Here is a 56779-nt window from a genome sequence, read left to right as displayed (position 1 = left end):
GCTGATGTTCATCGACGAGAGCCACGTCACCATTGGGCAATTGAGCGGCATGTACCGCGGCGACCGGTCGCGCAAGGAAACCCTGGTGCAGTACGGCTTCCGCTTGCCGTCGGCGCTGGACAACCGGCCGCTCAAGCTCGAGGAGTTCGAGACGCGCATGCGCCAGTGCGTATTCGTGTCCGCCACGCCGGCCGCCTACGAGAAAGAACACGCGGACAACGTTGTAGAGCAGGTCGTGCGGCCGACTGGCCTGGTCGACCCGCTGGTCGAGGTGCTGCCTGCCCGCACGCAGGTGGACGACCTGCTTGGCCAGATCAAGGCGCGGGTGACGGTGGGCGAACGCGTGCTGGTCACGACGCTGACCAAGCGCATGGCCGAAGACTTGACCGACTTCCTGAGCGAGCACGGCGTGAAGGTGCGCTATCTGCACTCCGACATCGACACCGTGGAGCGGGTGGAGATCCTGCGCGACTTGCGCCTGGGCACTTTCGACGTGCTGGTGGGGATCAACTTGCTGCGCGAAGGGCTGGATATTCCGGAGGTGTCGCTGGTGGCCATCCTGGATGCCGACAAAGAGGGCTTCCTGCGGTCCGAACGCAGCTTGATCCAGACCATCGGCCGGGCGGCGCGCAACCTGAACGGGCACGCGATCCTGTATGCGGACCGCATTACGGATTCGATGCAGCGCGCGATGGAGGAAACCAGCCGACGCCGCGCCAAGCAGCAGCAATTCAACATCGACAACGGCATCACGGCTCGAGGGGTGCAGAAGGCGGTGCGCGAGCTGATCGACGGCATCGTCGCGCCGGTTCAGCACGATGCGCTTGAGGCTGCGGTGCCGGCGGAGTTCCTGAAGGACGAAAAGGCGCTGGCGCGCGAGCTCAAGCGTCTGGAGAAGTTGATGATGGACCATGCCCGGAACCTGGAATTCGAGCAGGCCGCCGCCGCGCGCGATGCCTTGACGGCATTGAAGCAGCGGGTGCTTTTGGATGGCGCGGTATAGGCATAAAAAGTATCAGAACGTGTCTTTTTGCTGACATCCTCCTGAAAATATGTAAAACCCGCGCTGTTGCAATTACGGCTTAACAATCTTCGCAAATCCTGAGAAATCCAGCTGGATTCATGTGCTTGAATATTTTGTTAACCTATTGATTATTAAGGAATAAGTGTGCGGATTTGGTTGCCTTTGTCCAATGGGGCAATTGCAAAAAAAGCTTGCCTTATCTCGGGTTTTCCCGCACACTTACTTCCATGATGACCAAGGTACTTTTCGTTTGCATGGGCAATATCTGTCGCTCGCCGAGCGCAGAGGGCGTGTTTCGCCATTTGGTGAATGACGCGGGTTTGGGCGACGTTGTTCGCATCGACTCCGCAGGCACGCACGCGTTTCATATCGGCGAGGCGCCTGATGCCCGGGCGCAGGCTGCGGCGCGTAAGCGCGGCTACGAGATCACGCACTGTGAGGCGCGTCAGGTCACCGCGGAAGATTTCCGCGACTTTGATCTTATCCTCGCCATGGATTGGGACAATCTGTCCGCCATGCAGCAGCAGTGCCCCAAAACTTATCAGCACAAATTGATGCTGCTGATGCGCTTCGCCAATGAGTTCGAGGAGGCCACCGTGCCCGATCCGTACTATGGCGGCGCCGACGGTTTCGGCAAGGTGCTCGATTATCTGGAAGACGCCTGTCAGGGTGTTCTTGAACTGGTCCGCAAGCGCGCTACCCAGTACCAGGCGGCTTGACCGTTTTTACCGCAGAGCCGCCCACCGCGCGGTTCTCGGGGTACATGGCAGTGAAAAAACCGCGCAAATGCGCGGTTTTTTCTAGCCGGGAGCCATACCAAATTAGTCGGGAATAGGCTATACTTGACCCAATTACTCGGGTATTGACCGCTGGATTCGCTGGCGGCCATTGCCGATTGACAGGGAACCCACCATGCGGCTAACTACCAAAGGGCGTTTCGCCGTGACTGCCATGATCGATCTGGCTATGCGGCAGCATAGCGGCCCGGTCACTCTTGCGGCCATCAGCCAGCGTCAGAATATTTCGCTTTCCTATCTGGAACAGCTGTTCGGGAAACTGCGTCGCCACGAACTCGTGGACAGCGTGCGCGGCCCGGGTGGCGGTTACTCGCTTGCGCGCCTTGCGCGCAACGTGACCGTTGCCGACATCATCTTCGCGGTCGATGAACCGCTGGACGCCACCAGCTGTGGCGGCAAACGGGACTGTACGAGCGGCAACGACGGCAAGCCGGGCAAGTGCATGACGCACGAGCTCTGGGCCACGTTGAATCGCAAGATGGTCGATTACCTGGATTCGGTGTCGCTGCAAGATCTGGTTGATCAGCAGCGTGTGCGCCAATTGCAGGAAGCCAGCAATCAAGCGCAGGCCTGCGCGGTACGTGTGAATCGGGTAGGGGGCACCAATGCCGCCGCGAATGCCCCGACCGCGACCGTCGCCGCCAATGCCACCGTATAAGCAGTATCAGGAGTTGTAGAAATGACCACCCGCCCGATTTATTTTGACTATTCGGCCACGACGCCCGTCGACCCCCGCGTCGTGGACAAGATGGTGCCCTGGCTGTACGAGAACTTCGGCAACCCGGCATCGCGCAGCCATTCGTTCGGCTGGGATTCGGAAGAGGCCGTCGAACGCGCCCGTGAAGAAGTCGCCAAGCTGATCAACGCCGACCCGCGCGAGATCGTCTGGACCTCCGGCGCCACCGAATCCGACAACCTGGCTATCAAGGGCGCCGCGAACTTCTACGCGGAACGCGGCAAGCACATCATCACCGTCAAGACCGAGCACAAGGCAGTGCTGGATACCTGTCGCGAGCTCGAGCGCCAAGGCTTCGACGTCACGTATCTGAATGTGAAAGATGATGGCCTGATCGATCTGGACACCTTCAAGGCCGCGCTGCGCCCCGATACCGTGCTGGTGTCGGTGATGATGGTGAACAACGAAATCGGCGTGGTCCAGGACATTGAAACGCTGGGCGAGATCTGCCGCGAAAAGGGCATCATCTTCCACGTGGACGCCGCGCAGGCGACCGGCAAGGTCGAAATCGACCTGCAAAAGCTGAAAGTCGACCTGATGTCGTTCTCGGCACACAAGACCTACGGCCCGAAGGGCATCGGCGCGCTGTATGTTCGCCGCAAGCCGCGCATCCGCATCGAAGCGCAAATGCACGGCGGCGGCCACGAGCGCGGTTTCCGCTCGGGCACGCTGGCCACGCACCAGATCGTCGGCATGGGCGAAGCGTTCCGCCTGGCCCGCGAAGAAATGGGCACCGAGAACGAGCGCATCCGCATGTTGCGCGACCGCCTCTGGAACGGACTGTCGCAGATCGAAGAGGTCTACCTCAACGGCGACATGGACCAGCGCGTGCCGCACAACCTGAATGTCAGCTTCAACTATGTCGAAGGCGAGTCCCTGATCATGGCGATCAAGGAACTGGCCGTGTCCAGCGGTTCGGCCTGCACCTCGGCCAGCCTGGAGCCGTCCTACGTGCTGCGCGCGCTGGGCCGCAACGACGAGTTGGCGCACAGTTCCATTCGTTTCACCCTGGGCCGCTTCACGACCGAAAAGGAAGTGGACTTCGCCATTGAATTGCTCAAGAGCCGCGTCGGCAAGCTGCGCGATATGTCGCCGCTTTGGGAAATGGCCAAGGAAGGCATTGACTTGAACACCGTGCAGTGGGCCGCGCACTAAGCGCCTGCGCCAAGATATACGTGGAGAAATAACATGTCTTACAGCACTAAAGTCCTGGATCACTACGAAAACCCGCGTAACGTCGGTTCGTTCGACAAGTCGGACGAGTCGGTCGGTACCGGCATGGTGGGCGCACCCGCCTGTGGCGACGTCATGAAGCTGCAGATCAAGGTGAATGAAGCCGGCGTGATTGAAGATGCGCGCTTCAAGACCTACGGTTGCGGTTCGGCCATCGCTTCCAGCTCGCTCGTGACCGAATGGGTCAAAGGCAAGACGCTGGACCAGGCGATGAACATCCGCAACACGCAGATCGCCGAAGAACTGGCATTGCCGCCGGTGAAGGTCCACTGCTCCATCCTGGCCGAAGACGCGATCAAGGCCGCGGTGCAGAACTACAAAGAAAAGCATTCGGTTCCGGCCGAAGCGGTGGCAGGCTGACCATGTCCGTTACCCTGACCCAACAGGCTGCCACCCATATCGGGCGCTACTTGCAAAAGCGCGGTAAGGGTATTGGCTTGCGGCTCGGCGTTAGGACGACGGGCTGCTCCGGCATGGCCTACAAGTTGGAATACGTGGACGACTCGGCGCCGGAAGACGCCGTGTTCGAGAGCTTTGGCGTCAAGGTCTTCATCGACCCGAAAAGCCTGGCTTACCTGGATGGCACCGAGCTGGATTACGCCCGCGAAGGCCTGAACGAAGGTTTCAAGTTCCGCAACCCCAACGAAAAGGCGACCTGCGGCTGCGGCGAGTCGTTCACGGTGTAAGTCTTGGCTGGAGACGACCACTTCAGCCTGTTCGGCTTGCCGGCACGCTTCGACCTGGACGCGCAAGCGTTGGAAAGCGCGTGGCGCGCAGTCGCCGCGCAAGTGCATCCCGACCGTTACGCAACCGCTAGCCCTGCGGAGCGCCGTGTGGCCATGCAGTGGGCCGCGCGCGCCAACGAAGCGTACCGTGTGCTGCGGGATCCGCTGCTGCGGGCGCGCTACCTGTGCGAACAGGCGGGCATCGACTTGCAGACCGAGAGCAATACGTCCATGGACACGGCTTTCCTGATGCAGCAGATGACCTGGCGCGAGATGCTGGACGACGCGCGCGACGACACCGATGCCCTGGCCGCTTTGCAGACGGAGTTGGAAGCCGCGCGCGTTGAGATGCGCGCCACGCTGACACGTCTGCTGGACAACGAGCGCGACTACGCGACTGCCGGGCTGAAAGTCCGGGAATGGATGTTCGTGGAAAAGCTGGCGGAAGAGCTGGCGCACGCCCAGCCCGCCGGATAGCCCACGCCGCGTTGGGGCGCCCGTTGCGGGTGCCCGGATTTCGCCGCCTACTGAGCAGAAAAACACAATCATGGCCTTATTGCAGATATCCGAGCCCGGCGAGTCGCCCGCGCCGCACCAGCGCAAGCTGGCGGTCGGGATTGATCTGGGCACTACCAATTCTCTGGTCGCGGCGGTGCGCAGCAGCGTCGCGGAAGTACTGCCTGATGCGGAAGGCCATGCCTTGCTGCCGTCGGCAGTGCGATATTTCCCCGGCGGCAAAGTCACCACGGGCCGCGAGCCCCTGGCCCAGCAAGCCGAAGACCCGTTGAACACCGTCGTGTCCGTGAAGCGTTTCATGGGCCGTTCGCTGGAAGAAGCGCGCGCCACGCGTGCGCCGTATGAATTCGTGGATGCGCCCGGCATGGTGCGCATTCGCACGGCGCAGGGCGACTTGAGCCCGGTGGAGGTGTCGGCGCAGATTCTGGCTGTACTGCGCCAGCGCGCTGAAGACGTCCTGGGCGACGATCTGGTGGGCGCGGTCATCACCGTGCCGGCGTACTTCGACGACGCCCAGCGCCAGGCGACGCGCGACGCCGCCCGACTGGCCGGCCTGAATGTGCTGCGCCTCTTGAACGAACCCACGGCCGCGGCGATTGCCTACGGGCTGGATCACGCGTCGGAAGGCGTGTATGCCGTGTACGACCTGGGTGGCGGCACGTTCGATATTTCCATCCTGCGCCTGACCCAAGGCGTGTTCGAAGTGATTTCCACCGGGGGCGATACCGCGCTGGGCGGGGATGACTTCGATGCGCTGATCGCGGACCACGCGGTGGCCAAGCTGGCCGCAGGCGAATTGTCGCCGGCTGACCGCCGCGGGCTGCTGATGGCGGCGCGCGCGGCGCGTGAGGCGCTGACCGATGCCGAATCCGCCAGCTTGAAGCTGGCGTTGTCGGACGGGCGCAAAGTCGATCTGGTCCTGACGCGCGCGGAGTTCGAAACGCTGGCGCAGCCGCTGGTGGAACGCACGCTGGATTGCGCGCGCCGCGCGCTGCGCGATGCGTCGTTGAAGCCGGTCGACGTGCGTGGCGTGGTGATGGTGGGCGGCGCGACGCGCATGCCCGTCGTGCGCGCCGCAGTCGGCCGCGTGTTCGGCACGGAACCGCTGATCGACCTGGATCCGGATCAGGTGGTGGCGCTGGGCGCCGCGTTGCAGGCCAATCTGCTGGCGGGCAATCGTGCGCCGGGCGAAGACTGGCTGCTGCTGGATGTGATTCCCCTTTCGCTGGGGCTGGAAACGATGGGTGGCCTGGTCGAGCGCGTGATTCCGCGCAACAGCACCATCCCCGTGGCCCGCGCCCAGGAGTTCACGACGTTCAAGGATGGCCAGACGGCCATGAGCATCCATGTGGTGCAGGGCGAGCGCGACCTGGTGGCGGATTCGCGTTCGCTGGCCCGGTTCGAGCTGCGCGGCATTCCGCCGATGGTGGCGGGCGCCGCGCGCATCCGCGTGACCTTCCAGGTTGACGCGGACGGCTTGCTGAGCGTCACGGCCCGCGAACAGAGCACGGGCGTCGAGGCCGCCGTATCGGTCAAGCCGTCGTACGGGCTGACCGACGACGAGATTGCGCAGATGCTGGCCGACAGCGTCGCGCAGGCCGACACGGATGCGCGTGCCCGCATGCTGCGCGAGCAGCAAGTGGATGCGCGTCAGCTGGTGGAATCCGTGCAGGCGGCCTTGGCCGTCGACGGCGACCTGCTGGATGCCGAAGAACGCAAGCACGTCGACGAATGCCTGCAAACGGCCATCGCCGCGCAGTCCGCGCAAGACACCGACACCGTGAAAGACGCGGTGCAAGCGCTGTCGGCCGCGACGGACGATTTCGCCGCGCGGCGGATGGACCGCAGCATCCGCGCCGCGCTGGCGGGCCGCAAACTTGATGAGATCGCCTGATTAAGACGTTATGCCGAAACTGACTGTATTGCCTCATCCCGACTACTGCCCCGAAGGCGCCGTGATCGAAGACGCGCCGAAGGGCGTGTCGATCTGCCGTGTCCTGCTGGACAACCACATCGATATCGAACACGCGTGCGAGCTGTCGTGCGCGTGCACGACCTGTCACGTGGTGATCAAGCAGGGCTATTCCGCTCTGGAAGACGCGACGGACGACGAAGAGGACCTGCTGGACAAGGCCTGGGGCCTGACCCCGACGTCGCGCCTGTCGTGCCAGGCGCTGGTGACGGACACCGACCTGACGATCGAGATCCCCAAGTACACCATCAACCACGCGAAAGAGGGCCATTGATGAAGTGGACCGACACCTACGACATTGCGACTGCGCTGGTCGACGCGCATCCGGACGTGGACCCGAAGACGCTGCGCTTCACGCAGCTGCGCGAATGGGTCATGGCCTTGCCTGATTTCAGCGACGATCCCGCCCATTGCGGCGAGAAGATCCTGGAAGCCATCCAGATGGCCTGGATCGACGAAGCGGACTGACAGACGCCACCGAAACGCTCCCCCGGGAGCGTTTTTTACTGCTGTGCCGCGGTCATGCGGCCACGGTATCATCAAGGCTCTGTCCGTTGATCCCTTTAGCCTGAGTCTACCGATGCCCGCTGCCCAATTGCGTTTTGGCCTGGCCGCCAATCGACTGCACCACGAAAGCCCCGATGCCGCCTTGTTCACGTGGCTGCGCGCTTGTTCGTCCACGATACGCGAGCTGGGCGTGCAGTTGCACACCGTCGGCCGCACGCATGACGCGATCGTGCGCGAGGGCATGCTGCAGGGCTATAGCGGCCTGATCCGCTATCCGTATGGCCGCGAGGGCGGCTTGATGAAGCTGGTGGCCCGTGTGACCGAGGGGCGTGACGGGCAGGCGCCGTTCGACGGCGCGATCTATCTGATCGACCCGGTGGACCCGTCTTCGATTTTTCCAGAGGCGCTGGCGTTGAAGCGGCAGTGCATCACCCATGGCCGCCCGTTCATCTCGACTCTGGCCGGGGCGATTGAATGGATGGAAGTCGAACGCGTGCATGCCGGGTTGGCGCCTGACGCGTCCGCGTCGCGCCTGTTCAACTTCACGGGCCAGACCTTGGCGCTGATCGCCCACGATGCGTTGAAAGACGAGATGGTGGCGTTCGCCAGCGAACATTTCGACGTGCTATCGCAGTTTGCACGGCGCGTGGCGACGGGCACGACCGGCAGCCGCTTGAACGAGCTGGCGTGGTCGCGCGGCTGGCCTAAAGACACGCCCTGGGTGCATCGTTATCTGAGCGGGCCGCTGGGCGGCGATGCGCAGATCGCGGAACTGGTGCTGGAGCATCAATGCCAGCGCGTGATCTTTTTCGAAGATCCGCACGTGGCGCGCCAGCACGAGGCCGATATCCAGTTGCTGGAGCGCGCCGTGCGCGTGGTGACGGAATCGGCCACCTGCGCGACGTCGCCGACGGTGGCGCGGCGTTGGGCGCAGGCGGTGGAAAAGCGGGTGATCTGAGGCTTGAGGTCTTCGACAGACCTGCTACACGCCTTTGAACTGCGGCGCCCGTTTTTCGCGGAACGCCGACACGCCTTCCGCGAAATCGGCGCGGGACGCTGAATTCAGGAATCGCGCGGTCTCTTCCGCCAGTTGGGTTTCCAGCGAGGTGTGGGAGGCCGAGCGCAGCAAGTCCTTCGCGCCTGCGATGCCGTGCGGTGCGTGGCGGGCGAGATCTTCGGCATACGCTTGCGCCGCACCGGCGAGTTCGCCAGCGGGCGCGACGCGATTGACGATGCCCCAGGCCAGCGCATCGCTGGCGGTGAAGGCGTCGTGGCGCAGCAGCAGATCGAGTGCGCGCCGGGCGCCCAGGATGCGCGTCAGCCCGTGGGTCATGCCTGCGTCGGGGGTGGCGCCCAGCTTGAGGTAGGCGGTCATGAAGCGCGTGCCGGCATCGGCAATGGCCAGGTCGCAAGCCAGCACCAGCGACAGTCCGGCGCCAGCCGCCACGCCGTGGACTTCTGCCAGCCAGACCTTGTCCATGCGCCCGATGCGGGCGATGAAATCGTTGAGCGGGGTGAAGAGGTCCAGCAGCGTGTTGCGCACCTGAGCGGGCTCGCCCGTGAACATGCTGATGTCGCCACCTGCGCAGAACGCCTTGCCCGCGGCGCGCAGGCGCACCACACGGATTTCCTTGCGCGCTTCCAGCCATTGCGCGGCCCGCTGGAGGTCTTGCGCCATGGCGACATCGATGGCGTTCAGCGTGTCGGCCCGGTTCAGCGTGAGGGTGGCGAGGGCACCTTCGGCTTCGAGCTGCACCGTGGCGAACGTGGGAAGTCCTGAGGTCATGGCGTGTCTCCGATATCGGGTAAATACCAGCTGTCGATCCAAAAACCGCGATGCTATGGTCTGAACCGAGCGCTTGCTTGGTTTTGTTGTAAGCACGCTTAGCGTACTGCATCAAAGCACGGCATCAAAGCACGGCATCACAGTACTGCTTGGAACTACCGCATTGAACGATTTTCCGGCGCTGGTCTGGCGTAGGTAAAGACAGGTTCGTTGCATCTCCTGCCTCGCGGGTCGCCTGATTCATCGCCTTAAAAAATGTCCGCCTCAGGCGGCAGACACTTCGCGATAAAAAAAGCGGGGAGACAAATGGTGGATCAGTCCGAGCAGCCTCCTTTGCTGGAGGTGGATGGGGTGACCTTGGCGTTCGGCGGGGTCAAGGCGTTGACCGGCGTGGGCTTTCGCGTGGCGCCGGGTTCCATCACCACGGTCATCGGCCCGAACGGCGCCGGCAAGACCTCGCTGTTCAATACCATTTCGGGTTTCTACAAACCGGCCGCCGGGCAGATCCGGTTCGAAGGCCGCGACATCACGCGCGTGGCCGCGCCAGAACGCGCCAAGCTGGGGCTGGCGCGCAGTTTCCAGAACATCGCGCTGTTCCGCGGCATGACGGTGCTGGACAACATCAAGCTGGGCCGCCATGCGCACCTGCGCACCAATGTGCTGGACGCCTTGTTCTATCTGGGCCGCGCGCGCCGTGAAGAGATGGCGCTGCGGGCCGACATCGAAGAACGCATCATCGACTTTCTCGAGATCGACCACATCCGCCACGCACCCGTGTCGGCCTTGTCCTATGGCCTGCAAAAACGCGTGGAGCTGGCGCGCGCGCTGGCCATGAACCCGAAGGTGCTGATGCTTGACGAGCCCGTGGCGGGCATGAACCGCGAAGAGACGGACGACATGGCGCGCTTCATCCTGGACGCGCGGTCCGAGTGGGGCGTGACGGTGCTGATGGTGGAGCACGACATGGGCATGGTGATGGATTTGTCGGACCACGTGGTGGTGCTGAATTTCGGGCAGGTGATCGCGGACGGCACGCCGGCCGAGGTGCAGGCGAATCCTGAAGTGATCAAGGCATACCTGGGGGCGGGCGACGTCGGCGACCTGCGCCGCCGCTTGAGGGAGGCGGCCTGATGGACATGCTGTTCTTCCTTGAGGTGACGCTGGCGGGGCTGGGCAGCGGCGGCCTGTATGTGCTGGCTGCGCTGGCCTTCGTGATCGTCTACAAGGCGACGCGCGTGGTGAACATCGCCATCGGCGAATTCCTGATGCTGGGCGCCTATGTGTTCTATGCGTTCGCGACCGGCATGGAATGGCCGATCTGGCTGGCGATCGTGGGCGCCGTGGTGGTGTCGGGCGCCTTGGGCGCGCTGGTCGAGCGGTTGACAATACGGCCCATGCTGGGCGAGGCGCCGATTTCGGTCTTCATGGTGACGGTGGGGCTGGCCTCCATTCTGGTCGGGGCGGTGGAACTGATCTGGACCGCCGACCAGCGGCGCCTGCCTGAGTTCATGCCGCGCGCGCCGGTAATGGTGGGCGAGGCCTTCGTGGCGCCCAAGGTGTTCTACGGATTCTGGGTGGCGGTGGTGCTGGCCTTGCTGGTGCTGGTGGTGTTCCGCTACTGGCGCGGCGGCGTGGCCTTGCGCGCCACGGCGTCGGACCAGGGCGCCGCCTATGCGATGGGCATCAATGTGCCGCGCGTGTTTTCGCTGGCCTGGGTGGCGGCGGGCGCGCTGGCGGCGGTGTCGGGGGTGATCGTGGGCGCCATCGGCGGCATCTCTTCGTCGATGGGCGTCTTCGGCCTGTCGGTGCTGGTGGTGGTGATCGTGGGCGGACTGGACAGCGTGGCGGGCGCCCTCGTCGGGGGCGTGTTCATCGGTCTGCTGGAGGCCTGGGCAGGCGCCTATCTGGGGGGCGAGTACAAGCTGCTGGCCACGTTCATCGTGCTGGTCGTGGTGCTGATGGTCAGGCCTTACGGCCTGTTCGGCACCCGTGAAATCGAGAGGCTCTGACCCATGCGCATCGCGACTGCGAAGCAGACCTATCTGGCCGACGAATCGCTGTTCGACACGCGGACCCAGCATGTGTGGCTGGCGCTGCTGGCGGCCTCGCTGGCGCTGTTCCCGTTCGTGGCCGACGCCTATTGGCTGTACCTGGCGTGCCTGGTCGCCATCAATGTCGCCAGCGCGACGGGGCTGAACATCCTGACGGGCTATACCGGGCTGGTCAGCCTGGGGCAGGCGGCCTTCATGGGGCTGGGCGCCTACACGGTGGCCGTGATGGAGCTGCGGCTGGGCACGCCGGTGCTGGTCAACTTGCTGGGCGGCGGCGTGGTGGCGATGCTGGGCGGCCTGCTGGTGGGCATCCCGTCGCTGCGGGTGAAGGGGCTGTATCTGGCGATCGCGACGATCGCGGCGTCGTTCATCGCCCATTTCATTTTCGCGAACTGGCAGTTCACGGGCGGGACCAGCGGGCTGCAGGTGCCGCCCGCGCGGCTGCTGGGCGTGGACCTGGATACGTCGTTCAAGATCTATTGGCTGATCGTGCCGGTGACGGTGCTGATGGTGCTGGGCGCGGCGAACCTGTTCCGTACGCGAATCGGCCGGGCTTTCATCGCCATCCGCGACCGCGACATCTCGGCGGAAGTGCTGGGCATCCGGCTGCTGCGTTACAAGCTGCTGTCGTTCGGCCTGTCGTCGTTCTACGCGGGGGTGGCGGGCGGCCTGTGGGCGTACTTCTTCCGGGTGGTGACGCCCGAGAGCTTCCCGTTGATCATGTCCATCTTCTTCCTGGCCGCCATCATCGTGGGCGGCATGGGGTCGATCCTGGGTTCCATCCTGGGGGCGGTCTTCATGACGATGGTGCCGGAACTGCTCAAGCTGATCGTGGGCTGGCTGCCCGTGGGCGGCGATGCGCTGCGGCTGGTGTCGCCCGTGCGCACGATCGTTTTCGGCCTGCTGATCGTGGGCTTCCTGATCTTCGAGCCGCATGGGCTCGCGGAAATCTGGCGGCGCGTGCGCCGCTTCTTCCACCTGTGGCCATTTCGGACCTGAGCGCCGGCCGGCCGATCGCAAGACCTATAAGACCCAAGGAGACACACCATGAAGCGCATCCGGATAGGCAGCGGTTTATCGAGGTTGTTGGCCCCGTTGGGCCTGGCGGCGGCATTGGCGGCGCCTGCGGCGCAGGCGGCGGACGATCTGGTGCTGGGCGGGTCGATCCCGCTGAGCGGCGTGTTCGCTTTCGCCGGCCAGGGCATCCACGCCGGCATCACCGATTACGTGAAGATCATCAACGACCAGGGCGGCGTGAAGGGGCGCAAGTTGCGCTACGTGCCCGAGGACACGGCGTACAAGGTGGACGCGTCGGTGGCGGCGTTCAAGAAGATCACCAGCCAGAACAAGGTGAATTTCTACTACGGCGATTCGACGGGCTTCTCCAAGACCATCAACGCGGAGCTGAACCGCACGGGCGACATCCTGATGACGGGAGCGTCGTTCGCGACCGAACTGAACGATCCCGCCAAGTATCCGGCGCAGTTCATGCTGGGGCCCGACTACACCGAGATGTTCGGCATCCTGCTGCGCTACATCGCCAAGGAACAGCCGGGCGCGAAGGTAGCGTTCGTGTATTCCGATACGGAGTTCGGCCGCGACCCGATCGCCAGTTCGCGCGCCGTGGCTGAAAAGCTGGGGCTGAAAGTGGCGACCGAGATCATGACGCCGCCGGGCAGCGTGGACGTGTCCACCGAGGTGATCAAGCTGCGCCGCGCCGACCCCGACTTCACGATCTTCCACGGCTATGTGCTGGCGCCCATTCCGGAGTTTGTGGGGCAGGGCAAGCGAATGGGGCTGAAGACCCGCTACATGGGCACGTTCTGGACCATGGACAACTCCACCGTGATGCAGATGGGCGAGGACGCCGAGGGCTTCATGGGCGTGATGCCGTACCGCTACTACTACGACACGGAGGGCGATGCGCCGATGCTGAAGAAGATCCGCGAAATGCGTCCGCAGTACCAGAGCACCGGCTACATGCAGGGCTTCCTGGCGGCCATGCTGTTCACCGAAGTCGCCAAGCGCACGCTGGACGCGGGCAAGGAACTGACCAGCGCCAACATGAAGGCCGCGCTGGACGGCATCAAGGACTTCGACACGGGCGGCCTGATCGGCGTGCCGATTTCGATCAAGGGCAATTCCATCCCGGTGGGCCGGATCTATCGCGCCGATGTGAAGCAGAAGCAGATGGTGCCGGCCTCCGATTGGATCGTGCTGAAGTGAGGCGCCTGTGAGCCAGGGACATGACGCGCAGGCCATGACGACGGCGCCGCCCGCAGCGGTGCTGAACATCAACAATATCGAAGTCGTCTACAACAAGGCGGTGCAGGTGTTGCGCGGCCTGTCCCTGTCCGTGCCGGCCGGCAGCATCGTGGCGCTGCTGGGCAGCAACGGCGCCGGCAAGTCCACGACGCTGAAGGCGGTGTCCGGGCTGCTGGACCTGGAGGACGGCGCGCTGGTGCGCGGGCACATCCATTTCAACGGCGGCGACACGGCGGGCGCCAAGCCGCAGAACCTGGTGCGTTCGGGGTTGGCGCATGTGATGGAAGGGCGGCGGGTGTTCGAAGACCTGACCGTGGAAGAGAACCTGGTGGCGGCGACCTATGCGTTGACGGGCCGGCCCGGCGCGAAAGTGGATTTCGACCTGGTCTACGGGTATTTCCCGCGCCTGTTCGAACGCCGCCGGGGCCTGGCGGGCTACTTGTCGGGCGGCGAACAGCAGATGCTGGCCATCGGCCGCGCGCTGATCGCGCAGCCGCGGCTGATGCTGCTGGACGAGCCGTCGCTGGGCCTGTCGCCGATGCTGGTGGAGAACATCTTTTCCATCATCGCGCGCATAAATGCCGAGCAGGGGGTGTCGATGCTGCTGGTGGAGCAGAACGCGTCTGTGGCGCTGGCTGTGGCGCATTACGGCTACATCATGGAGACGGGAAAAGTGGTGATCGACGGCACCGCCGACAAGCTGGCGGCGGATCCGGACGTGCGCGAGTTCTATCTTGGCGTGGGCGGCACGGGCGAGGCCCACGGCTTTCGCGACATCAAGCACTACAAGCGGCGCAAGCGCTGGCTGTCATGAAGGACAAGACTGTGATCGCCTCTCCCGGGACGGCCGCCTGGCCCGAACTGACTTTGCCCCAGATGCTGCGCGAGCAGGCGCGGCACCAGCCGTCGGCCATCGCGATCCGGCAAAAGGATTTCGGCATCTGGAAGCCGTTGACGTGGGCGGACTACTGGCAGCGCGCCTGCAGGGTGGGGCTGGGCTTGCGGGCCTTGGGCTTGAGCCAGGGCGGGCGGGTCGCCATCGTGTCCGAGAACCGCGTGGAATGGTTGTTGACGCAGCTGGGCGCGGGTGCCGTTGGCGGCGTGGCGGTGGGCGTGTATTCGACCAGCCCCGCCGAAGAAATGGGCTACGTGCTGGAACATGCGGATGTGGAGCTGGTGGTGTGCGAGGACCAGGAGCAGACCGACAAGGTGCTGCAAGTGGCCAGCCGCCTGCCGCTGCTGCTGCGCATCGTGATCATGGAGACCAAGGGCCTGCGTTCGTATGCGCCGGCCGACCGCGCGCGCATCGTGACGTTTGCCGAGACCGAGGCCGACGGCGCTGGCCGGGAAGCGGCGGAGCAGGCCGCGTTGAACACGGCGCTGGACGCGCAGGGGCTGGAGGACACCGGCCTGATGATCTACACGTCGGGCTCCACCGGCAAGCCGAAGGGAGCGATGCTGAGCTACCGCAACATGCGCGGCGTGGCGCCGGGCATTGCCGACCGGCTGTCGATGGATGCGCACAGCGTGCACCTGTCGTACCTGCCGCTGTGCCACGTGGCCGAACAGATGCTGTCGACCTTCGTGCCGCTATATCTGGGTTCGCAAGTGAACTTCGGTGAATCCATCCGTACCGTGCAGGAAGACCTGCGCGAAGTGGCGCCCACCATTTTCCTGGGCGTGCCACGCATCTGGGAAAAGCTGCACGCGTCGATATCGATCAAGATGCAGGAAGCCGGCGCCTTGCAGCGGTGGCTGTACCGGCGCGCGCTGACGGCGCGCGCGCCATTCCTTGAAAAGTCCCCCGCGCAGTACACCGCAGGCGAGCGCCTGACGCATGCGTTGTGGTACTGGCTGGTGCTGCGCGCCTTGCAGAACTTCATCGGCCTGCGCCGGGCGCGCGTGGCGATGACGGGGGCGGCGCCGATTCCGCCTGACGTGGTGCGCTACTTCCGTAATCTGGGTGTGCCGCTGCTGGAAGTCTACGGGCTGACGGAATCGGCGGGAATGATCTTCGGCCAGCATCCTGACCGGGTGAAGGTCGGCACCGTGGGCGAGCCCATCCTGGGCGTGGAATGGAAGACGGGCGACGCCGGCGAACTGCTGGTGCGCGGCGACATGGTGTTCCAGGGTTATTACAAGCAGCCGGAGGCGACGGCCGACACGGTGCGCGACGGCTGGCTGCACACGGGCGACGTGGTGGCGGAACAGGACGGCCTCGTCCGTATCGTCGATCGCTTGAAGGACATCATGATCACGGCAGGGGGCAAGAATCTGACCCCGTCCGAGATCGAGAATGCCGTGAAGGGCAGCCCGTACGTGAAGGAGTGCATCGTCATCGCCGACGGCCGCAAGTACGTGTCGGCGCTGATTCAGCTGGAGTTCGAGACGGTGGGCAAGTGGGCGGAGTCGCGCCGCATCGCGTTTACGCATTTCCGGTCGCTGGCCGAATGCGCGCAGGTGCGCGAGCTGGTCCAGCAGGAGGTGTCGCGCGCCAACGCCGGCCTGGCACCCGTGTCGCAGATCAAGCGTTTCCATCTGCTGACCAAGGAGCTGGACCACGACGACGGCGAGGTGACGGCGACGATGAAAGTCAGGCGCGCCAGCATCTATCGCACCTACGCGAACGAAATCGAAACGCTGTACGTTGAGGAGACGCTGGCATGAACGAAGCCGTGATCGTGGAAGCGGTGCGCACGCCTTTCGGCCGCCGCGGCGGATGGTGGGCGGACACCCGGCCGGATGCGTTGCTGGCCCAGACGGTGCAGGGGCTGCTTGCGCGCGCCGGACTGCCGGGCGACAAGGTCGAGGATCTGATCGCCGGGTGCGTCAGCCAGGCGGGCGAGCAGGGCGCCAACATCGGGCGCCTGGCCGCAATGTTGGCGGGCCTGCCTGAAAGCGTGCCGGGCGTGGCCCTGAACCGCATGTGCGGATCCAGCCAGCAGGCGGTGCACTTCGGCGCGCAGGCGATCGCCGCGGGTGACATGCGGTATGTGGTGGCGGGCGGCGTCGAAAGCATGAGCCGCGTGCCGATGTTCCTGGACGTGACGTTGGGGCAAAGCGAGTTCCGCGGTTTCGAATCGCTGAACCCCGCGTTGCTGGAACGTTATCCGCTGATCCACCAGATCGAAAGCGCGGAGCGCATTGCCGACCACTGGCAACTGTCGCAGGCGGCGATGGACGAGTGGGCGCGCGAAAGCCATGCGCGCGCCTGGGCCGCGGCCAGGGCCGGCCGGCACGCGGAATTGCTGCCCGGCCCGCAAGAGGCCGCGCATCGGGACGAAGGCATCCGCGAGGCGACCGACCCGGCGCGCATGGCGGCCATGGCGCCTGCGATGCGTCCGGCAGGACAGGGCGGCGTGACTGCCGCCAACGCCAGCCAGTTGGCGGACGGCGCGGCGGCGGTGTTGCTGGCCGACCGCGATACCGCGCTATCCGACGGGCTGCGGCCGCGCGCGCGCTTTCTGGCGCGGGTGGTGGTCGGGTCGGATCCGGTGAGGCAGTTGACGGGCGTGATTCCGGCTACCCGGCTGGCGCTTGAGCGGGCCGGCCTGACCTTGGCGGACATCGATTGGATCGAGATCAACGAGGCCTTCGCCAGCGTGGTGCTGGCCTGGCAACGCGAACTGGGCGCCAAGCCCTCGCGGGTCAACCCGTGGGGCGGCGCGATCGCGCATGGGCATCCGCTGGGGGCGACAGGCGCGGGGCTGATGGCCAAGATGCTGGCCGGACTGGAGGCGACGGAAGGCGAATTCGGCTTGCAGCTGATGTGCATCGGCCACGGCATGGCGACGGCGACCCTCATCCAAAGGCTGTGACTCTACATGGCAAAGACAGAGACCGCCGCACCGCGCGAGGAAAGCGGGGATTCCGAACGCCGTCGCGAACTGGTGCTGACCGCGGGCCGGTTGTTCTGCAAGCACGGCTACGAGCGCACGACGGTGCGCGAGCTGGCGCGCGCCGTGGGCCTGCAATCCGGCAGCCTGTTCCATCATTTCCGCAGCAAGGAGGCGATCCTGGTGGCGGTCATGAACAACGGCATCCAGGAAGTGATCGACGACGGCGAACGGGCGCTGGCGCGGTACGACACGCCGGCGGACCGCCTGGCGGCCCTGTTCCGCGTCCACATGTGGAGCATGCTGCATGGCGCCGGCGGCGACGCGATGAACGCGCTGGTGTATGAATGGCGCAGCCTGTCCACGCCCAGCCAGTCAGCCGTGAAGGCGTTGAGCGACCGCTACGAGGCCATGTGGCAATCGGTGGTGGCGGACGCGGTCGCGGCCGGGCTGATCAAGGGCGATGCGCGCGTGATCAAGCGCTGCGTGCTGGGGGCGATGAACCTGACGGTGCAGTGGTACAAGCCCGGCGGACGGTTGGCGCCCGCCGAGTTCATCGATGCGATGCTGCTGGCGGCGTTGCCCGCCTTGCCCGCAGGGGTGGGGACGTGGCCGGTGGCGGTCAGCCGCGACGCTTGAGGAAGGCGCCGACGGCGCAGGCGATGCCCAGCGCCAGTAGCGAGCCCGAGACGGGAAGCAGGAAGTCCGCTTCGCCGTGGTAGCCGCCGCCGGTGACGCCGCCTGCCACGCCGCCCATCCACAGCAGGGCGGTCAGCAGCGATGCCGCCGCCGCGATCGCGGCGGCGATGCACAGGGCGATGAACAGTGGCCGGCGGGGCCGCACGGGCGCGTACGGCGCGCCCGGCGGGATGCGGCGGGGTTGCTTGATCCAGTAGACCAGCCCCGCCACGACCAGCAGGAGCATCAGGATCTTGAAGATCATGATGCGGTCCGGTCTTCAGTCTTCACGGCGCAGGTGCGGGAAGAGGATGACGTCGCGGATGCTGGGGCTGTCGGTCAGCAGCATGACCAGGCGGTCGATGCCGATGCCGCAGCCGCCCGTCGGGGGCATGCCGTATTCCAGGGCGCGGATGTAGTCCGCGTCATAGAACATGGCCTCTTCGTCGCCGGCGTCCTTGGCTTCGACTTGCGAGCGGAAGCGTTCGGCCTGGTCTTCAGGATCGTTCAGCTCGGAGAAGCCGTTGGCGATCTCGCGGCCCGTCATGAAGAGCTCGAAACGCTCGGTGATGCCTTCGCGCGTGTCGGAGGCGCGCGCCAGCGGCGACACTTCGATCGGGTAGTCGATGATGTAGGTCGGGTTCCAGAGCTTGGCTTCGGCGGTCTCTTCGAACAGTGCCAGTTGCAGCGCGCCCAGGCCGGCGCGCGCCAGCACGGGGCCGTCGGCGTCCGCGCCCAGCTTCTTCAACTCGGCGCGCACGAAGGCGGCGTCGTCCAGCTGGGCCTGGGTGTAGCCCGGCGCGTACTTCAGGATGGCTTCGCAGATCGTCAGGCGGTCGAACGGCTTGGAAAGATCCAGCTCGCGTTCGCCATACGTGAGGACGGCGCTGCCGGTGGCCGAGATGGCCGCCTGGCGGATCAGTTCTTCCGTGAAGTCCATCAGCCAGCGGTATTCCGCGAAGGCCGCATAGAACTCCATCATCGTGAATTCAGGGTTGTGGCGCGGGCTGACGCCTTCGTTGCGGAAGTTGCGATTGACTTCGAACACGCGTTCGAAGCCGCCGACGATCAACCGCTTCAGGTAGAGCTCGGGCGCGATGCGCAGGTACATTTCCATGTCCAGCGCGTTGTGGTGCGTCACGAAGGGCTTGGCCGCCGCACCGCCCGGAATCGGGTGCAGCATGGGCGTTTCCACTTCGAGGAAGCCGGCGTTCAGCATGAACTGGCGGATGCTGCCCACGGCCTTGCTGCGCGCTTCGAACGTGCGGCGGGTGGTGTCCGTCATGATCAGGTCGACGTAGCGCTGGCGGTAGCGCAATTCCTGGTCGGCCACGCCGTGGAACTTGTCCGGCAGCGGGCGCAACGATTTCGACAGCAGGCGGGCGGTGGCGGCGTGCACCGACAGTTCGCCCTTGTTCGTCTTGAAGACCGACCCTTCGATCGCGATGATGTCGCCGATGTCCCATTGCTTGAACGCGGCGTAGTTGTCTTCGCCCAGCGTGCCGCGGTCCAGGTAGATCTGGATGCGGCCGGTGCTGTCTTGCAGCGTGGCGAAGCTGGCCTTGCCCATGACGCGCTTGAGCATCATGCGGCCGGCGACCTTGACGGTGACGGCGGCGGCGGCCAGCGCTTCCTGCTCTTGGCCGTCGTACTTGTCATGCAGGGCGGCGGCGCGGGCGTCCGGGACGAAATCGTTGGGGTACGCGACCCCGGTTTCGCGCAGTTTGGCCAGCTTGGCGCGCCGTTCGGCGATCAAGCGGTTTTCATCCTGGGCGGGGGCCGGAGTGGTCGAGTGGTCGGTCATGGTCGGGGAATCAATCGTAATTGCGGATGTCGTCGATTTCAGTCGTGCCGAAATCTTCGCGATCCAGGTAGGCGAGGATGCGGGAGGCCACGTTGGCGGGCGAAGACAGCTTGCCCGTGGCGTGGAAGTCCTGGAATTTGGCCAGCGCCGGGAAGCTTTCCGGGTCGCTGGAACGGATGGTCGCCTGCATGTCGGTGTCGACGATGCCGGGGGCCAGCGCGACGATGCGCGCGCCGTCGGCGCCCTGTTCCTGCTTGACCACGCGCGAATACATGTCGAGCGCGGCCTTCGTGGCGCAGTACACGCCCCAGCCGGCGTTCGGGTTGCGGCCCGCGCCGGAGGAGATGTTCAGCACGCGGCGGTCGGCCGCCAGGTCTTCGACGGCGGCCAGGAAGCGCGCGGTCAGCAGCATGACGGCGGTGACGTTCAGATTGAAGGCCGTCGTGATGGCGGCGCTGTCGATCAGCGCGTCGGTGCCGGTGACCGGGTGGACCGTGCCGGCGTTGTTGATCAGCAGATAGCGGCGCGCGTCGCGCGGCAGGGCGGCGCAGATGCGTTCGGCGGTGGCTTCCGCGGCTTTCAAGTCCGAGAGGTCCACGGACAACTGTTCCAGCTGCACGTCTTGCGAACGCGCGTAGGCGGTCAGTTCGGGGTCTTCGCGGCGGGCCAGCGTGATCAGGCGGGTGCCCGGTTTGGCCAGGCCGCGCGCCATGGCGGCGCCGATGCCGCGCGATGCGCCGGTCAGGATTGCAATGGTGTCAGACATTCGTGGACCTCTGGGTGCGGTTAGCGGAAGTATCGCGACAGACTTAAACGCCTTGCTTCAGGCTGGCCTGGATGAAGGGATCCAGGTCGCCGTCCAGCACTTTCTGCGTGTTGGAGATTTCGACGTTCGTGCGCAGGTCCTTGATGCGGCTCTGGTCCAGCACGTAGGAACGGATCTGATGGCCCCAGCCCACATCGGTCTTGGAGTCTTCCAGCTTCTGCTGTTCGGCCATGCGGTTGCGCATTTCCAGTTCGTAGAGCTTGGATTTCAGCATCTGCATCGCTTCGGCGCGGTTGCGGTGCTGCGAGCGGTCGTTCTGGCACTGCACCACGATCCCGGTGGGGATGTGGGTCAGGCGCACGGCGGAGTCGGTCTTGTTGATGTGCTGGCCGCCCGCGCCCGAGGCGCGGTAGGTGTCCACGCGCAGGTCGGCGGGGTTCACATCGACTTCGAACGAATCATCGACTTCGGGGTACACGAACACGCTGGCGAACGACGTGTGGCGGCCGCCCGAGGAATCGAACGGGCTCTTGCGGACCAGGCGGTGCACGCCGGTTTCGGTGCGCAGGTAGCCAAAGGCGTATTCACCTTCGATCTTGATCGTGGCGGACTTCAGGCCCGCGACTTCGCCCTCGGATTCTTCCAGGATTTCGGCCTTGAAGCCCTTGCGTTCGGCGTACTTCAGGTACTGGCGCAACAGCATCGACGCCCAGTCCTGCGCTTCCGTGCCGCCTGCGCCTGCCTGGATGTCCACGAAGCAGTTCAGGGGATCGGCCGGATTGGAGAACATGCGGCGGAATTCCAGGTCTTCCAGCTTTTCCTGGTAGCCGTTGGCGTCCAGTTCGATGGATTCGAGCGTGGAATCGTCGTCGTCGGCCTTGGCCATTTCGAACAGCTCGTTGGCGTCGGCCAGGCCCATGCCAAGGCCCGTGAGCGTTTCCACCACGGTTTCCAGCGCTTTCTTTTCACGGCCCAGATCCTGGGCGTGCTTGGGGTCGTTCCAGACGGCCGGGTCTTCGAGCTCGGCGTTTACGACTTGCAGGCGTTCAGCTTTGGCATCGTAGTCAAAGATACCTCCGTAGAGCCTGTTCGCGCTCCGCGTAATCGGCGAGGCGGGCTGCGAGCTGGTTCTGACGTTCGGCTTCCATGATGATCGTATCCTGATGACTTTTGTGCGAAACCTGGCATTTTACCGTGGATGGCCCGACTGCGCGGGCGCGTGTTGCAAGAAAGGGGACGGATGTGTCTCTAGGGGTTTGCGCGGAGTGGGCCAAGTTGTTCAGTTTTTTGTCACCTTGTGCGCTCTAGGCTTGATTCGGCGGCCGTTGCGTCCCCATTGAGGGACGGGACCGCCCAGCCGGCAATCCGCAGGCAGATCCCGCCAGAGGACAGGAGACACAGATGGAAAACACGATGACCCCCGGGGTCACGCCGGCGATCCCGGCGAGTGAGGAGGACCGCATCTACCGCAAGGTGGGATGGCGGTTGGTGCCGCTATTGGTGGTTTGCTACGTCGTGGCCTACCTGGACCGCGTGAACGTGGGTTTCGCCAAGCTGCAGATGCTGCAGGAGCTTCAGTTCAGCGAGACGGTCTACGGGCTGGGCGCGGGCATCTTCTTCATCGGTTACTTCATTTTCGAGATCCCCAGCAACATCATCCTGCACAAGGTGGGGGCCCGGATCTGGATCGCGCGGATCATGATCACGTGGGGCATCATTTCGGCCTGCATGATGTTCGTGACGAGCGCGCACATGTTCTACGCGCTGCGCTTTCTGCTGGGCGCGGCCGAGGCCGGCTTTTTCCCCGGCATCATCCTGTACCTGACCTACTGGTATCCGGCCGCGCGGCGCGGACGCATCACGACCTTCTTCATGACCGCGGTGCCCATGTCCGGCTTGATCGGCGGTCCGGTGTCGGGGTGGATCATGTCCACGTTCCACGGCGACCACGGCCTGTCTGGGTGGCAGTGGCTGTTCCTGCTGGAGGGCATCCCGTCGGTGGTGATCGGCGTGCTGGTGCTGATCTATCTGGATGACCGCATCAACAAGGCCAAGTGGCTGACCGCCACTGAAAAAGCGGTGCTGATCCGCAATATCGCGGCCGAAGAGCAGCAGAAGGAAGATCCGCCGATCCGCGCCGCGCTGACCCGCCCGCGCGTCTGGGCCATGGCGCTGATCTACTTTTCATTCGTAATGGGCCTTTATGGCGTGGGCTTCTGGATGCCGAGCCTGATCAAGAGCACGGGCGTGCAGAGTCCGCTGGCGATCGGCTTGCTGACGGCGATCCCGAACCTGTTCGCCGTGATCGGCATGATCCTGATTTCGCGCAATTCCGACCGGCTGCGCGAGCGCCGCTGGCACGTGGCGCTGCCGGCCCTGTTCGGGGCGGTGGGCCTGTTCTTTTCGGCTGTCTGGAGCGGCAATACCGTCCTGGCGATCTTGGCCCTGACGGTGGCCAACATCGGCATCTGCACGGTGCTGCCGCTGTTCTGGAGCCTGCCGACCGCCTTGCTGGGCGGCACGGCGGCGGCGGCCGGCATCGCGCTGATCAACTCGGTGGGCAACCTGGCGGGCTTCGTCAGCCCGTATCTGGTGGGCTGGCTGAAGGACATGACCGGTACGACCAACACCGGGCTGTACATGCTGTCGGGCTGCCTGGTGGTGGGGGCGCTGGTGGCGCTGGCGCAACCGGCCAGGCTGGTGAACAAATAACCGGATCCGCCTTTGGGCGGCAAGACGGCGGCGGGGGCTTGCGAGAGCCTCCGCCGTTTTTCACGTGCGGCTTTAGCCGTCAGGCAGTACGTCAGGCGGCGTGTTCGATGACGAGCTGCACCGACACCATGCCGTTCCAGACGTTCTGCTCCAGGCGGTAGGCGGCCTGGATGTGTTCGGGCAAGGACTGGTCGTGGCCGAACCAGATGGCGTCGAAGCGCTGGTGGCCGCGTTCCAGCGACAGCTTCAGATGCTTTTCGCCCACCAGGCGCTGGTTGCGCACGGTGAATTCATCCAGGAACAGCGGCGCGGCGAAGCCTGCGCCCCAGACCTGCTGCTGGAGCATGCCCGCGACATCGGCGTTGGCGTAGCCGGACTCCAGCGAGCCGTCGGTTTCGATGACGGGTTCGAAGGTGTCGCGACCCGTCAGTTCGCGCACGGCGGCGTCGAACGCGGGGGCGAAGGCTGCGAAGTCTTCGCGGCCGAGCGTCAGGCCGGCCGCCATCGCGTGGCCGCCGAACTTGCGGATCAGGTCGGGATGGCGCTTGGACACGAGGTCCAGCGCGTCGCGCAGGTGCACGTCGGGAATCGATCGGCCGGAGCCGCGGATCTCGTCGTCGCCGGCCGGGGCGAAGGCCAGCGTGGGGCGCCAGAACTTCTCTTTCAGGCGCGACGCCACCAGGCCCACCACGCCCTGGTGCCAGCCCGGGTCGAACACGCAGACCGTGGCGCCCGCCGCGGCGTTGGGCGCTTCCATGGCGGCCAGCGCCTGTTCGCGCATTTCGGCTTCGATGGTGCGGCGTTCGCGGTTGATGTTGTCGAGCTCGCGCGCCATTTCCAGCGCCTGGGCTTCGTCGTCGGTCGTCAGGCAGGCGATGCCCAGGCTCATGTCGGCCAGGCGGCCCGCGGCGTTGATGCGGGGGCCGAGCGCGAAGCCCAGATCGAAGCCGTTGGCGCTGCGCGGTTCGCGTCCGGCCACGGCGAACAACGCCCGCAGGCCGGGTTGCAGACGGCCGCTGCGCATGCGTTGCAGGCCTTGCGTGACCAGCAGGCGGTTGTTGGCGTCCAGCTTGACCACGTCGGCCACCGTGCCAAGCGCGACCAGGTCGGACAGCGTGTCCAGGCGCGGGCCGCCGTCGGCCGCGTACACGCCGCGGCGGCGCAGTTCGGCGCGCAGCGCCAGCATCATGTAGAAGATGACGCCCACGCCCGCCAGGTTCTTGGACGGAAAGCCGCAGCCCGGCTGGTTGGGGTTCACGATGGCCAGCGCGTCGGGCAGGGTGTCGCCCGGCAAGTGGTGGTCGGTGATGACGACGCCGATGCCGGCCGCGTTGGCGGCGGCTACGCCGTCCACGCTGGCGATGCCGTTGTCCACGGTGATGATGATGTCGGGCTTGCCGCTGCGGTGCCGGACGGCCAGGTCGACCACGGCGGGCGACAGGCCATAGCCGGTCTCGAAGCGGTTGGGCACCAGGAAGTCGACGTCGGCGCCCATCGCGGACAGGGCGCGCAGGCCGACGGCGCAGGCGGTGGCGCCGTCGCAGTCGTAGTCGGCCACGATCAGCATTTTCTTGCCGGACTGCAGGGCGTCGGCCAGCACGCCGGCGGCGTGCGCCGAGTGCGTCAGGCCGGCGGGCGGCAGCAGCGACGGCCAGGCGAGCTTGGTCTGGTCGGGGTGGGTGACGCCGCGAGCGGCCCACAGGCGGGCCAGCAGGGGATGGATGCCCGAGGCTTCCAGGACGCGGCAGGCATCCAGGTCGGCGGGGCGGACGGTTAAGCGGGGTGTGACCACCAGGCGCTCCAGTTTTTCTTGGGTGCGGGCAGCAAGCCAAGCAGGCCCCCGCGCGGTTTCAGGGTAAGGGCGACCTGGCGGTCGTCGCCCAGCAGCAGCAGTTCGGCGGGCGAGTCGGGCACGCCCTGCTTGCCGGCCAGGGGCCGGAGATCCCGGGCGTCCAGCTCGGCCAGGGCGTCCAGCCAGGTGGACCAGTCGCCGGTGCGCTGCGGCGCATCCAGCGCGGTCAGCACGCGTTCGGGACCTGCCGGCGCGATGGGCCAGGGCTTGCCGCCGCCATACAGCCACAGGGCGTTGACGGGGGCCACGCCGCGGGCGGCGCGGGCATCGTTGACGGGGTGTTCGTGCCACGCCATCTGTATTTCATTCAGCAACCGCCGCCAGGGGCGCGTTTCCGTATCCTGGCGCCACCAGTCGTTCAGACGTTGGCCGGCCACGACGTGCGGCGAGGCGGTCTGCGGACGCAGGCCGTCGGGCAGCCGCAGGCGCCACCGCTGGGGGGACAGGGCCTCCACGGCGAAACCGGTGCCTTCGAACAGCGGCCGGGCCGTGTCCAGCAACGCGGCGGTTTCTTCGGGCAGCAGGTCCATCTGGCCGGGGTCCAGCAGGTTGGCGTGGTCGGCGCCCAGCGCCAGGTGGACCAGTTCGGCCAGCCAGACGGCCTGGCCGCCAGAGGCCTGGCCGCCGGCCAGCAAGGGACCCAGGCCGGCGCCTTGCAGCAGGTCGGGGTCGGGCGTGTAGCCCGCGCGGCGCAATTGCCAGGATTCGAAGGCGGTGCAGCCGTGGCCGCGCACGTCGAAGGCGGCCGGCCGCGCCGTGCCGGCCAGCAGCCAGCGGTGCAGCGTGGGCGCGCGTTCGGGCAGAAGCTTGGCCAGTTCGGCGGCAACGGGAAGGGCGGGCAGGGCGCCCGGAATGACGATCAGCATGGCCGGGATTGTAGTCCGGCCGGGCCAGGGGAACTAAGCGGCGCCGGCAACTGCCATAGGTTGACACGCCTGGTCGTGGAACCGCACATCCGCGGCGCGGTTTCCAGGCTGTTAATGCCATAATGCGCACGTGCTGAAAATACCCTATGAACTCTGGATAGGCGCCCGCTATGCCGGGTTGGCCCGAATCCGCCAGCGACGCGGGCGCCGCGATCGCTTCATCTCTTTCATTGCCGCCAGCTCCATGGCGGGCATCGCGCTGGGCGTCGCCGCCTTGATCGTGGTGCTGTCCGTGATGAACGGGTTTCAAAAAGAAGTGCGCGACCGCATGCTGTCGGTGCTGCCGCACATCGAGCTCTACATTCCGGGGGCCTTGCCCGAACGGGTGCTGGAGCAATGGCAGCAGTTCGCCGACGCGGCCAAGCAGAACCCCGAGGTCAAGGCCGGTGCGCCTTTTGTGGCGGCCCAGGGCATGCTGGTGCGAGGGCAGGCGCTGCGGGGCGTGCAGGTGCGCGGCATCGATCCTGCCACCGAAGGCAACGTGTCCGACCTGCCGCGCCAGATGGTGTCGGGCAAGCTGACCGACCTGAAGGCCGGCGGCTTCGGCGTGGTGCTGGGCAACGAACTGGCTGACGGCCTGGGCGTGAAGCTGGGCGACACGCTGCTGATGATGGCGCCGCAAGGCTCGATCAGTCCGGCGGGCTTCGCGCCGCGCATGCGCCAGTTCACCGTGGTGGGCGTGTTCTCGTCCGGCCACTATGAATACGATTCCTCGCTGGCTTTCGTCGACAACGAAGACGCCGCGCGCGTGTTCCGGGAAAGCGGCACGGCCGGCGTGCGCCTGCGCATCGCCGACATGCAGAAGGCGCCCGAAGTGGCCAGCGAATTGAAGAAAGTGCTGCCGCCGTATGTGATGGCCAGCGACTGGTCGCGCAACAACCGCACCTGGTTCGCGGCCGTGCAGACTGAAAAGCGCATGATGTTCCTGATCCTGGCGCTGATCGTCGCCGTGGCGGCGTTCAACCTGCTGTCGTCGCTGGTGATGGCCGTGAAGGACAAGCAGTCCGACATCGCCATCCTGCGCACGCTGGGGGCGGGGCCGGGCGAGGTGGCCCGCATCTTCCTGGTGCAGGGTGCGCTGATCGGCGTCATCGGCACCTTGCTGGGTGTCGCGGGCGGTATCGTCATCGCGTACAACGTGGACGTGATCGTGCCCTTCATCGAACGCTTGCTGGGCGTGCATTTCCTGCCGCGCGAAGTCTATTTCATCAGCGCCTTGCCGTCCGACCCGCAAGTGGGCGACATCATCACGATCGGCCTGACGTCCCTGGTGCTGTCGCTGCTGGCGACGCTGTATCCCAGCTGGCGCGCATCGCGCCTGCAACCCGCACAGGTGCTGCGCCATGATTGATGCCCCCAACCGCACATCTTCGACGCCTGCCCTGCAGGCCGAGAACATCGTCAAGGTCTACGACGAAGGCCCGGCCCGCATCGAAGTGCTCAGCAACGTCAGCCTGTCTGTCGCGCGCGGCGAGATGGTCGCCATCGTCGGCGCATCGGGCTCGGGCAAGAGCACGTTGCTGCATATCCTGGGCTTGCTGGATGTGCCGACCAGCGGTTCGGTGTCGGTGGACGGGAACCTGGCGGTCGGCTTGTCCGAAGCCAAGAAGAGCGCCGTGCGCAACAGCAGCCTGGGCTTCGTGTATCAGTTCCATCACCTGCTGGCCGAGTTTTCGGCGCTGGACAATGTGGCGATGCCGCTGATCGTGCGCCGTGAGAACCGCGACAAGGCCCGCGAGGCTGCGCGCGAGGTGCTGGCGCTGGTGGGCCTTGCGGCCCGCGAAGACCACTTCCCGGGGCAGCTGTCTGGCGGCGAACGCCAGCGGGTGGCGCTGGCGCGCGCGCTGGTGACGCGGCCGGTGTGCGTGCTGGCCGATGAGCCCACGGGCAACCTGGACCGCAATACGGCGCACAAGATGTTCGAGCTGCTGACCCGCGTGAACCAGGAATCGGGCACGGCGTTCGCCATCGTGACGCATGACTCTGAATTGGCCGCCCGGGCCGACCGCCAACTGCTGATGGAAAACGGCCGGCTGGTATCGGGATAAGCCAATACGGGTGGATAATCCTGCCAAGGAGGCCACGCCCATGCTGATCGACACCCACTGCCATCTGGATGCCGCCGAGTTCGACCCCGACCGCCAGCAGGTGGCCGACCATGCCTGCGAGGCCGGCGTCCAATCCATTGTGATTCCGGCCATCGAACGCGCCAATTTCCCCATCGTGCGGGATCTGGCCGCCCGGATCGCGGGCGGCGCGTACGCGCTGGGCATCCATCCGCTGTATGTGCAGCGTGCCGACGACGCCGACCTGGACGTGCTGCGCGAGACCATCAAGCAGTCGCTGGGGGACCCGCGATTCGTCGCTATCGGCGAGATCGGGCTGGATTTCTTCGTGCCCGAGATCTCGTCCGGCGAACCGCGCGAACGCCAGGAGCGCTTCTATGCGGCGCAGTTGGCGATGGCCGCGGAGTTCCGCCTGCCGGTGCTGCTGCATGTGCGCCGGTCGCAAGACATCCTGCTGAAGCATTTGCGCCGCCACGGCCGCATCGGCGGAATCGCGCATGCCTTCAACGGCAGCGCGCAGCAGGCGCAGGCCTTCATCGATCAGGGGTTCGCGTTGGGGATGGGCGGGGCCATGACTTACGAACGCGCCTTGCAGATCCGCCGCCATGCGGTGGACGTGGACCTGGCGCACCTGGTGCTGGAAACCGATGCGCCGGATATCCCGCCGGCCTGGCTGCATCCGCCCCAGCGGCGCAACCGGCCGGGGGAACTCGCCCGCATCGCCGGGGTGCTGGCCGACCTGCGCGGCATCTCGGCCGCCCAGGTGGCGCACGCCACCACCGCCAACGCCATGCGGGTCTTGCCCCGCTTGCCGGCCGCCATCCTGGCCGACGCTGATTGAGCAGAACAGCCTACGCCGCCAACAGCGGCAGTTCCATGCGGACGCTCAGGCCTTGAGGCGACACGTTGCGGGCAGAGATCCGGCCTTTGTGGGCCGAGATCGCCGCTTGCGCGATGGAAAGGCCCAGGCCGGCGCCGGAGCCGGGCACGGCCGCGCCGGAGGCGGTGCGGAAGAACGGTTCAAACAAGGACTCCAGGTCGGCGGGCGGCACGCCCGGGCCGCGGTCTTCGATTTCCAGGCAGGCCTCGCGCGCGCCGATCAGCAGCCGGACCCGGATCGCGCTGTGCGCGGGGGCGAAGCGAAGCGCGTTGCGCAACACGTTTTCGACGGCGCTGGCCAGGCTGTCGCGATCGCCCGTCAACAGGACCGGCGCCGGGCTGTCCCATAGGATGCGCACTTGCTGTTCGCCGGCCTCGTAGCGGGCATCGTCCACGACGGCCGCCACGACGCTGGTCAAGTCCAGCGTCTCGCTGGGTTCGGGCTGGGCGCCCAGGCGCGCCAGGCGCAAGGTGTTGCCGACCAGCGTGTCCAGGCGTTCGCATTCGCGTTCGATGCGGTCCAGCTGCACGTCCTGGCGCTCGTCCTTGCGCCGTGCCAGTTCGGCGGCCAGCCGCAGCCTGGCGAGGGGGGAACGCAGCTCGTGCGCGATGTTGTGCAGCAGCTGTTCGCGGGTGTCGACCAGCGCCTTTAGCCGATCGGCCATGGCGTTGAAGTCGCGCGCCAGCAGGCCGAGTTCGTCCTTGCGCCCGGCAAGCTTGGGCGGCGTCTGGGCGTCCAGGCGGCCGGCGGCCAGCGCATGCGTGGCCTGGCGCAATTGCGTCAGCGGCGCGGTGACATGGCGGGTCAGGGCCCAGCATAGCGGCGCGGTGACCGCCAGCGCGAAAAGCAGCAGCGCCATCGCCACGGGCGACAGGCCCAGCACTTCCCAATGCGACGAGTCGAAGGGCAGGAACAGCATCAGCAGTTGCGATCCGTCCGGCAGGTCAAGCAGCTGCGGCTGCCACCAGGAAACGCGCTCGCCGACGGGATCGGGCTGCAGATAGTCCGCCTGCGGGGACCGTTCGGTCGCTGCGCGGTACGCCGTGAGCCAATCGTGCGTGCGCGCGGGCAGGGGGCGGCCCAGGATTTCGGTGTCGCGGGCGTCCAGCACGTAGATCTTCAGCGCCGAGTAGCGTTGATCCATGGCGACGACCCAGCGTTCCAGGCCGTCCATGCCGTGGTTGCGCGCGATTTGCCGGGCGTCGTGGGTCAGGCTGGCGGGATTCAGGCCGTCCAGCGAATTGATGCGGTACCAGGCGACCGTCGCGGTGAACAGCATGCCGCACACCAGGATGATGGTCATGGCGCCCCAGAAGGTCAGGAACGCGCGCCAGAAGAGCGACCGGTTGGGCAGCGGCCAGGACATCAGGCGGCGCCCGCCAGCACGTAGCCCAGCCCCCGCAGATTGCGGATCGACAAGGTGTCGCCGGACGCGTCCAGGCGCAGTTTCTTGCGCAGGGTGCTGATGTGGGTGTCGATGCTGCGGTCGTAGCGCTCCGGCCGGCGCCCCAGCGCGTACATGCCGATCTGTTCCCGGGCGATGACCTGGCCCGGGGCGCGCATCAGGAGTTCCAGGATGCGTTGTTCGGCGCCCGTCAGCAGGATGTCCTCGCCGTCCAGCCGGACCCTGCCGCTGGCGGGGTCCAGCGTCAATGCGCCCAGCGTCAGGCTGGCCGAGGTGGCTTCGGGCACTTCTTCGAAGCGCCGCAGCACGGCGGTGATGCGGGCCTTGAGTTCGCGCGGGCTGAAGGGCTTGGCCAGATAGTCGTCGGCGCCGAATTCCAGCCCCAGCACGCGATCGGTTTCGCCGCCGTGCGCCGTGAACATGATGACAGGCCGGCGCGAGCGTTGCCGGTATTGCTTGAGCAGGTCCAGCCCGTTGCCGTCCGGCAGCATCAGGTCAAGCAGCACCAGGTCGTAGTCGTCTCGCCCCAGCAGGGCAAGGCCCTGGGCGCCGGAATGGGCCAGCGTGAGCAGGCAGTGATTGGGTTCGAGGTATTCACGCAGCATCTGTGCAAGCTCGACGTCGTCGTCGATGAGCAGGATGCGGTGTGCGACCGCTGAGTGAGAAAAAGGCATCCGTATTGAGTGTCCCGCACCCGGTAGTGTGGCGCATCGCCTTGCCGCCGAGTGTCAAGAAGTGCGAAGAAGATAAAAGTTGTGGAAAGGCGTTTGCGCGGCTCCAACACCCTCAATTCTAATATGAGAATAGTTTTCATTAAGAAATGAGGGGTGGGCTTAGGGCCGCACGAGGGGTGCGGCACGGGCCTGGTACCGGAGAAAGCGGAATCATGAGCAGCAAAGATCTGGCCCTGGGCGGCCGCATTCGGATGTCACGCACGCGGTTGACGGCGGCACTTTGCGCGGCGGGACTGGGCATGGGCCCGGCAGCGGTTTGGGCGCAGGCGAGCGATTCCGCCAAGACGATGGATACGGTGGTGGTGACCGCCAGCGGGTTCGAGCAGCAGATCCAGGACGCCCCGGCGTCGATCAGCGTGATCACCCGCGAAGACCTGGACAAGAAGTTCTACCGCGATGTGAACGACGCGCTGCTGGAAGTGCCGGGCGTCATCATCACGGGCGGGGGCGACCGCCAGGACATCAGCCTGCGCGGCATGGGCCCGCAGTACACGCTGATCCTGATCGACGGCAAGCGCCAGACCTCGCGGGAAACGCGCACCAACTCGGACTCCGCCGGGGTGGAAGGCGGCTGGACGCCGCCGCTGGCCGCCATCGAACGGATCGAAGTCGTGCGGGGCCCGATGTCGTCGCTGTATGGCTCGGACGCCATGGGCGGCGTGATCAACATCATCACCCGCAAGGTGCCCAACGAGTGGGGCGGCGAAATCCGGATGGACACGACCATCCAGGAAAGCAACAAATCGGGCGACATCTATCAAGGCAATTTCTACCTGTCCGGGCCCATCAAGACCGACCTGCTGGGCTTGCAGATCTATGGCCAGGCGTCGCAACGCGACGAAGACGACATCATCAACGGCTTCCGCAAGCGCAACTCGGACAGCGTGACGGCCAAGCTGGCGCTTACGCCCAACCGCGACCACGACATCGTGCTGGAAGGTACGACGATGCGCCAGAAGTACGAGAACACGCTGGGCAAGACGGTCGCGCCGCAGCCGCCGGGCGTCGCATGCGGACGCAACGGTTGCCCCGCCTCGTCGGAGACGGATTACCGCAGCAACAAGTGGGCGCTGTCGCACACGGGGCGCTGGGGCTGGGCGGTGTCGGACAGCTACGTGCAGCAGGAAGAGTTCGACAACCGTTCGCGGCAGATGAAGATCAAGAACCTGAACCTGCAATCCAGCTGGACGCTGCCGCTGGGTTCGCACATGTTGACCCTGGGTGGCACGTATCTCAGCCAGCGCCTGAACGACCAGACCGGCAATCAGCTGGCGGGCGGCCCCAGCAAGATCGACCGCTACCAATGGGCGTTGTTCGCCGAAGACGAGTGGCGCCTGACCGAAAGCTTCGCCGTCACGGGCGGCCTGCGCATGGACGAGGACGAGAACTTCGGCACGCACTTCAGTCCGCGCCTGTACGGCGTATGGCACATGGCCGAGCGGTGGACGCTGAAAGGCGGCGTCTCCACGGGTTTCCGGGCACCGGACCTGCGCCAGACGGTGGCGGGTTGGGGGCAGGTCAGCCGCGGCGGCAACATGTACGGCAACCCGGACCTGACGCCCGAGAAGTCGGTGACCGAGGAAATCGGCATCCTGTATGACGACGGTGAAGGCTTCAACGCCGGCCTGACCGTGTTCAACAATGATTTCAAGGACAAGATCACCCGCGTGGGTTGCCCGGTTTCACAATGCACCGAGGGCCCGAACCAGTTCGGCGCCAACCCCACGACCTACATGAACGTGGACAAGGCGGTGTCGCGCGGCGTGGAAGCCAACCTGAAGCTGCCGCTGGGCCGCGACTGGTCGCTGACCGGCAGCTATACGTTCACCAAGTCCGAGCAGAAGTCGGGCCAGTACCAGGGCCAGCCCCTGAACCAGTTGCCCAAGCACCTGTTCACGACCACGGTGAATTGGCAGGCGTCTGACGCGCTGCAAGCGTGGGCCCGGCTGAACTACCGCGGCAAGGAAAGCCAGCCCATTACCAGCGCGTCGTCGTCTTCGTTCATCGCGCCGTCCTACACCTTTGTGGATCTGGGCGGATCGTATGCCGTGAACAAGACCGTGTCGGTGTACGCCGGCATCTACAACCTGTTCGACAAACAGGTCACCTACGACGATTACGAGTTCGTGGAAGACGGCCGCCGTTACTGGCTGGGCGTGGGTGTGAAGTTCTGATCCTGAGGGAAATGGGGGGCGCTAGCGTCCCCCGCAACATGAAGAGGTATGTATGACGAAGCAAGGAAACATGGGCTGTGCCCGTCGTTGGCTGATCCAGGCCGGCGCCGCGTTGGCGATGGGTGCCGCGACGGCGGTGTGCGCGGCACAAGCCACGATGCCCGTCAAGCATGCGCGCGGCGAGACCGCCGTTCCGGCCAACCCCACGAAGACCGTCGTGATGGACATGGCCGTGCTGGACACGATGCAGGCGCTGGGGATCGACGTGATGGGCGTGCCGACCGTCGCCAAGTGGCCGCCCCAACTGGCCCAATACACTGACCAGCGCTATTTGAAGGTCGGGTCGCTGTTCGAGCCGAACTACGAGGTCATCCACGCCGCGCAGCCTCAGGTGATCTTCGTGGCCGGCCGGTCGGCGCCGAAGTACGACGAATTGGCCAAACTGGCGCCGACCGTCGACTTGACGGCCAATCCCAAGGACCTGGTCGGCAGCGTGACGCGCAGCACCGAGACGCTGGCGGCCATCTATGGCAAGCAGCCGCAGGCCAGGCAGAAGCTGGAGGCGTTGCGCGCATCGATCTCGGCATTGCATGGCCAGGCAGCCAGCGCCGGCACGGCGCTGATCATACTGACGACGGGCGGCAAGATGAGCGCCTATGGCCCCGGTTCGCGCTTTGGCGTGATCCATGACGCGTTCGGCGTGAAGCCCGCCGCAGCCGGTCTGAACGTGTCGAACCACGGCCAGGCGATTTCGTTCGAGTTCATCGCCCAGACCGATCCCGACTGGTTGTTCGTGATCGACCGCGATGCCGCGATCGGTCGCGAAGGCGTGTCGGCCCAGCGCATGCTGGACAACGATCTGGTGCGTCCGACCAAGGCGTGGAAGAACAAGCGCGTGGTGTACCTGAACGGCTTCAACTGGTATTTGCTGGGCAGCGCCGGTCTGACGTCGATGCAACAGAACGTGGACGAAATCGCCGCGGCGCTGGCGCAAGGAAAGTAAGCGGCATGGGTGTTGCGCGGAAGGGCCGCCGGTGAACTGGCGGCGGACGATCAGCGGGTGGGGCGGCCTGGCCGCCGTGGTGGTGCTGTTGGCAGTGCTGTGCATCGCCAGCGTCAGCCTGGGCGCCGGGCAGCTGTCTTTGGCCGCGCTGTGGGGCGGGGGCGAGGATGCCGAACGCGCCGGGCGTTTCCTGATGGTCAGCCGCGTGCCGCGCACCGTGGCGTTGCTGCTGGCCGGCATGTCGCTGGCGGTGGCGGGCCTGATCATGCAGATGCTGGTGCGCAACCGCTTCGTGGAACCCACGACGGCCGGCACCGTCGAGTCCGCGACGCTGGGCATTCTGGTCATCACCTTGCTGGCGCCCGACACGCCGGTGATCGGCAAGATGCTGACCGCCACGGCTTTTGCGCTGGCGGGCACCTTGCTATTCCTGGCGCTGCTGCGCCGGGTGCCGTTGCGCACGCCCTTCATCGTCCCGCTGATCGGCTTGATCCTGGGCGGCGTGATCCACGCGGTGACCACCTTCGTGGCGTTCCGCTTCGATCTGTTGCAGTCGCTGCATGCCTGGACCACGGGCGATTTCTCGGGCGTGCTGCGCGGCCGCTACGAATTGCTATGGATCGGCTTTGCCCTCGCGTGCGCGGCTTATGCGGCCGCCGACCGCTATACCGTGGCCGGCATGGGGCGGGAATTCGCCTCCAACCTGGGGCTGAACCACGCCCGCTTGACCCTGGTCGGCCTGCTGATCGTGTCCGCAATTTCCGCCGTGGTGGTGGTGACGGCGGGCGGCATCCCGTTCCTGGGCCTGATCGTGCCCAACGCGGTCAGCCTGGTGCTGGGCGACAACATGCGCCGGTCCATCCCATGGGTCGCCGCGCTGGGCGGCGTCTTCGTGCTGGCCTGCGACATCATCGGCCGGCTGGTGATCCACCCCTATGAAATCCCGATCGGCACGGTGGTCGGCGTGCTGGGCAGCGTCCTGTTCCTGGGGTTGCTGCGCATGCGGAGGAACCGCCTTGGCTGACATCCCGTTTACCGCCGCCGGCGGCCCGGCCCGCCGCACGCCGCAGTCCCTGCGCCTGATGTGGCTAGGCGCGGCCGCGCTGGCGTGCGTCGTGGCGTTCATGACGCTGGGCGCCAACGGCCAGTGGTCGTTCGTGATTCCGTTTCGCGGCGGCAAGCTGGCCGCGATGCTGCTGGTGGCGTATGCCGTGGCGGTGTCGTCGGTGCTGTTCCAGACCATCACGCACAACCGCATCCTGACACCCGCGATCATGGGCTTCGACGCGTTGTACCTGCTGATTCAGGCCGTCGTCGTGTTCGGCTTCGGGCAGGCGGCGACGGCCGCGAACCACCCCGTGGCGGCCTTCCTGCTGGAAGTCGGCGCCATGACCGCGTTTGCCTGCCTGCTGTTCCGTTGGCTGTTTTCGGACGCGGTGCGCAGCCTGCACCTGATGATGCTGGTGGGCATCGTCTTCGGGCTGCTGTTCCGCAGCCTGTCCAACTTCGTGGTCAGGCTGATCGATCCCAACGAATTCCTGGTGCTGCAGGACCGGATGTTCGCCAGCTTCAATTCGGTGCGCGTGTCGCTGTTGCCGATTGCGGCGGGCGCCGTGTGCGTGGCGACGGTACTGGTCTGGCGCATGCGGCACCGCTACGACGTGCTGGCGCTGGGCCGCGAGATCGCGGTCAACCTGGGGGTGGACTACCGCCGCAGCCTGATGCTGACGCTGGCGGCAATCGCCGTGCTGGTGTCGGTGTCGACGGCGCTGGTCGGGCCCGTGACCTTCTTCGGCCTGCTGGTCAGCAACCTGGCCTATCAGGCCATGGGTTCCGACAAGCATCGGTACACGATCCCCGCCGCGACGCTTCTGAGCGTGATCTTCCTGGTGGGCGGCCAGACGCTGCTGGAGCGCGTGCTGGGCCTGAACACCACGGTCAGCGTGGTGATCGAATTCGTGGGCGGCGTGATGTTCCTCTTCCTGATCCTGCGCAAGGGGCGCCGATGATAGAGATCCGACAACTCAGCAAGCAGTACGGCGACAGCGTGGTCGTCGACGACGTCAACCTGTTGCTGCCGGCAAACGGCGTCACCGCCATCATCGGGCCGAACGGCGCGGGCAAATCAACCTTGCTGTCGATGATCAGCCGTCTGCTGCCGATGTCGGCCGGGCACGTCCTGGTGGACGGGCTGGACGTGACGCGCGCGGACAGCCGCGAGCTGGCGTGCCGGCTGTCCATCCTGCGCCAGGACAATCATCTGCCGTTGCGGCTGACGGTGCGCGACCTGGTGGCGTTCGGCCGCTACCCGTACACCGGCGGGCGGCTGACGCTGGACGACAAGGCGCACATCGACCGCGCCATCGCCTATCTGGACCTGGAGCCGCTGGCCGGCCGCTATCTGGACGAGATGTCCGGCGGCCAGCGCCAGCGCGCATTCGTGGCGATGGTGCTGTGCCAGGACACGCGCTACGTGCTGCTGGACGAACCGCTGAACAGCCTGGACATGAAGCATGCCGTCGCCATGATGGCCACCTTGCGCCGCGCGGCCGACGAATTGGGCAAGACGGTGGTGCTGGTGCTGCACGACATCAACTTCGCGTCCAGCTATGCGGACCGCATCGTGGCGATGCGGCAGGGGCGCATCGCGCATCAGGGCGCGCCGGCGGAACTGATCCGGTCCGAGGTGCTGAGCCCGTTGTACGAAATGCCGATCGACGTGCACGAGATCGGCGGCAAGCGGATCTGCGTGTATTACCGGTAGGGGCGGGCGGCGTTCGACGCATCGCCGCCGCCCGCCTTCGGATACTTCAGCGCGCAGGTTCGGCGCTGGTGTTCAAGCCGGCCTGGCGCGCCGCGCGGTGGCGGCGTTCCAGCATGACGGCCCACAGCCACAAGGGCATGCTGCCGATGGCGAGCAGGCTGCCGACCCAGCCGGTGGAGGTCCAGCCCAGGCCCGCGGCAATCGCCAAACCGCCCAGGAACGGGCCCAGCGCGTTGGCGGTATTGAAGGCCGAGTGGTTTAACGCCGCGGCCAGGCCTTGGGCATCGCCCGCGACGTCCATCAGGCGCGTCTGCAGCACCGTGCCCAGCGCACCGCCCACGCCTACCAGGAACACGTTCAAGGTGATCAGCCAGACGTTGTGCGCCATCAGCGGGAACAGCGCGAGCACGACGGCGGACCACAGCAGCAGCAAGCCGGCGGTGCGCATGACGGCGCGGTCGGCGAAGACCGGCACCACCATGTTGCCGACGGTCAGGCCGACGCCGAACGCGCTGAGCACGAACGGCACCGTCGTGGGCGCCACTTGCGTGACGGCCGTCAGCGTGTCGGCCAGATAGGTGTAGACCGAGAACAGGCCGCCGAAGCCGACCGCGCCGATCGCCAGCGTGATCCAGACCTGGCCGCGGCCCAGCGCGCTCAGTTCGCGCAGCGGGCTGGCCTTATGGTCGGCCGGGGTGTCGGGCGCGTAGACCGCCACGCTGATCATCGTCAGCACCGCCAGCAGGGACACCAGGCCGAAGCTCCAGCGCCAGCCGATCACCTGGCCCAGCCAGTTGGCCATCGGCACGCCCACGATGGTGGCGACCGTCAGGCCCAGGAACACGCGTCCCACGGCGACGGTGCGCCGGTTGGCGGGCACGAGCGAACTGGCCACCAGCGACGCGATGCCGAAGTACGCGCCATGGGGCAACCCGCTCAGGAAGCGGAAAAACAGCATCCAGTGGTAGTCGGGCGCGATGGCGCTCAAGCCGTTGCCGATGGCGAAAAGGCCCATCAGGGCGATCAGCAGCCGGCGGCGCGGCATCCTGGCGCCAAGCACGGCCAGGATAGGGGCGCCGACCACCACGCCCAGCGCATAGGCGCTGATGACGTGGCCGGCAGTGGGCGCGTCGATGCCCAGCGATTGGGAGAAGTAGGGCAGCAGGCTCATCGTGGCGAACTCGGTGGTTCCGATGGCGAAGCTGCCGACAGCAAGGGCAAGCAGCACCAGCGCGGGCCGGTGCTGCGTGGAAGCAGGGTGGGACATGTGATTACAAGGGGGATTCGCTGAATTGTTGCGTCGCAACAGCGGTATTGTAAGCACACTGAGCTGTCATTTGAATGTCTACGCCGCAGAAGCCGCAGCGCGGATGGCGGTGCAGGCGGCCGGCCCCAAGGTTGCCTTGGGGCCGACCCGCGCGCTTACTGGGTGAGATCCACCGCGTAGCGCGACAACTGCGTCGTGGCGTCCGGGGTGGCGTCATGCACCGAGACGTTGGTGACGCCGTGCGCCGTGGCCATCGCCAGCGTGCCGGGCACCGACCAGAACACGACGGGGCCGGCCAGCGCGCCCAGCGGCTTGAAGCGCCAGCTGCGGTCCAGACCGAAGGTGGCCAGGTCCAGCGTGGGGTTCTTCTTGATGTAGCTGATCAGCACATCGCGGCTGGCATCCGGCGCTTGCAGCACGATGTCGCCCTTGCCGCCCGCCAGGCCCGGGAAGTCGCCACCGCCGCTGGCGCGGTAGTTGTTGGTGACGACGAGGAACTGCGCGGCCGGGTCCAGCGGCGTGCCCTGATAGGTCAGCCCCGAAATGCGCGAGCCTTTGGGCTGGCTGACGTCGATCTGGTACTTCAGCGCGTTGCCCGCGGCGTACAGCACGTCGAAGTTGAACGTGGGGAAGCTGGTGTCGACCAGGTCTTGCGGGGCGACCAGGGCGGGGTCGATCTGCTTGAACTGTTCGGCCGTCTTCTCCAGCCACTGGCGCACGATGTCGCCCGTGACCCGCACGACTTGCAGCGTGTTGGGGTACAGATAGAGGTCGGCGGCGTTGTTGATCGCCACATTGCCCTGCTTGACGAAGGTGAAGTCGCCCGGACCGTTGCGGCCGCCCTTGAACGGCGCGGCGGCCGACAGGATGGGCAGGTTGCCGTAGGACGGGCTGTTCTTGGCGATGTAGTCCGTCAGGTAGTCGATCTGCGCCATGTTCACGATCTGCAGGGCCGACACGTCGCCCGTCAGCGCGTAGTAGGTGGCCATGTCGAACTGGCTTTGCCCGATCGGCGTTTTCACGTAGGCGATCGTGGCGGCGTGCTCGACCTGCACCAGTTGCTGCACGGCGGAGTCCGAGGCCACATACGTCGCAGGCGTGGCGCCGCTTTGCGCGGTCAGGCGGGTGGAGAGGCGCTGGACGGTGGTCGCGTCCTTCAGCACCTTCCAGCCCTTGTCATACGAGAGCTTCAACGTGATCTGGCCCAGATTGTTGCCCCATTGGCCGGCCTGCACCGCCGGCACGCCATTGATCAGGCCTTTCTCCAGGTCGATGCCGGGCTGGCCCCGGAACTGGGATGTGGCGCTGGTGTCGGGGAACAGCAGGTGCTGGTGGCCGGTGATCAGCGCGTCGATGCCCGGCACCTGGCTCAGGTAGCCCGCGCCGTTCTCCATCGACGGGCTGTAGGCGGTCTTCATGTCGATGCCGCCGTGCGCCAGCGCCACGATCAGGTCGGCGCCGGCGGCCTTCATGTCGGGCACGAAGCGCTGCGCGGTCTCTTTCCAGCCGGTGACTTCGACGTGGCCTTCCAGGTTGGCCTTGTCCCATTGCAGGATGGGCGGGGGCGCAAAGCCGATGACACCCACTTTCAGCGGCACCTCGATCGTCTTGCCGCTGGCGTCCGTGGCCTTGAAGGTCTTCTCCAGCAGCACCCAGGGCTTGAAGATGGGCTGCTTGCTGGCGGCCGACACCACGTTGGCCGAGACGAAGGGGAAGCCCGGTGCGGCGCAGTCCTTGGCGCCTGCCGGATTGGTCTCTGCCGTGCCCTTGCCGATGCCGGCCAGACCGAAGTCCACGTTCGTGATCTGCGACAGGAAGGGCAGGCCATAGTTGAATTCGTGGTTGCCCATCGTGCCTGCGTCATAGGCCAGCAGCTTCATCTGCTTGTAGATCGCGATCATGTCCGAGCACTGCACGGGCGACACCAGCGCCTGGTAGTCGGACAGGGCGGTGCCCTGGATGGTGTCGCCGTTGTCGAACAGCAGCGTGTTGGCGTACTGCTTGCGGGCGTTGGCGATCAGCGTGGCGGTCCGGTCCACGCCGTAGCTCTTGTCTTCGGCCAGCTTGTAGTAGTCGTAGCCCAGCACATTGGCGTGCAGGTCGGTGGTGGCAAGAATGGCCACGTCCAGCGCGGCGCCTTGCGGCACGCTGACTTCGGGCGGGGGCGTGACCGTGCCGGCGTCATCGTCGTCGTCATCGCCGCCGCAGCCGGCAAGGCCTGCCGCCAGCGCCAGGCTGGCGGACACCGCAAAGAGTTTTCGTACGTGTGGCTTCACCGTCTTTCCTCCGGGTTTGAAGGGAATCAATTTTGGGGACAGCGTGTGACCTGGTGGTGACATGGGCACGGGGCGGGCGGCGCCGGGTTCGCGCACGGGTGGCACGGGGATGCTGACGAAAAACTGAATGGGATGCGTGTCTCATTTATCGTGGCCGCCACACAACGGAATGATAAATAAATTGCGAGTGATTCTCATTGTCAAGAGAATGGCGGTTCGTTCCATTTCAAACGACTTCAGAAAGACCTGCCACGGCCATGCACGCCCCTAGATCCCTCTCCGCAGCACTGCTTGCCCTGGCGCCGCTTGCCAGCCCGGCCCCCGCCCACGGCCAATCCAATACGCCGACGTTGCCGGCCGTCAGCGTCGTCGGCAGCGACGATGCGCAAAAAAGCTACAACCCGCCCGATTCCACCAGCGCCACCAAGATCGACGCGCCGCTGCGCGACATTCCGCAGACGGTGAACGTAGTGCCCGCCGAAGTCCTGCGCGACCAGCACGCGAGTTCGATGCAGGATGCGTTGAAGAACGTGCCGGGCGTCAGCTTTTCAACCGGCGACGGCCAGCGCGACCAGGTGTCGATCCGCGGCTTCACGGCCATCGCCGACCAGTTCGTCGACGGCTTCCGCGACGACGCGCTGTACTTCCGCGATCTGTCCAACGTCGAGCGCATCGACGTCATCAAGGGGCCGGCGGCGGTGCTGTACGGCCGGGGTTCGTCCGGGGGCTTGATCAACCGCATCACCAAGAAGCCGGGCGAGGACATTTCGCAAGTGGGCCTGAGCTACGGCGGGTGGAACGACCGCCGGCTGGACCTGGACCTGGGCCGCGCGAATGAAAGCGGCAGCATGGCCTGGCGCCTGACCGGCGCGGTCGAGAAGGGCGACAGCTATCGCGACAAGCAATTCCTGGACCGCAAGGCCATCGCGCCGTCGGCGCAGCTGCGCCTGGGCGAAGACACGACCTTCCTGATCCAGACCGAATTCCTGGAAGACCGCCGCATCACGGACTTCGGCATTCCCGCCTATCAGGGCCGGCCCGTGAACGTGGACCCGTCCACGTACTACGGCGCCGAGAATGCGCGCGACGTGGATTACTCGCAGGCGCGCGTCCAGTCCTACGCCGGCACGCTGAACCACCGGTTCAATGAAAACTGGTCGCTGCGCAACGCCACGCGCTACTACCACTACACGCTGAACCGCAACAACACGTTGCCCGGCGTCGTGAACGAAGCCGCGCAAACGGTGACGCTGAACCGGTCCAATGTGCTGCGCGACGAACATGGCTGGACCAACCAGACCGAGCTGATGCAGCGCGCGCAGTGGGGCTCCGTGCGCCACGATATCCTGTACGGGGTGGAAGTGGGCCAGCAGAACAAGGACCTGGTGAACTATTCGGCCAACGCCGTGGCCACCGTCAACCTGTTCAACCCGGTGCTGCCGACCCTGCCGCTGCAGGTTCCCGGCAATCCCGGCACGAACAACCTGGGCCGCTTCAACACGCTGGGCCTGTACGTGCAGGACATGGTGTCGCTGGGCGATCACTGGAAGGTGCTGGGCGGCGTGCGACACGACCGCTTCGAGCAGAAGACCGAAGACCGCCGCAACGGCACGGACCTGGCCCGCACGGATTCCAATTGGAGCCCGCGCCTGGGGCTGGTGTTCCAGCCCGATACGGTGCAGTCGTACTACGTGTCGTGGAGCCAGTCGTACCAGCCTTCCGGCGAAGCGTTCTCGCTGGCGGCCAACAACGCGGAACTGGCGCCCGAGAAGACGACCAACTATGAAGTCGGCGCCAAGTACGACTTCCTGGACGGCAAGCTGTCGACGACCGTGTCCGTCTTCCGCCTGGAACGCACCGACATCAAGGTGGCCAACCCCGTCACCAACACGCTGGTGCCGGTGGGCACGCAGCGGACCGACGGCGCGGAATGGACGCTGTCGGGTGACCTGTCCAATGGCTGGCGCGCCATGCTGGGCTACGCCTATCTGGATGCGCGCGTGACCAAGTCGGTCGCCCGCGATGCGGGGCAGGACGTGGAAGGCAAGCGCGCGACGTTGACGCCCCGCCACGCCGCCAACCTGTGGGTGACCAAGGATCTGGGCGAGGGCTTTGGCGCGGGCGCCGGCCTGAACCTGGTAGGCGCGCGCTTCGCGAACCCGGGCAACACGGTCACCTTGCCGGGCTACGTGACGGCGGACGCCGCCGCGTGGTGGCGCAAGGGGCCGTATGCGGTGCAGTTGAACGTGTACAACCTGTTCGACGCCGGCTACATCGTGTCGGGCCACGGCAGTAGCCCGAACCTGAACATGCCGGGTGCGCCGCGCAACGCGATGCTGAGCCTGCAGTATCGGATGTAGGCGTCAGCGCAACGGCGATTCCCGGGTCAGGCAGTCGGTTTCCAAGGCCGCCAGCGCATCCAGGAATCGCCATGCGAAGGAACCCGGCCCGTCTGCCAGGGCGCCGGCCCGTAGGCCGGCGATGCCGAAGCAGGACAGGGCGGCCACGGCAGCGGTGTAGGGGTCGCTCCTGGACACCGCCGAGAAGGCGCCGACCAGCGCGGTCAGCGCGCAGCCCGTGGCGGTCACGCAGGGCATCAGCGCGGATCCGCCCGTCACGCGCACGGCGCGCCGGCCGTCGGTGACGTAGTCGGTTTCGCCGGTAACGGCCACGACTGTCCGGTGGGCGATGGCGATGGTTTGCGCGGATTGCTCCGCCTGCGCCACGGCGTCGCGCGCATCCACGCCCTTGCCGGCGCTTTGGCCGCCGGCCAGCGCGATGATCTCGGACGCATTGCCGCGGACGATGGCAGGCCGCAAGGCCAGCAGGCGGGCAACGGCGTCCCGCCGGAAGGCGGTGGCGTGGTGGGCAACCGGATCCAGCACCCACGGCACGCCGGCCTGGCAGGCCGCGTCGGCGGTCAGCAGCATGCTTTCCAGCCAGGGCGCGGACAGGGTGCCGATATTGATCACGACCGCGCCCGAGAGGCGCGCGAACTCCGGCGCTTCTTCAGCGGCATGGACCATGGCGGGCGATGCGCCCATCGCCAGCAGCACGTTGGCGGCGAGGTTCATGGACACGAAATTGGTCAGGCACTGCACGAGCGGCGCGTCGCGGCGCACGGCCGCGTACAGGTCTTGCGACGCTTGGGCCAGGGCAGCGTTGTCGGTGGGGATGTCAGCCATGCGGATACGGGTTCAGAGGGGATCCGCGTATGGTCTGGGGGGCGGGCGGCCTTGTCAAGCCGGCATAAGGCTGCCCGCCCCGCGGCTGCCCTAAGCCGCCCGGGCCTGATCCCGGGCCAGCGCGTGGCGGTTGGCGGGCCGTTGCAGGCCCAGGTGTTCCCGCAATGTCGTGCCCTGGTATTCGGTACGGAACAGGCCGCGGCGGCGCAGTTCGGGCAAGACCTGTTCGATGAAATCGTCCAGGCCGCCGGGCAACCACGGCGACATGATGTTGAAGCCGTCGGCGCCGCCTTCCTCGAACCACTGCTGCAGCTGGTCGGCGATGCTTTTCGGCGTGCCGACGACCTGCTGGTGGCCGCGCGCGCCGGCGATCCGCAGGTAGAGGTCGCGGATGGTCAGGTTTTCGCGCTGCGCCAGGTCGACCAGCAGTTGCTGGCGGCTCTTGCCGCCGTTTGTCTCCGGCAGCGGCGGCAAGGGCCCGTCCACGGGATAGGCGGACAGGTCGATGCCGCCGACCATGTTCGACAGCAGCGAGACGCCCACGACCGGATGGATCAGGTCTTGCAGGGTCTGGAATTTCTCGTCGGCCTCTTCTTGCGTGCGTCCCACGATGGGGAAGATGCCCGGCATGATCTTGATGCCGTCCGGGTCCCGGCCATGCCGTGCCGCGCGCTGTTTGATGTCGCCATAGAATTCCTGCGCCTCGCCGAACGTCTGGTGCGCCACGAAGATCACTTCGGCCGTGCGCGCCGCCAGGTCGCGGCCGGCTTCGGATGCCCCGGCCTGCACCACGACCGGCCAGCCTTGCGGAGAGCGCCCCACGTTCAAGGGCCCGCGCACTGAAAAGTGCTTGCCTTTGTGGTTCAGCGCGTGGTGCTTGCCGGCGTCGAAGAATTCACCGGTCTGCTTGTCGCGGATGAAGGCGTCGTCTTCCCATGTGTCCCACAGGCCGGTCACGACGTCGTGGAATTCTTCGGCGCGCTGGTAGCGCAGCGGGTGTGCGACGTGCGTGTCCAGATTGAAATTCTGCGCTTCGCCTTCGCCGCTGGACGTGACCAGGTTCCAGCCCGAGCGGCCGCCGCTGATCAGGTCCAGCGACGCGAACTTGCGGGCGACGTGATAGGGCTCGTTGTAGGTGGTGGATACGGTGGCGATCAGCCCGATGCGTTCGGTCACGGCCGCCAGCGCGGACAAGAGCGTGAGCGGTTCGAAATGCTCTGCGCGGGCTGTGCGCGACAGCGACGGGCTGTGCGCGTTGCGCACGCCGACCGAGTCGGCGAAGAAGACCGCGTCGAATTTCGCGGCCTCGGCCTTGCGTGCCAGGTCCGCGTAGTGCCGGAAGTTCTGGCCGGCGTCGGCCAAGGCTTCCGGATGGCGCCAACCGGCGATGTGGTGGCCGGTCTGCATCAGAAAGGCGCCCAGCTTGATTTGGCGGGAAGGAGTGCTCATGGTGTTTCCTGGTCGATACGGGGAAGGGGGGTTACCACGCCATGCGCAGGCGATCCAGGGCGGGCAGCGTGCCCACCGTGGCCGTCAGGGCGCCGGGAGGCGGCAGGGATTCGTTGTCGGCGATGCGGCCGTCGGGGTCGAGGAAATCTCCAAGCACGTCGTCGCGCAGCCGGATGAAGCGCAGGTCGCTGCGGTTGCGCGGATGCGGCAGGTCGATATCCACGATGCGGCGGATGCGCCCCGGGCGCGGCTGCATCACCACCACGCGGTCACCCAGGAACACGGCCTCTTCCACATCGTGGGTGACGAGGATCATGGTGATCTGCTCTTTTTCCCAGATGCGCTGCAATTCATTCTGCAGGCGCGACCGCGTCAAGGCGTCCAGCGCGCCCAGCGGTTCGTCCAGCAGCAGCACGCGCGGCCGATTCACCAGGCCACGGGCGATCGCCACGCGCTGCGCCATGCCGCCCGAGATCTGGTGCGGGAACGATTTCTCGAACCCTTGCAGCCCGACCAGCGCGATGTGGTCGGCCACCAGTTCCTTTTTTTCGGCGCGGCTCAATGGCGCGTTGCGCAGGCCCACTGCGATGTTGCGTTCGACATCGAGCCAGGGAAACAGCCGATGGTCCTGGAAGACGATGCCGCGGTCCAGGCCCGCGCCCTGCACGGGGACCCCGTCCAGCAGGATCTGGCCGGAGTAGTCGTCGTCCAGTCCCAGGATCAGGCGCAGCAGGGTGGACTTGCCGCAGCCGCTGGCGCCCACGATGCTGACGAAGCGGCCCGCCGGCACGTCCAGATCGATGTCCTGCAGGACCTGTAACGCCTGCGCGCCGTCGCCGGTGCCGGCATAGCGCTTGCCCACGCCGCGGATGCTCAACGGCTTGCCGAAAGTATCAGTCATTCTGTTCCTTTTTTCTTGTCATGCGGCGCCGAAGCGGTGCCGCGCCAACCGGCGCTCCAGCGCGCGGGCCAATGCGTTCATCGACCATCCGACCACGCCGATCACGAACATGCCGAAGATCACGAGGTCCATCTGGAAATGCTCGCTGCCTTCGATCAGCGTGTTGCCGATGCCGTGGCCCGCCACCAGCAGGTATTCCGCGCCGATCGTGGCCAGCCAGGAATAGATCAGCGCCAGATAGACGCCGGTGAAGATCGACGGGGCCGCGGCCGGCAGCACGACATGCCACAGCGTCTGCCAGCGCGAATAGCCGAATACGCGGGCCACTTCCAGCAACGAGGCCGGCGTGTTGCGGATGCCGTCGCAGGTGTTGACGACCACAGGCACCAGCGCCGCCAATGACAGGAACGTGACTTTGGCGACGTCGCCCAGGCCGAACCACACGGAGATCAGCGGGATCCAGGCAAACAGCGATATCTGCTTGAAGGTGTTGAAGCTGGGGCCGACGATCCGGTTGAACAGCGGCAGCAGCCCCAGCAGCGCGCCGAGCGCCAAACCCAGCGTGGTGCCGATCACGAACCCTGTCAGCTCGCGCGCCAGGCTCGCGCTAAGCGCCCGCCATAACTGGCCGGACGCGATCTGGCTGGCGGCGGTGTCCAGGACCTTGCCGGGGGACACCAGCAACGGCGTCGACACCCAGCCCAGATTCGCCAACGCCCACCACGCCGTGATGGCCGCGGCGGGCAGCACCAGGCCGCGCCAGCGGGCGCCCAGCCAGACGCGCCAGGCGGCCGGCCGGCGCGTTGCCGGGGCAGGGGGGATCCGTGCGGCCGTCATGCGCGGGCTCCTGTATTCGACACGCCCAGGCGGGTGGCGGCCTGGCTGGCGCCGACGCGGGTTTCGGCCAGATCCAGCAGCTTGTCGATGGCGTAGCCGATGGCGCCCACCACGATCACTGCGGCCATGACCAGATCCAGTTGGAACAATTGGCGTCCGTAGACAATCAGGTAACCCAGCCCTTCGCTGGACGCGACCAGCTCGACGACGACCAGCGACAGCCAGGCTTTGGTGAAGCCCAGCCGCAGGCCGGTGAACAGCGTCGGCAGCGCATACGGCAAGACGACTTCCAGCACCTGCTGGCGGCGCGTGTAGCCATAGACGCGGGCGACTTCCAGCAGGCTTGCCGGGGTCTGCCGGAAACCTTGCAGGGTATTGAGCGTGACAGGCACCAGCGCCGCTTTGGCGATCAGGATGTACTTCAGCGGTTCGCCGATGCCCACCAGCAGCAGGACGAACGGCAGCCATGCCAGCACCGGAATCTGCACCAGCGCGTTGAACGTGGGCAGCAGATAGGCTTCCAGCGGGCGCCACAGCCCCATGGCGGCGCCCAGCGCCAGGCCCAGGACGCTACCCGCCGCGAAGCCGACAAGCACCCGCTGCAGGCTGGCATGCACGTTCAACCAGAGGTCGCCGCTGGTGTACAGGTCTTGCAGCGTGAGCCAGACGAAGTGGGGCGACGGCAACACCTGCTGGGAAATCCACCCCTGGGACGCGCCCAGTTGCCATAGCGCGAGCAACGAGAGGGGCAGCAGCCAGGGCAGCAGGCTGCCGCCCGCATGGCGCAGCCAGGCTTGCGGGCGGCGAGAGGCTCCGCGCAGGGCAGCGGCGGGCGAGGGGGATACGCGGGCGTCCAGGGTGTTCTCCGTCATGGCGTTTCCTTAGCGCGCCGGTGCGGCCGCGGCTTGGCGCTCGCCCGCCGCGGGATTCCCTTGCGCGTTGAACGCGGTCCAGCGGCCGGCCAGGCCGGCTTTCTGCAACGCGGTGTCCAGGTAGCGCGGTTCAAACCAGCCGTCCACGCTGACCGGGCGGCGGATCAGCTTCAATTTGAGCGCGTCGTCGGCCACGGCCTGATAGCGCGCCGTCAGGAATTCATCCAGCAGGGGCGAATTGCGCACGGCCAGCGTATCGCCGTCGAACTCCGCCTGCCAGGATGCATACGGCGTGCCGCTGCGCGCCCAGATGTTGAACAGGGCGTCGCGGTTCTGCTCGTCCGAGGACCACTGCGCGGCGCGCACGAACACGTTGACCACGCGTTGCACCGCGTCGGGATTTTCCTTTTCGAAGTCTTCGCGCACCAGCAATGCGGCCTGGCGCGTGAAGGAAGGATCCTGGCCCTTGGTGGAATAGATGATGCGCGCCAGGCCTTGATCGCGCAGCTTGAAGTATTCATAGCCGCCGAACGCGGCGTCCACACCGTTGGACACCAGGGCGGCTTGCGCGCTGCCGCCGTCCAGGTTCACGCCTTTGATGTCGCGTTCGGTCAGATGCTTGGAGGCCAGCACATTGATGGCGACCAGGTGTCCGTTGGTGCCGCGGAAGATCGAGACCTTGCGGTCTTTCAAGTCTTCCAGGCTGTTGAGCGTGGAGTCCTTGGGCGTGGAGACGTACAGGTTGTTGCGCACGCCGCTGCCCAGCAGGATGCGGGTCTTCAGGCCATTGGAGCGGCCCACCACCGAAGGCAGGTCGCCTTGGTAAGCGAAGTCGATCTGCTTGTTCGAGAGGGCTTCATTCACCGCGGGACCGGCGCCCTTGAAGAACAGCCATTGCACCTGCGTGCCCGTGCCCTTGAACGCCTCTTCCAGCCAATTGTTGGCGCGCGCGACGCCACCGGGCGATCCGCCCCAGGTGATCGGATCGCCGCCGCCGGCGGTCGCCACGCCGATCCTGACCACATCGGGCGCGGCCAGCGAAACGGCACTGGCAGCGCCCAAGGCGGCGCCTAGCAACAGGCGTGAAATCAAGCGGGCAGAGGACAGGATGCGCATGGTTGTTCCGTATGAAGATGAAAAGCGGGGATGAACGAAGCCGGTCCGCGCCGGACACGGGCAGACCGCCGTCCGCCTGAGGCGGACGGAAGATAACGGCGATAAAAGACGACTTAGGCGGCGAGCGCTTGCGCTTGCAGTTTCTTCTCGATGCGGGTGCCCTTGAAGAACTGCGGGTGTGCCTGGGTGTAGAAGCGGTAGGGGTTGTCGAAAACCAGGGCTTTGAAATCCGCCTGGGTGATCACGCCCTGTTCGACCAGGTCCCAGCTTTCGGCCAACGGCTCGGTCAGGTCGGGGACGTCCCAGTGGCCCACATCGGACGACCAGATCGCATTGAGCTTCACGTTCAGCGGATTCACGCGTTCGTTGAAGGCGGCGCCGACGGTCCTGTCATCGGCTTCGGAACCGAAGTAGAAGCTGTCGACCCAGCGCGCGCGGATGTCCTCGACGCTTTCGATGCCGGCAGCGGCGAAGTCGTCAAGCTCGTCGCCCTGCGGATCGCGGCTGTGGGGCAGGGCAGAGACGCCAAGGCTGTCCTGCAACAGGGTGGCCTTGTCCACGCTACGCCCCTGAAGGAGTTCGGCGCCATAGCGATCGAACAGGTCCGCCAGCAGTTCGATGTCCGCGTTGGCGGGGTTGTAGTTCTGCACGGCGTTGCGGTTGCGCTTTTCCCAGCGGTCCACCAGGTGCGCGTACACATGCGCGCCCCAGTCCGCGCCGCCCTCCAGCAGCGCCACGCGCAGGCCGGGAAAGCGGCGGGTGACGCCGCCGAAGAACAGCGCTTTGGCAAAGGCCTGCGAACCGTCGGCGAAGTGGCCGATGTGGTTGAACATGTAGTTGCTGATGGAGTGCCGGCCCGTCCAGCCCTGGCTGCCGTAATGCGTCGCCAGCGGCACGCCCAGTTCGATGGCCTTGGCCCAGAACGGGTCGTAGTCGTACTCGCTGTCCAGACCGAAGAAATCCACATACGACGCGTGGCGCGCGATGTCCGGGTACTGTGCCGGCGGGTACTTGTCGGCGATGGCCTTGATCGGCCGGCGCACGCCGCCGGGGATGTTCGCCACTTTCAAGCCCAGGGTGTTGACCGCGAATTCCAGCTCTTCGATGGCTTCCTGCGGGTTGACCATGGGGATGCCGGCGACGGGCGTCAGGCGGTCGCTGTACTTGCGGTACTGGTCCGCGTGGAAGTGGTTGATCGCGCGATGTAGCGGCTGGCGAAATTCATTGCCGGCGCCCAGCGGGGCCAGCACGTCGTTGGGAAACAGGATGGAATAGTCCGAGCCTTGCTCTTCCAGACGCTCGTACAGCAGCTCCGGCAAGGTGACGGTGGCCAGGTCCAGCGTGTTTCGCGTGACGCGCGCCCACCAGGGGGCGCGCAGGGTGCGGTGGTATTGCCGTTCGTCGGGCGTCTGCAGGTACCAGTCCTTGCCTTCGGCCTTGGTGGCGAAGCGCGAGCCCTGGGTTTTGCGCAGGATGTCCACCAGCTTGGCGCCGCCGTAATGCTGGATGTAGTCCTCCAGGACGGGCGCGTAGTCGTTGACGTGGACATCGGTATCGATCACCGGGTAGTCCAGATTCGCCTTGATGGCGGCGGAGCGGGATGCCTGGGTACGGTGCAGCCGGTCATTCATGGAGGTCTCCGAAAGAGGAAGCGAACGCGGCGCCTTGCATGTCGGGCAACGGCAATATCGGCGCGGACACGTCACAGTACGGGACGTCCTGGCCGGGTCAAACGACGAATTCGGAATTTCGTTCTGAGTGATGTGCTTATGGCGTGCCGGGCGTTTCCCGGCTGGGACGCGGCACGACGGCGCACAGAGGGGCGTCGACCATGGGCTAGACCGCAGTCGATGTGTTGAACCTTCGGGCAGATTCTTGTGGGAAATAGAAAAGGCCCCGCGTGCGGGGCCGATCCGGAAAAGGGGCGCTATACGGGCAAGGAGGCCGGTAACAAGGTAGCGCCGGGTGTCGCCGGGCCACCCGTCCGGCGTGGAGCCGAACCGGTGGCCCGCGGAACCTGTCAGACGCCGACGACGGAAACCGCCTTCGTCACCAGGTAGGCTTCAAGCGCTTCGGGACCGCCCTCGGAGCCGTAGCCGGAGTCCTTCACGCCGCCGAACGGGAGTTCGGCCGAGGGGGTGGCGGGCTGGTTGACCCAGAGCATGCCCACTTCAAGGCGGCGCGACAGCTCGTGCACCGTCTTGATCGACTTGGTGAAGCCGTAGGCGGACAGGCCGAACGGCAGACGGTTGGCTTCGCGGATGGCCTCGTCCAGCGTTTCGAAGCTGCGGATCGCGGCGATCGGACCGAACGGTTCTTCGTTGAAGATGTCGGCGTCAAGCGGGACGTCGGTGAGGATCGTGGGCGCGAAGAAGTTGCCGGCGCCGCCGATCCGCGCGCCACCGGTGGCGATGCGCGCGCCCTTTTCACTGGCATTCTTGACGATCTTGTCCATGGCCACCAGGCGGCGGTCATTGGCCAGCGGGCCCAGCGTCGTGCCTTCGGTCAGGCCATCGCCGAGCTTGAGCTTTTCGGCGTGGGCGACGAAGGCTTTCTCGAACGCGGCCTTGATGCTCTTGTGGACCAGGAAGCGCGTCGGCGAGATGCAGACCTGGCCCGCGTTGCGGAACTTGGCGCCGCCCGAGGCCTTCACGGCCAGTTCGACGTCGGCGTCCTCGGCCACGATCACCGGGGCGTGGCCACCCAGCTCCATCGTGACGCGCTTCATGTGCAGGCCGGCCAGCGCGGCCAGTTCCTTGCCGACCGGGGTCGAGCCGGTGAACGTGACCTTGCGGATCACCGGGTGCGGGATCAGGTAGCTGGAAATCTCGGCGGGCGATCCGAAGACCAGGCCCAGCACGCCCTTGGGAATGCCGGCGTCGACAAAGCAGTTCAGCAGGGCAGCGGGGGAGGCCGGGGTTTCTTCGGGCGCCTTCACCAGGAAGGAGCAGCCGGTGGCCAGTGCGGCGCCAAGCTTGCGCACGACCTGGTTGACCGGGAAGTTCCACGGCGTGAACGCGGCCACCGGGCCGACGGGTTCCTTGATGACCAATTGCTGCGCCAGCGGGTTGCGCGAGGGCACGATGCGGCCGTAGACGCGCAAGGCTTCGTTGGCGAACCAGTCGATGATTTCGGCGCCGGCCAGCACTTCGCCGCGCGCTTCGGCCAGCGGCTTGCCCTGTTCCTGGGTCAGCAGGCGGGCCACCGAATCCGCGCGTTCGCGCAGCAGGGCGGCGGCGCGGCGCATGACGGCGCAGCGTTCATGGGCGGAGGTGTCGCGCCAGGTCTCGAACCCGCGCTGCGCGGCCGCCAGCGCCAGGTCCAGGTCTTCGCGCTTGGCGTGGGCGACCTGGCCGATCTTTTGGCCGGTGGCGGGGTTCACGACATCGATGCGCGCGCCGCCTTTCGCTTCACGCCACTCGTTGTCGATCAATAGAAGGGTATTGGGGTAATCGGCCATGGGGTCTCCGTAGGAAAAACGCGTCCAGATGGGTAGGGAAAAGAAGACTCTACGCCGAAACTCCGGACGAATCCACCTGCCGCGGGGACGGATGGCCGCGTTTGGCCGCTTTCCAGACCCGATCCATGTGATCGGTGTTTTCCATGAAGCCGACGTTGAACCGGAACCAGGGCGAACGCTTGCTGCTGTCGGGAAGGAAGATCGAGCCGGGCGCCAGCGTGATGCCGCACTCCAGCATGTTTTTGGCGAAGGCAGCGGCGTCCGTCACGCCAGGAAGCCGACCCGGACGAAGCTGGACAGGCATTTCGAGAAGCTGCCCACGTACACCGAATGGTCGAAATCCGGGTCCAGGCTTGATAGGCGCAGGTTCTGGTCCCTGAAATCAGCGACCGCAGCTACGCGATCACCGCGACGCTGAAAGGGTTGCGGCGCGACACGGAGGGCGTCGTTTTTTCATTGGGGAAGCCGCTTTGCGGGGTTCTCCCTGTATGCGCAGGGCGGGCAGCTCGTCTACGAGTACGTCTATACCGAATCCGTCGCCCACAAGATGAACACGGACCTGCCCGCAGGCGATGCCACGGTAGAGATCCGCTTCACGCGCACTGCGCGCAACGCCGGCACGATGGAGATGTTCGTCAATGGTGAACGCCAGGCGGGTATCGACCTTCCCAAGATGTGGTGGACCTACAGCACGACGGCCGGGTTGACGTGCGGCCTGGCGGGGGTGCCGTTGAGCGACCATTTCGCGCCTCCGTACCGCTTCCAGGCGACGATCGAGCGCCTGGTGGTCGACATGGCGGACGACGGCAGCGACCAGCGGGAAGCGCAGGCCTGGACGGTGTTCAAACAGCAGTAGCGGCATGACCCCGGGGGGCGGGCTCTCTCCGGGGATACCTATACCAAAAGTGGGGAGACAACATCATGATCAAGACACCGTTCAAGCGCGTCGCGTGCGCGGTGCTGCTGGCGGCAGCCGCGGCTGCCGGAAGCGCATCGGCCGAGTACCCTGAACGCCCGCTGAGATTCGTGGTCGGCTATCCCCCGGGCGGCACGACCGACCTACTGGCCAGGCGGCTGGCGAAGGAGCTTGGCACCGCGCTGGGCCAGTCGATCATCGTCGAGAACCGGCCTGGCGCGGGAGGCAACGTGGGCGCGGCCGCAGTGGCGAAGGCGGAACCCGATGGCTATACCCTGGGCGTCGGGTCCGCCGGAAACCTGGCGCAGAACTATGTTTGAGCTGGGCAACGGCCGTGGCCTGCGCGACTTGATCGAACTGGAATGCAGCCGCTGGCCGAAGCTGTTGAAGGAGGCGAACGTGCAGATGGGGGATTGACGGCTGGGAAACCGGCGCATCCGGCGGATCGGACGTGCCGGTTTCCTCTCGTTCCTATCGCGGCTGAATGCCCGCCTCGGCAATGCCCTTGCCCCAGATTCGATAGTCGTTCCGTATGCGTTCACCCAGTTGCGCGGCCGTCGATGATTGCGGCTGCATGCCCATGCTGATCAGCCCGGCGGTCACGGGCGCTTGCGCAACGGCCATTTCTACAGAACGTTCCAGGCGCTGGATGATGGGGTCCGGTACGCCGGCGGGCGCAATGATGCCGTACCAGGAATTCAAGCCGAACGGTATGCCCAGTTCCCGAAACGTGGGCGCCTCCGGAAAGGCGCTGGCCCGCTCGGGGGAGGTCACGGCCAGGACCCGGACAGCCCCTGCCTTGACCTGCGCCGACGCCAGCGCCCAGCCTCCGAATATCGCGTCAAGGTCGCCCGCCAGCATGCCCATCAGCGCTTCGCTGGAGCCCTTGTACGCGACGTGCTGGATATCGATGCCGGCAGACCGCTTCATGATTTCGCCGCTGATATGACCGGCGCTGCCGTCGCCCCAGGACCCGAAGTTCATTTTCCCGGGGTTGGCCTTGGCGCGTTTGACCAAATCATCGTAAGAAGAGATCGGGGATTTCGCCGGCACCATCAAGGCGTTGCCGGAAACCGAAACGAGGCCTACCGGGGCAATGTCGGTCAACGGGTCAAAGAGCTTTTTTGCAAGCAGATGGGGCGACAACGCCAATGCCGCCTGGTACGACACGCCGATCGTATAGCCGTCGGGCTTGGAATTCGCCAGCGCGGCGATGCCCAGCAACCCTCCTGCGCCGGGCTTGTTTTCAACGATCACCGGCTGCCCCAGATCCGCGCTCATTTGCTGGGCGACCAGCCTTGCCAGCGTGTCGGGTTCTCCGCCGGCGGGGGAGGGAACGATCATCCGGATCGGACGCGCCGGAAAGTCGCCATGGCCTTGCGCCGATGCGGCGGCCGCGAGACCGCAAAGTGAAGCTAAGACGATCAATTTCCTGATGTGCTTATTCATGGTTTGTCTCCAGATAATCATTATTGATGACGGGCATCTTCCAGGATCATGTCCGCCGCCTTTTCGCCGATGGCGATGGACGGTGCGTTGGTGTTTGCGGAAGGCATGGTCGGCATGATCGAGGCGTCCGCCACGCGCAGGCAGGAAACGCCCCGCACGCGCAATCGCGCATCCACGACGGACTCGGGGTCTGTGCCCATGCGGCACGAGCCGATGGGGTGATAAGAGGTCTGGCCAAGCGAGCCGACGTAATCCAGCAAGTCTTCGTCAGACAGGCTGGCGGGGCCTGGCCTTGTTTCGCGCACGATGAACGCTTTCAATGCGGGTTGTTCAGCGACTTTCCGCGCCAGGCGTAGCGCGCCCAGCGTGGAGCGCACGTCGTCCGGGTGCTGAAGGTAGTTGCCATGGATGGCGGGGGATTCGGCCGGGTCTGTCGACACGATATGCACGGATCCCAGGGACTTTGGCCTGAGCGCGAACGTGCCGATGGATACGCCGGGGAACTCATCCAGGACCAGCTTGCCGGCTGTCCGGGCGTCCGCGCTGGAAAGGTAGTGCAATTGCAGCTTCGCGTCGGGCTGGACGCGGCTGGGGTCGGTGCGGACCAGCGCGTGGGCGACGGCGCTGGCGCTGCTCATCAGACCGTCGCCGCGTACCGCCAGGCGCATGGCCATCAGGGCCTTGCGCCACGGGCTTGGCACGATCTGATTCAGGGTCATGGCATTGCGGCATTCGTAGGTCAGGCGCACATGAAGATGATCGCGCAGGCCTTCGCCGACCGCCGGCGCATGATGCCGCACGGTGATTCCCAGTGTGGAAAGGCGCTGCGAATCGCCAATGCCCGAGAGTTCCAGCAATTGCGGCGATTGCAGCGCGCCGGCCGAAATGATGACTTCCTTGGCGGCAAAGACGCGGTGGCGCGTACCGCCTTCCCGGAATTCGACGCCGCATGCGCGGGGCCCTTCGAACAGGATGCGTTCGGCCAGGGCGCCCGTACGAAGATGCAATGCGCCCTTGTGCGGCAACGAGGCAAGGTAGGCGTCTTGCGCGCTGACCCGGAGTCCGCGCCGGGTGTTCAGCTGCAAGTATCCGGCCCCTTCGTATGAGGCGCCGTTGTAGTCGGGATTCCTGGGGATGCCGGCCTGGACGCACGCATCCAGGAATGCGTTCATCAAGGGTTGGCGCGGCCCGTATTCGCTGATGTTGACCGGGCCGCTCTGGCCGCGGGCGGCGGGGTCACCGGCGGCGAACGTCTCGATGCGCCGCAAGTAGGGCTTGAACGACTTGCTGTCCCAGTCCGCCAGGCCGTATTCATCCCGCCAGAGATCGTATTCCTTGGGGTCGCCATGTACCCAGATCATGCCATTGACCGTGGATGATCCCCCCAGCACACGGCCGCGCGGCCAGTATATGGGGCGCGCTTTCAGCTGCGGCTCCGGTTGCGTGAAGAACTTTCGGACGACCCGCTCGTCACGGATAAGATAGGCCACGCCCGCCGGCACCCGTATCCAGATCTTGCGTTCGGCCTTTCCTGCCTCCAGCAGCATGACGCTGTGCTTGCCCGAACGGGCAAGGCCCGCGGCGATCGCGCAGCCTGCCGAGCCGCCTCCCACCACGATGTAGTCCACGGTCTGGGGCGTGCTCATCGCGCGGTTCCCAATGCGCGCATCAACCGCCGGGCTTCCATCCCCATGCGTTCGAATCGGGCATCGCCTTGTTCGGGTTGCGCAAGCTGCGGTCCGAATCGAGGGGCGGTGGGTTCGATGTCCAGTTCGATCAAGGCGGGGGCGGGCGCCGACAGGCAAGCCGATAGGCCGGCACGCAGATCCTGGGCTTTCG

General features: G+C 66.0%; 54 protein-coding genes (2 of these 54 cut by a window edge). 31 read left to right on the top strand and 23 right to left on the bottom strand.

The window, feature by feature from the left end:
* The 11 genes from uvrB to A9973_RS10520 all read left to right on the top strand — a co-directional run.
* A protein-coding gene (gene uvrB, locus A9973_RS10570; protein ID WP_255469104.1) for an excinuclease ABC subunit UvrB crosses the window boundary here: on the top strand, window positions 1-1003 show its final stretch. It extends 1130 nt beyond the left edge of the window; only the last 1003 of its 2133 coding nucleotides appear in the window; its start codon lies beyond the left edge, outside the window; it ends in the stop codon at window positions 1001-1003.
* 248 nt (window positions 1004-1251) lie between these two features.
* Window positions 1252-1743, top strand: coding sequence for a low molecular weight protein-tyrosine-phosphatase (locus tag A9973_RS10565; RefSeq protein ID WP_006225301.1), 492 nt, complete (start codon window positions 1252-1254; stop codon window positions 1741-1743).
* A 193-nt stretch (window positions 1744-1936) separates the two neighbouring features.
* A complete protein-coding gene (iscR, locus tag A9973_RS10560) occupies window positions 1937-2479 on the top strand; it encodes a Fe-S cluster assembly transcriptional regulator IscR (RefSeq protein ID WP_183013703.1) in 543 nt (180 codons plus the stop codon).
* Between the two features lie 21 nt (window positions 2480-2500).
* Window positions 2501-3712, top strand: coding sequence for an IscS subfamily cysteine desulfurase (locus A9973_RS10555; RefSeq protein WP_183013702.1), 1212 nt, complete (start codon window positions 2501-2503; stop codon window positions 3710-3712).
* A 33-nt stretch (window positions 3713-3745) separates the two neighbouring features.
* A complete protein-coding gene (gene iscU, locus A9973_RS10550; protein WP_006225297.1) occupies window positions 3746-4150 on the top strand; it encodes a Fe-S cluster assembly scaffold IscU in 405 nt (134 codons plus the stop codon).
* Window positions 4151-4152: 2 nt separating this feature from the next.
* Window positions 4153-4476, top strand: coding sequence for an iron-sulfur cluster assembly protein IscA (gene iscA / locus A9973_RS10545; protein WP_006225296.1), 324 nt, complete (start codon window positions 4153-4155; stop codon window positions 4474-4476).
* 3 nt (window positions 4477-4479) lie between these two features.
* Window positions 4480-4992 (top strand): Fe-S protein assembly co-chaperone HscB, encoded by a 513-nt coding sequence (gene hscB / locus A9973_RS10540; RefSeq protein WP_183013701.1) that lies wholly within the window; start codon window positions 4480-4482, stop codon window positions 4990-4992.
* A gap of 70 nt (window positions 4993-5062) precedes the next feature.
* Window positions 5063-6925, top strand: a complete 1863-nt coding sequence (gene hscA, locus A9973_RS10535; RefSeq protein WP_183013700.1) for a Fe-S protein assembly chaperone HscA — start codon at window positions 5063-5065, stop codon at window positions 6923-6925.
* A gap of 10 nt (window positions 6926-6935) precedes the next feature.
* Entirely contained in the window at window positions 6936-7277 is a 342-nt protein-coding gene (gene fdx / locus A9973_RS10530; RefSeq protein ID WP_183013699.1) for an ISC system 2Fe-2S type ferredoxin, read from the top strand.
* Complete coding sequence (gene iscX, locus A9973_RS10525; RefSeq protein WP_183013698.1) at window positions 7277-7471, top strand: Fe-S cluster assembly protein IscX; 195 nt, start codon at window positions 7277-7279, stop codon at window positions 7469-7471. The genes fdx and iscX overlap by 1 nt, the downstream gene beginning before the upstream one ends.
* A gap of 112 nt (window positions 7472-7583) precedes the next feature.
* A complete protein-coding gene (locus tag A9973_RS10520) occupies window positions 7584-8468 on the top strand; it encodes a methylglyoxal synthase (RefSeq protein WP_183013697.1) in 885 nt (294 codons plus the stop codon).
* A gap of 24 nt (window positions 8469-8492) precedes the next feature.
* Here A9973_RS10520 and A9973_RS10515 read toward each other — a convergent pair whose 3' ends face one another.
* Entirely contained in the window at window positions 8493-9296 is an 804-nt protein-coding gene (locus tag A9973_RS10515; RefSeq protein ID WP_183013696.1) for an enoyl-CoA hydratase/isomerase family protein, read from the bottom strand.
* Window positions 9297-9602: 306 nt separating this feature from the next.
* Here A9973_RS10515 and A9973_RS10510 point away from each other — a divergent pair, with 306 nt between their 5' ends.
* The 8 genes from A9973_RS10510 to A9973_RS10475 are packed head-to-tail and all read left to right on the top strand — an operon-like array spanning window position 9603 to window position 18087.
* A complete protein-coding gene (locus A9973_RS10510) occupies window positions 9603-10427 on the top strand; it encodes an ABC transporter ATP-binding protein (RefSeq protein ID WP_183013695.1) in 825 nt (274 codons plus the stop codon).
* Complete coding sequence (locus A9973_RS10505; RefSeq protein ID WP_183013694.1) at window positions 10427-11305, top strand: branched-chain amino acid ABC transporter permease; 879 nt, start codon at window positions 10427-10429, stop codon at window positions 11303-11305. The genes A9973_RS10510 and A9973_RS10505 overlap by 1 nt, the downstream gene beginning before the upstream one ends.
* 3 nt (window positions 11306-11308) lie before the next feature.
* Window positions 11309-12346: a branched-chain amino acid ABC transporter permease gene (locus A9973_RS10500; protein WP_006225283.1), complete on the top strand. Its 1038-nt coding sequence runs from the start codon at window positions 11309-11311 to the stop codon at window positions 12344-12346.
* 48 nt (window positions 12347-12394) lie between these two features.
* A complete protein-coding gene (locus A9973_RS10495) occupies window positions 12395-13573 on the top strand; it encodes an ABC transporter substrate-binding protein (protein ID WP_183013693.1) in 1179 nt (392 codons plus the stop codon).
* Between the two features lie 34 nt (window positions 13574-13607).
* Window positions 13608-14426 carry an ABC transporter ATP-binding protein gene (locus A9973_RS10490; protein ID WP_183013796.1) on the top strand — a complete coding sequence of 273 codons (819 nt, stop codon included), beginning with the start codon at window positions 13608-13610 and terminating at the stop codon, window positions 14424-14426.
* The gene (locus A9973_RS10485; protein WP_183013692.1) at window positions 14423-16279 is read left to right on the top strand and encodes a long-chain fatty acid--CoA ligase; all 1857 of its coding nucleotides are present in this window, start codon (window positions 14423-14425) and stop codon (window positions 16277-16279) included. Before A9973_RS10490 ends, A9973_RS10485 begins: the two co-directional genes overlap by 4 nt.
* A complete protein-coding gene (locus tag A9973_RS10480) occupies window positions 16276-17430 on the top strand; it encodes a thiolase family protein (protein ID WP_183013691.1) in 1155 nt (384 codons plus the stop codon). The genes A9973_RS10485 and A9973_RS10480 overlap by 4 nt, the downstream gene beginning before the upstream one ends.
* 6 nt (window positions 17431-17436) lie before the next feature.
* Entirely contained in the window at window positions 17437-18087 is a 651-nt protein-coding gene (locus A9973_RS10475; RefSeq protein WP_183013690.1) for a TetR/AcrR family transcriptional regulator, read from the top strand.
* On the opposite strand, the gene A9973_RS10470 is transcribed toward A9973_RS10475, so the two are convergent.
* The 4 genes from A9973_RS10470 to prfB form a co-directional block, all read right to left on the bottom strand.
* Window positions 18071-18391, bottom strand: coding sequence for a preprotein translocase subunit TatB (locus A9973_RS10470; RefSeq protein ID WP_183013689.1), 321 nt, complete (start codon window positions 18389-18391; stop codon window positions 18071-18073). The two genes, A9973_RS10475 and A9973_RS10470, sit on opposite strands and share 17 nt — an antisense overlap.
* Before the next feature lie 15 nt (window positions 18392-18406).
* Window positions 18407-19930: a lysine--tRNA ligase gene (gene lysS / locus A9973_RS10465; protein WP_183013688.1), complete on the bottom strand. Its 1524-nt coding sequence runs from the start codon at window positions 19928-19930 to the stop codon at window positions 18407-18409.
* 10 nt (window positions 19931-19940) lie between these two features.
* Window positions 19941-20696, bottom strand: coding sequence for an SDR family oxidoreductase (locus A9973_RS10460; RefSeq protein WP_183013687.1), 756 nt, complete (start codon window positions 20694-20696; stop codon window positions 19941-19943).
* Between the two features lie 43 nt (window positions 20697-20739).
* Window positions 20740-21844 (bottom strand): peptide chain release factor 2 gene (prfB, locus tag A9973_RS10455; RefSeq protein WP_105557697.1). Its coding sequence is split into 2 segments (ribosomal slippage): window positions 20740-21762 and window positions 21764-21844, totalling 1104 coding nucleotides; the frame shifts between segments, so codons are not numbered across the junction.
* 253 nt (window positions 21845-22097) lie between these two features.
* Between prfB and A9973_RS10450 the strand changes: the two genes are divergently transcribed.
* Complete coding sequence (locus A9973_RS10450) at window positions 22098-23408, top strand: MFS transporter (protein WP_183013686.1); 1311 nt, start codon at window positions 22098-22100, stop codon at window positions 23406-23408.
* Window positions 23409-23499: 91 nt separating this feature from the next.
* On the opposite strand, the gene recJ is transcribed toward A9973_RS10450, so the two are convergent.
* Both recJ and A9973_RS10440 read right to left on the bottom strand, forming a co-directional pair.
* Window positions 23500-25200, bottom strand: coding sequence for a single-stranded-DNA-specific exonuclease RecJ (recJ, locus tag A9973_RS10445; RefSeq protein ID WP_183013685.1), 1701 nt, complete (start codon window positions 25198-25200; stop codon window positions 23500-23502).
* On the bottom strand, window positions 25182-26126 hold the full coding sequence (locus A9973_RS10440; protein ID WP_183013684.1) for a hypothetical protein: 945 nt from the start codon (window positions 26124-26126) through the stop codon (window positions 25182-25184). The genes recJ and A9973_RS10440 overlap by 19 nt, the downstream gene beginning before the upstream one ends.
* A 178-nt stretch (window positions 26127-26304) precedes the next feature.
* On the opposite strand from A9973_RS10440, the gene A9973_RS10435 reads away from it, so the two are divergent.
* The 3 genes from A9973_RS10435 to A9973_RS10425 are packed head-to-tail and all read left to right on the top strand — an operon-like array spanning window position 26305 to window position 29093.
* Window positions 26305-27537: a lipoprotein-releasing ABC transporter permease subunit gene (locus A9973_RS10435; protein ID WP_255469116.1), complete on the top strand. Its 1233-nt coding sequence runs from the start codon at window positions 26305-26307 to the stop codon at window positions 27535-27537.
* On the top strand, window positions 27530-28234 hold the full coding sequence (locus tag A9973_RS10430) for an ABC transporter ATP-binding protein (RefSeq protein WP_183013682.1): 705 nt from the start codon (window positions 27530-27532) through the stop codon (window positions 28232-28234). Before A9973_RS10435 ends, A9973_RS10430 begins: the two co-directional genes overlap by 8 nt.
* A gap of 40 nt (window positions 28235-28274) precedes the next feature.
* Window positions 28275-29093 carry a TatD family hydrolase gene (locus A9973_RS10425; RefSeq protein ID WP_183013681.1) on the top strand — a complete coding sequence of 273 codons (819 nt, stop codon included), beginning with the start codon at window positions 28275-28277 and terminating at the stop codon, window positions 29091-29093.
* Window positions 29094-29103: 10 nt separating this feature from the next.
* Here the strand turns inward: A9973_RS10425 and A9973_RS10420 are convergent, their stop codons facing one another.
* Window positions 29104-30498 (bottom strand): ATP-binding protein, encoded by a 1395-nt coding sequence (locus A9973_RS10420; protein ID WP_183013680.1) that lies wholly within the window; start codon window positions 30496-30498, stop codon window positions 29104-29106.
* Window positions 30498-31211 (bottom strand): response regulator transcription factor, encoded by a 714-nt coding sequence (locus A9973_RS10415; RefSeq protein ID WP_183013679.1) that lies wholly within the window; start codon window positions 31209-31211, stop codon window positions 30498-30500. The genes A9973_RS10420 and A9973_RS10415 overlap by 1 nt, the downstream gene beginning before the upstream one ends.
* Before the next feature lie 212 nt (window positions 31212-31423).
* Here A9973_RS10415 and A9973_RS10410 point away from each other — a divergent pair, with 212 nt between their 5' ends.
* Genes A9973_RS10410 through A9973_RS10390 form a run of 5 tightly spaced genes read left to right on the top strand, consistent with a single transcriptional unit; the run spans window position 31424 to window position 37212 of the window.
* Window positions 31424-33445 carry a ligand-gated channel protein gene (locus tag A9973_RS10410; RefSeq protein ID WP_183013678.1) on the top strand — a complete coding sequence of 674 codons (2022 nt, stop codon included), beginning with the start codon at window positions 31424-31426 and terminating at the stop codon, window positions 33443-33445.
* A gap of 52 nt (window positions 33446-33497) precedes the next feature.
* Window positions 33498-34448 (top strand): siderophore ABC transporter substrate-binding protein, encoded by a 951-nt coding sequence (locus A9973_RS10405; protein ID WP_183013677.1) that lies wholly within the window; start codon window positions 33498-33500, stop codon window positions 34446-34448.
* Window positions 34449-34479: 31 nt separating this feature from the next.
* A complete protein-coding gene (locus tag A9973_RS10400; protein ID WP_183013676.1) occupies window positions 34480-35472 on the top strand; it encodes an iron chelate uptake ABC transporter family permease subunit in 993 nt (330 codons plus the stop codon).
* Window positions 35473-35530: 58 nt separating this feature from the next.
* Window positions 35531-36457: an iron chelate uptake ABC transporter family permease subunit gene (locus A9973_RS10395; RefSeq protein ID WP_183013795.1), complete on the top strand. Its 927-nt coding sequence runs from the start codon at window positions 35531-35533 to the stop codon at window positions 36455-36457.
* Entirely contained in the window at window positions 36454-37212 is a 759-nt protein-coding gene (locus A9973_RS10390; RefSeq protein WP_183013675.1) for an ABC transporter ATP-binding protein, read from the top strand. The genes A9973_RS10395 and A9973_RS10390 overlap by 4 nt, the downstream gene beginning before the upstream one ends.
* Window positions 37213-37258: 46 nt before the next feature.
* Here A9973_RS10390 and A9973_RS10385 read toward each other — a convergent pair whose 3' ends face one another.
* Window positions 37259-38479: an MFS transporter gene (locus A9973_RS10385; RefSeq protein ID WP_183013674.1), complete on the bottom strand. Its 1221-nt coding sequence runs from the start codon at window positions 38477-38479 to the stop codon at window positions 37259-37261.
* Between the two features lie 155 nt (window positions 38480-38634).
* A complete protein-coding gene (locus tag A9973_RS10380; protein WP_183013673.1) occupies window positions 38635-40755 on the bottom strand; it encodes a 5'-nucleotidase C-terminal domain-containing protein in 2121 nt (706 codons plus the stop codon).
* A 257-nt stretch (window positions 40756-41012) separates the two neighbouring features.
* Between A9973_RS10380 and A9973_RS10375 the strand changes: the two genes are divergently transcribed.
* Complete coding sequence (locus A9973_RS10375; protein ID WP_183013672.1) at window positions 41013-43115, top strand: TonB-dependent siderophore receptor; 2103 nt, start codon at window positions 41013-41015, stop codon at window positions 43113-43115.
* A 3-nt stretch (window positions 43116-43118) separates the two neighbouring features.
* On the opposite strand, the gene thiM is transcribed toward A9973_RS10375, so the two are convergent.
* The 9 genes from thiM to A9973_RS10330 all read right to left on the bottom strand — a co-directional run bounded on the left by thiM (window position 43119) and on the right by A9973_RS10330 (window position 52843).
* The gene (thiM, locus tag A9973_RS10370) at window positions 43119-43940 is read right to left on the bottom strand and encodes a hydroxyethylthiazole kinase (protein ID WP_183013671.1); all 822 of its coding nucleotides are present in this window, start codon (window positions 43938-43940) and stop codon (window positions 43119-43121) included.
* A 90-nt stretch (window positions 43941-44030) separates the two neighbouring features.
* Window positions 44031-45389 (bottom strand): LLM class flavin-dependent oxidoreductase, encoded by a 1359-nt coding sequence (locus A9973_RS10365; protein ID WP_183013670.1) that lies wholly within the window; start codon window positions 45387-45389, stop codon window positions 44031-44033.
* 31 nt (window positions 45390-45420) lie between these two features.
* Entirely contained in the window at window positions 45421-46290 is an 870-nt protein-coding gene (locus tag A9973_RS10360) for an ABC transporter ATP-binding protein (protein WP_183013669.1), read from the bottom strand.
* An 18-nt stretch (window positions 46291-46308) separates the two neighbouring features.
* Window positions 46309-47127 carry an ABC transporter permease gene (locus A9973_RS10355; RefSeq protein WP_255469103.1) on the bottom strand — a complete coding sequence of 273 codons (819 nt, stop codon included), beginning with the start codon at window positions 47125-47127 and terminating at the stop codon, window positions 46309-46311.
* Complete coding sequence (locus A9973_RS10350; protein WP_183013668.1) at window positions 47124-47999, bottom strand: ABC transporter permease; 876 nt, start codon at window positions 47997-47999, stop codon at window positions 47124-47126. Before A9973_RS10350 ends, A9973_RS10355 begins: the two co-directional genes overlap by 4 nt.
* Before the next feature lie 9 nt (window positions 48000-48008).
* On the bottom strand, window positions 48009-49115 hold the full coding sequence (locus A9973_RS10345; RefSeq protein WP_183013667.1) for an ABC transporter substrate-binding protein: 1107 nt from the start codon (window positions 49113-49115) through the stop codon (window positions 48009-48011).
* 113 nt (window positions 49116-49228) lie between these two features.
* Window positions 49229-50746: an amidohydrolase family protein gene (locus tag A9973_RS10340; RefSeq protein WP_183013666.1), complete on the bottom strand. Its 1518-nt coding sequence runs from the start codon at window positions 50744-50746 to the stop codon at window positions 49229-49231.
* A gap of 389 nt (window positions 50747-51135) precedes the next feature.
* Window positions 51136-52575: an NAD-dependent succinate-semialdehyde dehydrogenase gene (locus tag A9973_RS10335; protein ID WP_183013665.1), complete on the bottom strand. Its 1440-nt coding sequence runs from the start codon at window positions 52573-52575 to the stop codon at window positions 51136-51138.
* Between the two features lie 49 nt (window positions 52576-52624).
* A complete protein-coding gene (locus A9973_RS10330; protein WP_183013664.1) occupies window positions 52625-52843 on the bottom strand; it encodes a hypothetical protein in 219 nt (72 codons plus the stop codon).
* Between the two features lie 279 nt (window positions 52844-53122).
* On the opposite strand from A9973_RS10330, the gene A9973_RS10325 reads away from it, so the two are divergent.
* Window positions 53123-53431: a hypothetical protein gene (locus A9973_RS10325; RefSeq protein WP_183013663.1), complete on the top strand. Its 309-nt coding sequence runs from the start codon at window positions 53123-53125 to the stop codon at window positions 53429-53431.
* A 65-nt stretch (window positions 53432-53496) separates the two neighbouring features.
* Window positions 53497-53811 carry a tripartite tricarboxylate transporter substrate-binding protein gene (locus A9973_RS10320; RefSeq protein ID WP_183013662.1) on the top strand — a complete coding sequence of 105 codons (315 nt, stop codon included), beginning with the start codon at window positions 53497-53499 and terminating at the stop codon, window positions 53809-53811.
* 151 nt (window positions 53812-53962) lie between these two features.
* Here the strand turns inward: A9973_RS10320 and A9973_RS10315 are convergent, their stop codons facing one another.
* The 3 genes in view from A9973_RS10315 to A9973_RS10305 are tightly spaced (at most 20 nt apart) and all read right to left on the bottom strand, a layout consistent with a single transcriptional unit that may run on beyond the window.
* Entirely contained in the window at window positions 53963-54940 is a 978-nt protein-coding gene (locus A9973_RS10315) for a tripartite tricarboxylate transporter substrate binding protein (protein ID WP_183013661.1), read from the bottom strand.
* Between the two features lie 20 nt (window positions 54941-54960).
* The gene (locus A9973_RS10310; protein WP_183013660.1) at window positions 54961-56586 is read right to left on the bottom strand and encodes a GMC family oxidoreductase; all 1626 of its coding nucleotides are present in this window, start codon (window positions 56584-56586) and stop codon (window positions 54961-54963) included.
* Window positions 56583-56779: the 3' end of a thiamine pyrophosphate-dependent enzyme gene (locus A9973_RS10305; RefSeq protein WP_183013659.1), read on the bottom strand. Its footprint extends 409 nt past the window's final position; only the last 197 of its 606 coding nucleotides appear in the window; its start codon lies beyond the right edge, outside the window; its stop codon occupies window positions 56583-56585. Before A9973_RS10305 ends, A9973_RS10310 begins: the two co-directional genes overlap by 4 nt.

Origin of the sequence: Achromobacter sp. UMC46 (assembly GCF_014170335.1) — a bacterium.
Classification (GTDB): domain Bacteria; phylum Pseudomonadota; class Gammaproteobacteria; order Burkholderiales; family Burkholderiaceae_B; genus Achromobacter.
Note: the sequence above shows the minus strand (reverse complement) of the source record. Positions and strands in the feature narration are given on the sequence as shown.

Coding starts and splice junctions, on each gene's coding strand:
- A9973_RS10565 (WP_006225301.1), top strand. CDS start 1,252: ATGATGACCAAGGTACTTTTCGTTTGCATGGGCAATATCTGTCGCTCG.
- iscR (WP_183013703.1), top strand. CDS start 1,937: ATGCGGCTAACTACCAAAGGGCGTTTCGCCGTGACTGCCATGATCGAT.
- A9973_RS10555 (WP_183013702.1), top strand. CDS start 2,501: ATGACCACCCGCCCGATTTATTTTGACTATTCGGCCACGACGCCCGTC.
- iscU (WP_006225297.1), top strand. CDS start 3,746: ATGTCTTACAGCACTAAAGTCCTGGATCACTACGAAAACCCGCGTAAC.
- iscA (WP_006225296.1), top strand. CDS start 4,153: ATGTCCGTTACCCTGACCCAACAGGCTGCCACCCATATCGGGCGCTAC.
- hscA (WP_183013700.1), top strand. CDS start 5,063: ATGGCCTTATTGCAGATATCCGAGCCCGGCGAGTCGCCCGCGCCGCAC.
- fdx (WP_183013699.1), top strand. CDS start 6,936: ATGCCGAAACTGACTGTATTGCCTCATCCCGACTACTGCCCCGAAGGC.
- iscX (WP_183013698.1), top strand. CDS start 7,277: ATGAAGTGGACCGACACCTACGACATTGCGACTGCGCTGGTCGACGCG.
- A9973_RS10520 (WP_183013697.1), top strand. CDS start 7,584: ATGCCCGCTGCCCAATTGCGTTTTGGCCTGGCCGCCAATCGACTGCAC.
- A9973_RS10515 (WP_183013696.1), bottom strand. CDS start 9,296: ATGACCTCAGGACTTCCCACGTTCGCCACGGTGCAGCTCGAAGCCGAA.
- A9973_RS10510 (WP_183013695.1), top strand. CDS start 9,603: ATGGTGGATCAGTCCGAGCAGCCTCCTTTGCTGGAGGTGGATGGGGTG.
- A9973_RS10505 (WP_183013694.1), top strand. CDS start 10,427: ATGGACATGCTGTTCTTCCTTGAGGTGACGCTGGCGGGGCTGGGCAGC.
- A9973_RS10500 (WP_006225283.1), top strand. CDS start 11,309: ATGCGCATCGCGACTGCGAAGCAGACCTATCTGGCCGACGAATCGCTG.
- A9973_RS10495 (WP_183013693.1), top strand. CDS start 12,395: ATGAAGCGCATCCGGATAGGCAGCGGTTTATCGAGGTTGTTGGCCCCG.
- A9973_RS10490 (WP_183013796.1), top strand. CDS start 13,608: ATGACGACGGCGCCGCCCGCAGCGGTGCTGAACATCAACAATATCGAA.
- A9973_RS10485 (WP_183013692.1), top strand. CDS start 14,423: ATGAAGGACAAGACTGTGATCGCCTCTCCCGGGACGGCCGCCTGGCCC.
- A9973_RS10480 (WP_183013691.1), top strand. CDS start 16,276: ATGAACGAAGCCGTGATCGTGGAAGCGGTGCGCACGCCTTTCGGCCGC.
- A9973_RS10475 (WP_183013690.1), top strand. CDS start 17,437: ATGGCAAAGACAGAGACCGCCGCACCGCGCGAGGAAAGCGGGGATTCC.
- A9973_RS10470 (WP_183013689.1), bottom strand. CDS start 18,391: ATGATCTTCAAGATCCTGATGCTCCTGCTGGTCGTGGCGGGGCTGGTC.
- lysS (WP_183013688.1), bottom strand. CDS start 19,930: ATGACCGACCACTCGACCACTCCGGCCCCCGCCCAGGATGAAAACCGC.
- A9973_RS10460 (WP_183013687.1), bottom strand. CDS start 20,696: ATGTCTGACACCATTGCAATCCTGACCGGCGCATCGCGCGGCATCGGC.
- A9973_RS10450 (WP_183013686.1), top strand. CDS start 22,098: ATGGAAAACACGATGACCCCCGGGGTCACGCCGGCGATCCCGGCGAGT.
- A9973_RS10440 (WP_183013684.1), bottom strand. CDS start 26,126: ATGCTGATCGTCATTCCGGGCGCCCTGCCCGCCCTTCCCGTTGCCGCC.
- A9973_RS10430 (WP_183013682.1), top strand. CDS start 27,530: ATGATTGATGCCCCCAACCGCACATCTTCGACGCCTGCCCTGCAGGCC.
- A9973_RS10425 (WP_183013681.1), top strand. CDS start 28,275: ATGCTGATCGACACCCACTGCCATCTGGATGCCGCCGAGTTCGACCCC.
- A9973_RS10420 (WP_183013680.1), bottom strand. CDS start 30,498: ATGTCCTGGCCGCTGCCCAACCGGTCGCTCTTCTGGCGCGCGTTCCTG.
- A9973_RS10415 (WP_183013679.1), bottom strand. CDS start 31,211: ATGCCTTTTTCTCACTCAGCGGTCGCACACCGCATCCTGCTCATCGAC.
- A9973_RS10410 (WP_183013678.1), top strand. CDS start 31,424: ATGAGCAGCAAAGATCTGGCCCTGGGCGGCCGCATTCGGATGTCACGC.
- A9973_RS10405 (WP_183013677.1), top strand. CDS start 33,498: ATGACGAAGCAAGGAAACATGGGCTGTGCCCGTCGTTGGCTGATCCAG.
- A9973_RS10395 (WP_183013795.1), top strand. CDS start 35,531: ATGTGGCTAGGCGCGGCCGCGCTGGCGTGCGTCGTGGCGTTCATGACG.
- A9973_RS10390 (WP_183013675.1), top strand. CDS start 36,454: ATGATAGAGATCCGACAACTCAGCAAGCAGTACGGCGACAGCGTGGTC.
- A9973_RS10385 (WP_183013674.1), bottom strand. CDS start 38,479: ATGTCCCACCCTGCTTCCACGCAGCACCGGCCCGCGCTGGTGCTGCTT.
- A9973_RS10375 (WP_183013672.1), top strand. CDS start 41,013: ATGCACGCCCCTAGATCCCTCTCCGCAGCACTGCTTGCCCTGGCGCCG.
- thiM (WP_183013671.1), bottom strand. CDS start 43,940: ATGGCTGACATCCCCACCGACAACGCTGCCCTGGCCCAAGCGTCGCAA.
- A9973_RS10365 (WP_183013670.1), bottom strand. CDS start 45,389: ATGAGCACTCCTTCCCGCCAAATCAAGCTGGGCGCCTTTCTGATGCAG.
- A9973_RS10360 (WP_183013669.1), bottom strand. CDS start 46,290: ATGACTGATACTTTCGGCAAGCCGTTGAGCATCCGCGGCGTGGGCAAG.
- A9973_RS10355 (WP_255469103.1), bottom strand. CDS start 47,127: ATGACGGCCGCACGGATCCCCCCTGCCCCGGCAACGCGCCGGCCGGCC.
- A9973_RS10350 (WP_183013668.1), bottom strand. CDS start 47,999: ATGACGGAGAACACCCTGGACGCCCGCGTATCCCCCTCGCCCGCCGCT.
- A9973_RS10345 (WP_183013667.1), bottom strand. CDS start 49,115: ATGCGCATCCTGTCCTCTGCCCGCTTGATTTCACGCCTGTTGCTAGGC.
- A9973_RS10340 (WP_183013666.1), bottom strand. CDS start 50,746: ATGAATGACCGGCTGCACCGTACCCAGGCATCCCGCTCCGCCGCCATC.
- A9973_RS10335 (WP_183013665.1), bottom strand. CDS start 52,575: ATGGCCGATTACCCCAATACCCTTCTATTGATCGACAACGAGTGGCGT.
- A9973_RS10325 (WP_183013663.1), top strand. CDS start 53,123: ATGAACACGGACCTGCCCGCAGGCGATGCCACGGTAGAGATCCGCTTC.
- A9973_RS10320 (WP_183013662.1), top strand. CDS start 53,497: ATGATCAAGACACCGTTCAAGCGCGTCGCGTGCGCGGTGCTGCTGGCG.
- A9973_RS10315 (WP_183013661.1), bottom strand. CDS start 54,940: ATGAATAAGCACATCAGGAAATTGATCGTCTTAGCTTCACTTTGCGGT.
- A9973_RS10310 (WP_183013660.1), bottom strand. CDS start 56,586: ATGAGCACGCCCCAGACCGTGGACTACATCGTGGTGGGAGGCGGCTCG.